Genomic DNA, 56,294 nt, shown 5'->3' with positions numbered 1-56,294 from the left:
CTGGATGCGGGCCTTGGTCACGTCGGCGTACGCCACGGTCTGCTCCTGGCCGTCCACGTCGAGCGTGGCACTCTGGTCGTCGCTGCGCAGGATCCGCCCGGTCACGCCGGCGCCGTCGCGGGCCGCCACCTTCACCAGGCGGCCCTCGTTGCGGCGCCAGTGGCGGGGCAGGGTCAGCGGCCGGTCGGTGCCGGGCGAGGTGACCTCGAGGGTGTAGGGCTGCTCGCCCATCACGTCGGACCCGTCGAGCACGCGGGAGACCTCCTTGGTGGCCTCGGCGATGTCGTCCATGGTCACCCCGCCGTCCTTGTCCACGGCGACGCGCAGCAGGCGGCGCTTGCCGGCGGGGGTGATCTCGATGGCCTCGACGTCCAGCCCGGCCGCGGCGAGCGGCACGGTCAACACCTCTGCAAGTCGGTCCCGGGTCTCATCGTTGCTCACGGGCAAGCTCCTTGCTGTGCTGTTGTCGGGCGTGCGTACGGACGCCGTACGGCGGAGACCACCGGTGCGTCCGTGGCAGCAACCTTAGCGGACGTCGGGCACGCTAGAGTCGGCGCCGTGTCCGCCCGCTCCGCCCTTCCCCGTCGGGCCCGTCCGACCCGCCGTGCGGTGCTCGCCGGGACCGCGGCCGGCCTGGTGGCCGGCCTCTCCGGGTGTACGTCGGAGCACGACTCCGCCCGCCGGGGCGGCCGACACCGTGGCGGCGGGCCCGACGTCGACCCGGACGTCGCGGTGGCCTCCGAGGCGCTCGCCGGGCAGCGGGCCGCCCTCGACCTCGTCGTCGCCACGCAGGACGCGCACCCCGCGCTGCGCCGTGACCTCGCGCCGCTGGTCGGCACCCACGAGGCGCACGTGAAGCTGCTCGGCGAGGCGGTCCCCCCGGGACTGGCCGGCGGCGCGACCGCCGTACCGTCCGCGTCCGCCTCCCCGGCCGCGGCGTCGCGCCGGTCGTCGCGCGCGGTGCCCCGTGACCCGGCGAAGGCGCTGGCCGACCTCGTGGCCTCGGAGCAGCAGCTCACCGACGCGACCAAGCAGCACGCCTTCGTCGCGGAGAGCGGCGCGTTCGCCCGGCTGCTGGGAAGCATGGCCGCGGCCGCCGCGCAGCACGTGGTGGTCCTCGGTGCGGTGGACCCGAGCCGGGGCGGTGGACGACGGTGACCCCCGTGGAGGCGATGCAGGCGGCCCTGGCCGGCGAGCACGCCGCGGTCTACGTGTACGGCGTCGTCGGCGGACGGGTCTCGGTCTCGACCGAGCCGGACCTGTGGAGCCGGGTCCGCACGGCGTACACCCTGCACCGCGGACGACGCGACCAGCTCGTCTCGATGCTGCGCACCGCCGAGGCCGAGCCGGTCGCCTCCGAGGTCAGCTACGACCTGCCCACGCCCGCCACCAGCACCGAGGAGCTCACCGCGGCGGCCCTGCTGCTCGAGCAGCGGTGCTCCGCGGTGTACGCCGACATGGTGGGCAGCACGTCCGGGGCGAACCGCCAGTGGGCGCTCGAGGCGCTCGAGGACGCGGCCGTGCGGTCGCTGTCCTTCGGCGCGAAGCCCGACGCGTTCCCCGGCATCGCCGAGCTCTGACTCCCGAGCACGCGGACCGGGCACGCAGAAGGGGCCCCGGGCTCGCCCGGGACCCCTCACGACGGTCACCCCGTCGACGATGCCGCTCCTCCGGTCAGCCCCGGTAGGCCGTCCACATGGTGCCCATCCGCGACGTCTGGCCACCGGTGAACTCGGTGTAGCAGGAGTCGTAGCTGTAGTCCATGTAGTTGTGGATCGGGTCGAGCCCGGGCAGCGAGCACGAGTCGCGGCCCTCGGGGCAGCCGTTGGTCGAGCTGCCCTGCGCCGGGGTGTCGGAGACCTCGTCGTTCGTGGAGGTGCAGCCGCCCTGGAACGTGTGGTAGAGCCCAAACCAGTGGCCCGCCTCGTGGGTCGCGGTCTCGCCGAGGTTGTAGTTGGCGATGCTGCCGCCGGGCAGCGAGGCGTAGTGCACCCGGATGCCGTCGATCGAGGGGTTGCGCGCGTAGTCCCAGGGGAACGTCGCGATGCCCAGGTAGCTGAAGTCGACGAGCCAGATGTTCAGCGCGTCGGCCCCGCCCTGGCGTGTGGCCGCGCGGTACTGCGTGCTCTTCCGGTCGGCGTGCCACTGGTCGTTGTTGAACCGGTCGACGCCGGCGAGCGTGAAGGTGAACCCGGTGTTGGACGCGGACGACGACTCCTGGCCGCCGAACGTCTTGTTCAGCACCGCGATCTGCTGGCTGATCTGGGTGTCGGTCACGTCGCCGTTGCCGGCCTTGTCACGCATCACGTGCACGTAGACCGGGACGCTCGCGCCGCTGAACTCGGCGCCCGCCTCCGCCGGGGTGGTGCCCTTGGCGGCGAGCACGTTCCTGGTGCGCTTCTCGATGGCGCGCTGCTGCGCCGCGGAGATGTCCCGGTGGTCGGCGCCCCGCTGGTCGTCACCGGCGACGCGGGCCCCGGCGTACTCCGCCGGCTCGAAGCAGCCGCGCTCGAGGGAGGGCATCGCCTGGGCGGGGGCGACCACGCCGCCGAGGACGAAGGCCATGGCTCCGGCCACGGCGAGGGTACGAAGACGTGCACGAGTCATGGAGGTTCGCTCTCTTCTGTCCGCGGAACGCCGGGTTGTGTCCCGTAGCGCGATCTTGTGGCACAAATGCCGCAGAAGGAACATCCCGGCAGGAGAACTTTTTGCAGGTTTTGGCAGATGCCGAGGCATGCAGCACCCCGGGACGCACGCGGTCGTCCGTACCAGCGCGGCTCATAGCGCTCGCTGGTACGGACGACCGGGAAGACGTCGCGCGCGGGTCAGGAGGCCCGGTACGCCGTCCACATCTCGGCCATCCGCGTGGACTGGCCTCCGGTGAACTCCGTGTAGCAGGAGTCGTAGCTGTAGTCCATGTAGTTGTGGATCGGGTCCAGCCCCGGAAGGTCACAGGTGTCCGAGCCCTCCGGGCAGCCCCGGGTGGGCGCGCTCTGCGCCGGGGTGTCGCTCACCTCGTCGTTGGTCTCGGTGCACCCGCCCTGGAACGTGTGGTAGAGCCCGAACCAGTGCCCGGCCTCGTGCGTGGCGGTCTCCCCCAGGTTGTAGTTGGCGATGCCGCCACCCGGCAGCGAGTCGTAGTGCACCCGGATCCCGTCGATGCGGCCCTGCTTGCTGTAGTCCCACGGGAAGGTCGCGATGCCGAGGTAGTCGAAGTCGACGAGCCACATGTTCAGCGCGTCCGCGCCACCACGCCGGGTCTCGGAGCGGTACTTCGCGCTGGCCCGGTCGTAGTGCCAGGTCGTGTTGTCGTAGCGCTGCACGTCGGCGAGCTCGAAACGGAAGCCGCTGTCGGAGGCCGTCGACGACTCGCCGCCGGAGAAAGTCTCGTTGAGGACCGCGATCTGGTCGCGGATCTGCCGGTCGGTCACGTCGCCGAGCTGGCCGGTGTCGTCGCGCATCACGTGCACGTAGACGGGGACCGTGGCGCCGTCGGCCAGCTTGCCGCCGTCGCGGGCCAGGGCCGCCGCGGTCTGCCGCTCGATCGCCCGCTGCTCGGTGGCGGAGACGTCCCGGTGGTCGGTGCCCTGGTGCTGGGCCCCGTCACCGCGGGCGGCGGCGCCCGAGGGCGCGACGCAGACGGTGCCGCGCTCCACGGTCGGCATGGCGACGGCGGTCGCGAGCGTGGTGCCGAGGGCCAGCGCGGTGGCGCCGGCGAGAGTCAGGGCACGCATCGTGGTTCGGTTCATGTGGTTCTGCTCCCCTGTTCGACGGGGAAGCCGGTCGGCACCCCCACAGGGATCATCTGCCAATTGCAGGCAAACCGGAACCCCCGGCAAACCGGGGCCTTCGCGCCAAGCCGGTCCCCCGGCGACGAGGGCGCCGGGTCAGCGCCAGGCGGAGACGATGTCGTAGACCTCGGCGAGCCGGTGCGCCACCGCGTCGGGGTCGCCCTCGGAGTGCCCGACCTGCCCGACCGGGATGTCGCTGTGCGGCACCAGGATCGTGCGCATCCCGGCGTTCGAGGCGCCCCAGATGTCGTCGAAGAGACGGTCGCCGACGAACGCGCAGCGCGACGGGTGCTCGACCCCGACGGCCGCCGCCGCGGCGGCGAACGCCTCCGGCGACGGCTTGGTCCACGGGATGTCGCTGGTGTACACCGCGCCGTCGAGCAGGTCGAGGACACCGTCGCGCTCGAAGATCTCGTCGTGCCAGCCGCGCGGCCAGACGGTGTTGGACAGCACGCCGACCTTCAGCCCGTCGACCTTGAGCCGGCTGAGCAGCGGCAGCACGTCGTCGTCGGTGAAGGTGGCGTGCTCCCAGAACTCGCGGTACCCCGCGAGGTGGTGGTCGGCGTACGGGACACCCGCGAGCTCGCAGATCTCGGCCAGCGTCGCCGACCGGTGCTCGTCACGTGAGCGCGCCCAGACCGCGTCGGCCGCCGCCAGCAGCGCCACGGTGGCCTCCTCGACCCGGTCGGGGGCGGCCGCGCGCGCCAGCGTCGCCCACTCCTCGGCCGGGTCGATCGACTTCCAGGGCGTGAGGGTGCCGCCCCAGTCGAAGATGACCGCGTCGACGCCGTCAGCCACGCACGACCCCGACCACGTGGGACACGAGGTCGGCCACCGCGACGTTCTCACGCTCGCCGCTGGCCCGGTCCTTGACCTCGACCACGCCGTCGGCGAGACCCTTCCCGACGACCACGATGGTCGGCACGCCGATCAGCTCGGCGTCCTTGAACTTCACGCCGGGCGAGACCTTCGGGCGGTCGTCGTACAGCACGGTCAGGCCCTGCGCCTCGAGCTCCCCGGCGTAGCGCGCGGCGGTCTCGAAGACCGCGGCGTCCTTGCCGGTCGCGACGAGGTGCACGTCGGCGGGTGCGACCTCGCGGGGCCAGATCAGGCCGAGCTCGTCGTGGGAGTACTCCGCGACCGCGGCCACGGCGCGGGAGACGCCGATGCCGTAGGAGCCCATCGTCACCGTGACCAGCTTGCCGTTCTCGTCGAGCACCTTGAGCTCGAGCGGCTCGGCGTACTTGGTGCCGAGCTGGAAGATGTGCCCCATCTCGATGCCGCGGGCCGACTCGAGCGCCGCGCCGCAGTTCGGGCAGGCGTCGCCGTCGCGCACCTCGGCGGCCTCGATCGTGCCGTCGGGAGTGAAGTCGCGGCCGACCACCAGGTCGAGCACGTGCTGGCCGTCGACGTTCGCGCCGGTCACCCAGCGCGTGCCCTCGGCCACCCGGGGGTCGACGAGGAAGCGGATCTTGGACTCGTTGGTCTCGCCGAGCACGCCGGGGCCGATGTAGCCCTTCACCAGCGACGGGTGCTGGGCGAAGTCCTTCTCGTCGAACGGCTCGACCTCGATGGGCTCGAGCTGGCCCTCGAGGCGCTTGGCGTCCACCTCGCGGTCACCGGGCAGGCCGATCGCGACGGGCTCGCGGGTGCCGTCGGGGTGCTTGAGCACGATCAGCACGTTCTTCAGGGTGTCGCCCGCGGCCCAGGGCCGGTCGTCACGCGGGAGCTTCTCGTTGAGGTGGTCCACGAGCGTCTCGATGGTGGGCGTGCCCGGCGTCTGCTCGGCGTGGGCGGCGGGCACCCCGTCGTACGACACGGGCGCCGGGGCGGGTACGGCGACCGCCTCGACGTTCGCGGCGTAGTCGCACGAGGTGCAGCGCACGTAGGTGTCCTCGCCGTTGGCGGCCGTGGCGAGGAACTCCTCGGACTTGGAGCCGCCCATCGCGCCGGCGGTGGCCTTGACGATCACGTAGTCGAAACCGAGCCGGTCGAAGGTCCGGATGTAGGCGGCACGGTGCGCGGCGTAGGACGCGTCGAGGCCGGCCTGGTCGACGTCGAAGGAGTAGGAGTCCTTCATCGTGAACTCGCGGCCGCGCAGCAGGCCGGCGCGCGGGCGCGCCTCGTCGCGGTACTTGCTCTGGATCTGGTAGATCCACAGCGGCAGGTCCTTGTAGGAGGAGTACAGGTCCTTGACCAGGAGCGTGAACATCTCCTCGTGCGTGGGCCCGAGCAGGTAGTCGCCGCCCTTGCGGTCCTTGAGCCGGAAGATGTTGTCGCCGTACTCGGCCCAGCGGCCGCTCGCGTCGTAGGGCTCGCGGGGCAGCAGCGCCGGGAAGTGCACCTCCTGGGCGCCGATCCCGTCCATCTCCTCGCGGATGATCCGCTCGATGTTGCGCAGCACCCGGTAGCCCAGCGGCAGCCAGGAGTAGATGCCCGGCGCGGCGCGGCGGATGTAGCCGGCGCGGACCAGCAGCCGGTGGCTCGGGACCTCCGCGTCGGCGGGATCCTCTCGGAGGGTACGCACGAACAGGGTCGACATCCGCATGATCATGCGCGCAAGGCTACCCAGCGGCCTCGCGGCGCCGCACACCAGTTTCGCCCTGCCGCTCCGGAGCCCGGGAACGGCGCTCCCGCGCGCGTCCCGCGAGCTAGAACATGATCGTGGAGAACGTCGCGGTCTGCTCGAACCCGACCGCCGCGTAGGCCCGGCGCGCCGGGGTGTTGTGGTCGTTGACGTAGAGCGAGACCACTGGGGCGATCTCGCGCAGGGCGGTGGCCACCACGGCGGCCATGCCGGAGGTGGCCAGCCCCTCGCCGCGCCGGGTCGGGTCGACGTACACGCCCTGGATCTGGCAGGCGTACGGCGACACCGCGGCCACCTCGGCCTTGAACAGGACCCGGCCGTCCTCGATGCGCGCGAACGACCAGCCCTTGCCGATCAGCTGGGCGACCCGGGCGCGGTACATCGCCGCGCCTCCCCCGGCCTCCGGCGAGACGCCGACCTCCTCGGTGTACATCGCCACGCACGCCGGGTAGAGCACGTCGAGGTCCCCGGGCCGGGTGCGTCGCACCCCCGGGTCGGGCTCCACGTCGGGGGCGCGGTCGATCTCCAGGTGCGGCTGCACCCAGCGCACGTCGCGCGGCCGCGACCAGTGGTGCTCGAGCTCGTCCCAGAGACCCGTGACCGCGTCGGCCGGGCCGACGATCGTGGCGCAGCGCCGGCGCTGGCGGATCGCGCGGGCGGCGAACGCCTGGACCGCCTCGGGGGTGGCGTCGACCGGCACCAGGTTGGCGGCGGCGTGGCAGGCCGAGACGAGCTCGCCGTCCTGGACGTAGCCCCACATCTCGCCGCCCATCCACCGCGGGTCGAGCCGGGTGATCCGGGCGCGGTGGTCGACGAAGACGTTGACCACCGGATCGCGCGCGACGAGCTCCGACAGCGCGGGGAGGTCGGAGGGGCCGAGAAGGCGCACGCCGTGCTGGGTCCGGAGCACGTAGCGGAGCCTACGCGACGTTCGCGGAGCCGGCGCCGGCACGCGCGTTCGCACGCAGCGGCGACGTCCAGGCGACGACGACCCCGACGAACGCGACCCCGGTCATCACGAACAGGGTCGGGCGCACCCCGAGCACCCCGCTGAGCGCGCCCGCGACGAACGCGCCGCCGGTCCAGCCGGCTCCCCAGGCGAGCATCCGGCCGGCGGTGTTGACCCGGCCGAGGAGGTGCTCGGGGGTGACCTGCTGCCGGTAGCTGATCGAGTTCACCGCGACCAGGGTGTACGCCGCGCTCCAGACCAGCAGGGAGAGCGCTCCGGCCCACCACAGCGACCACACCGGCGTGAGCACGCCGAGCACCGCGGAGACCGGCAGCGCCACCAGGGCGACCCGGGCCGGCGTCGTACGGCGCAGCAGCCGGGGCAGCGTGACGGAGGCGAGCAGGCCGCCGACCGCCCAGGCGCCGTACACCAGGCCGAACCGCAGGCCCTCCGTGCCAAGGCCGAGCTGCCGGTCGATCCAGACCACCATCAGCGCCACGAACCCGCCGCCGCCGACACACTGGGTGAAGCCGACCACGGTCATCGTGCGCACCCCGGCGTGCTGCCACAGGTAGGACAGCCCCTCGCGGATGTCGACGAGGACCTGCCGCGGGGTCAGCGGCGGCCGCTGCCGGCTGCTGTCGTGCAGCGGCCGGGTGATGCCCGAGATGAGCGCGGCGGAGACGAGGAAGGACAGCGCGTCGACGAGCAGCAGGGTCGCCGGGTGCAGCACGGCCAGGGCCACGCCGACCGCGGCCGGCATCACCACCTCGACCACGCCCTGCAGCGACCACACGTAGGCGTTGGCCTGTGCGATCCGGGAGCGCCCGACGAGCATCGGCACCGCGCCGAACACCGCGCCGTCGAAGAAGGTGCCCACGGTGGGCCCGAGGAACGCGACGGCCAGGACGTGCGGGACGGTGAGCATGCCGAGCAGGTGTGCCACCGGGACGGTCGCGAGCAGCAGCGCGCTGCACACGTCCGCGACGACCATCACCGTGCGCCGGTTCCAGCGGTCGCTCAGCGCCCCGGCGAACAGCCCGAACACGGCGTACGGCGCCGCCTCCAGGCCGGCCACGAGCGCGGTCGTCGACGCCGAGCCGGTGAGCCGGTAGACCAGCACGGGCAGCGCGACCAGGGTGATGATGGAGCCGACGAGCGAGAGGCCCCGGGCCGCGGCGTACCGCTGGAAGTCCCGGTCCCGCAGCAGGGTCCGCCCCGGGTCCTCCGTCATCGCACTCCCCCGTGCCGTGTGGTCGCCGGAAGCCTAGGGCAGCCGCACGGCGCGCGTCAGGAGACCGTGACGGTGGCGCCGCCGGGCTCGCCGTCGACGGGCTCGCCCATCTCCTCGGCGATCCGCATGGCCTCCTCGATCAGCGTCTCCACGATCTTGGCCTCGGGGACGGTCTTGATCACCTCGCCCTTGACGAAGATCTGGCCCTTGCCGTTGCCGGAGGCGACGCCGAGGTCGGCCTCGCGGGCCTCGCCCGGACCGTTCACGACACAGCCCATGACCGCGACCCGGAGCGGGACCTCGAGGCCGTCGAGCCCCGCGGTGACCTCGTCGGCGAGCTTGTACACGTCGACCTGGGCGCGGCCGCAGGACGGGCAGGAGACGATCTCGAGCCGGCGCGGCCGCAGGTTCAGCGACTCGAGGATCTGCAGGCCGACCTTGACCTCCTCCACCGGCGGGGCGGAGAGGGAGACCCGGATGGTGTCGCCGATCCCGCGCGAGAGCAGCGAGCCGAAGGCGACCGCGGACTTGATCGTGCCCTGGAACGCCGGGCCGGCCTCGGTGACGCCGAGGTGCAGCGGCCAGTCACCGCGCTCGGAGAGCATCTCGTAGGCCTTCACCATGACCACCGGGTCGTTGTGCTTGACCGAGATCTTGAAGTCGTGGAAGTCGTGCTCCTCGAACAGGCTCGCCTCCCAGACCGCGGACTCCACGAGCGCCTCGGGGGTGGCCTTGCCGTACTTCTCGAGCAGCCGCGGGTCGAGCGACCCGGCGTTGACGCCGATCCGGATCGACGTGCCGCGGTCCTTCGCGGCCTGCGCGATCTGCTTGACCTGGTCGTCGAACTTGCGGATGTTGCCGGGGTTCACGCGGACCGCGGCGCAGCCCGCGTCGATCGCGGCGAAGACGTACTTCGGCTGGAAGTGGATGTCGGCGATCACCGGGATCTGCGAGTGCTGGGCGATCTGCGGCAGCGCGTCGGCGTCGTCCTGCGACGGGCAGGCCACCCGGACGATGTCGCAGCCGGAGGCGGTGAGCTCGGCGATCTGCTGCAGCGTGGTGTTGACGTCGGAGGTCACCGTGGTGGTCATCGACTGCACCGAGACCGGGGCGTCGCCGCCGACGAGGACCTTGCCGACCTTGATCTGGCGGGTCTTCCGCCGCGGTGCGAGCACCGGCGGGGGTGCTGCGGGCATACCGAGGTTGACCGAGGTCATCGAGTGCGTCCTTCTTTCTCCGGTCGAGTCACGCGAGGTTCACCGACTCCGACTGTATCCCCGGGGCCGCTGCCGCCACCGCGACAGGTCTGCCCCCTAGCCGAGCCGGACCGGCGCCACGATGTCGGCGTAGATCAGCACCACGCTCATCACGAGGATGACACCGGCCATCACGTAGGCCACGGGAAGCAGCTTCGCCACGTCGAAGTAGCCCGGGTCGGGGCGCCGGAGCAGCTTGGCGATGCCGCGCCGTACCGCCTCGTACAGCGCGCCGGCGATGTGCCCGCCGTCGAGCGGCAGCAGCGGGATGAAGTTGAACATGCCCACGAACAGGTTGATCCCGCCGAGCAGCATCAGCAGGCTGACGAACCGGTCGCTCACCGGGACCTCGTGGGCCGAGGCGACCTCCCCGGCGACCCGGCTGGCGCCCACCACGCTCATCGGCCCGTCGGCGGAACGCTCCTCGAGGCCGAGCGCGGCGCGGGCGACTCCGACCAGCTTCACCGGCATCTCGCCGAGCGCCTTGACCGTCTCCCACGTGTAGGTGCCCATCGTGGCCACCACGAAGCCGGCGTCCTTCTTGTCCAGCACCATGGTCGGCGCGACCCCGAGGAAGCCGGCCTCGACCACCTGCCCGTCGTCCCGCAGGTCCGGGCGCGGCGAGACGGTGGTGTTGGTCGTGGCGCTCCGGCGCTCCCCGTCACGCTCGTAGACGATGACCGCCCGGCCGTCCTCGTTGGCCCGGATCAGGCCCGACAGCTGCTCCCACGAGGTCACCTCGGTGCCGTTGAGGGTCAGGATCCGGTCGCCGGGCTGCAGCCCGGCCTGCTTCGCCGGCGCGACCGGGTCGGCCGGGGTGCACTTGCGCTGCTGCTGGTTCAGGGTCTCCGGTGTCACCGCGATGACGCAGTCGCTGACCTCGTCGACCGTCGTGGTCGGCTCCGGCTGGCCGTGCAGCATGAACACGCCGCCGAAGAGCAGGAAGGCCAGCACGAGGTTCACCGTCGGGCCGCCGGCCATCACGATGACCTTCTTCCACCAGGGCAGGCGGTAGAACAGCCGCTCCTCGTCGCCGGGCTCGACGAGCTCGTACTCCGCGGCGCGGGCGTCGGAGATCAGCTGGGTGAACATGCCGGTGTTGGACTTGCGGATCCGGCTCGGGTCGTCCTCCGGGCCGGGCGGGAGCATCCCGACGAGCTTGACGTAGCCGCCGAGCGGGATCGCCTTGACGCCGTACTCGGTCTCGCCGCGGCGCCTGGACCAGACCGTGCGGCCGAAGCCGATGAAGTACTGGGTGACCTTCACGCCGAACTTCTTCGCCGGCACCATGTGGCCGAGCTCGTGCAGGCCGATCGAGGCCGCGACGCCGACGACGAAGAGCACCACGCCGAGGGTGTACATCAGCACGGTCATCGGGGGTTCACCACAGCTCTCCGGTTCACCCGCCGAGACGCACGGCGGCCTCCTGGCGCGCCCATGCGTCGGCGGCGAGCACGTCGTCGACGGTCAGTTCCTGCTCAGTCGAGCGTACGTCGTGCGCGCCCAGGACACGCTCGATCGTGGACACGATGTCGGTGAAACGCATCTCGCCGGCCAGGAACGCCGCGACGCACACCTCGTTCGCCGCGTTGTAGACGGCCGGAGCGGTGCCGCCGAGGCTCCCCGCCTCCCGGGCCAGGCGTACGGCGGGGAAGGCCTCGTCGTCGAGCGGGAAGAACTCCCACGTCTCGGGCCGGGTCCAGTCCACCGCCGGCGCGGCGTCGGGGACCCGGTCGGGCCAGGCCATGCCGAGGGCGATCGGGATCATCATGCTCGGCGGCGAGGCCTGCGCGAGGGTGGACCCGTCGTGGAACTCGACCATCGAGTGCACCACCGAGGTGGGGTGCACGACCACGGCGATCCGGTCGAAGGGGATGCCGAAGAGCAGGTGCGCCTCGATCACCTCGAGGCCCTTGTTCACCAGGGTCGCGCTGTTGACCGTGACCACCGGGCCCATGCTCCAGGTGGGGTGCGCCAGCGCCTGCTCGGGGGTGACGTTCTCGAGGTCCGCGCGGGAGCGGCCGCGGAACGGCCCGCCGCTGGCGGTCAGCACGAGCCGGCGCACCTCGTCGGCACGGCCGCCGCGCAGGCACTGCGCGAGCGCGCTGTGCTCGCTGTCGACGGGGACGATCTGGCCGGGCTTGGCCCGCGAGGTCACCACCGGGCCGCCGATGATCAGCGACTCCTTGTTCGCCAGCGCGAGGGTGTTGCCGGCGTCGAGCGCGGCCAGGGTCGGGCGCAGGCCCACCGCGCCGGTGATGCCGTTGAGCACCACGTCGCAGACCGTCGCCGCCGCCTCGGACGAGGCCTCCTCCCCCAGCCCGGAGAACGCGGGCCGGAACTCCGCGCACTGCTGCTCGAACAGCTCGGGGTTCGACCCACCGGCGGTCAGCGCGACCACGCGGAACAGGTCGGGGTTCGCGCGGACCACGTCGAGGGCCTGGGTGCCGATGGAACCGGTCGAGCCGAGCACGACGACGTCCCTGCGAGAGCTCATGGCGACATCCTCCCACCGGGTCTCCGGCGCCGGCTCACAGGTCGAGGCCGGTCAGCACCATCACCCGCTCGTAGGTCAGGTCCGCCATCGTGTAGCGGACGCCCTCGCGGCCCACGCCGGAGTCCTTGGCGCCGCCGTACGGCATCTGGTCCGCGCGGTAGCTGGGCACGTCGCCGACCACGACCCCGCCGACCTCGAGCTCGCGGTGCGCCCGGAACGCGGTGCGGAGGTCGTGGGTGAACACCCCCGCCTGGAGCCCGTAGCGCGAGGCGTTCACCAGGCCGAACGCCTCGTCGGTGCCGGACACCCGCTGCAGCGCGAGCACCGGCCCGAAGACCTCCTCGCACATCACCTTCGCGTCGGCCGGGACGGCCTCGAGCACGGTGGGGGCGTACGTCGCACCCTCCCGGCTCCCGCCGGCGAGGAGCCGTGCGCCCGCCGCGACGGCCTCCTGCACCCACGACTCGACCCGGCGCGCGGCGGCCTCGTCGATCATCGGGCCGACATGCGTGGCGGGATCGGCCGGGTCGCCGGTGCGCAGGGCGCCCACCGCCTTGACCACGCGGTCGCGCAGGTCGTCGTACACGGTGGTGTCGGCGTAGACCCGCTGGACGCTGATGCAGGACTGCCCGGCCTGGTAGGTGCCGAACGCCGCGATCCGGGTGGCCGCCCAGTCCAGGTCGCGCTCCCCGACGTAGTCGGCGCAGACCACGGCCGCGGCGTTGCCGCCGAGCTCGAGCACGACGTGCTTGCGCGGGACGGCGTCCTGGATCGCGTGGCCCACCGGACCGGAGCCGGTGAAGGAGACCACCGGCAGCCGCGGGTCGGCGACGAGCCCGGCCGCGCGGTCGTTCTCGACCAGGACCACGCCGAGCATGCCCGCCGGCAGGTCGGTCTCCGCCACGATCTCCGCCAGCAGCAGCGCGGAGAGCGGCGTCTTCGGGGCGGGCTTGAGCAGCACCGGGGCCCCGACCGCGAGTGCCGGCGCGACCTTGTGGGCGACGAGGTTGAGGGGGAAGTTGAACGGCGAGATCGCCAGCACCGGACCCTTGGGCACCCGGCGCACGTAGGCGATCCGGCCCTCGGCGGCGGGCTCGGTGTCGAGCCGCATCACCTCCCCGGACCAGGTACGGGTCTCCTCCGCCGCCCAGCGGAACACCGACACCGCCCGGCCCACCTCCGCGCGCGCCCAGACCAGGGGCTTGCCGCTCTCCGCGGTGATCGTCGCGGCGAGCCCATCGGCCCGGGCCGCGATGCCCGCGCTGATCCGGGCCAGCGCGTCGGCGCGCGCGTGCACCGGCAGGGCCGCCGCCTCGGCCGCGACGTCGACGGCCGCCCGGACCGCCCGCTCGACCTGCTCGGGGGTCGCGTACGACGTGGTCCCGACCGCTCTCCCGTCGTACGGGCTGCGCACCACCAGAGGACGTTCGCCGTGCACCCAGGCACCGGCCACCAACAACGGAATCAGAGCCTCTTCGCGCAATTTGCCACCGTTTCCTCGATGAACCGCCACCACGACGCACCAGATCCGTGGCATTCCTCCGCGCCGCACCCTAACCTGTTCACCATGAGCGACGCAGCAGACGTGACCCGCCACGGCGGCCCCGAGCTGCCGCAGGAGCGGCGGCTCGTCACCGAGATCCCCGGCCCGGTGTCGACCGCGAAGTTCGCCCGGCGCGACCAGCACGTGGCCGCGGGGGTCGGGACGACGCTCCCGGTGTTCGTCGAGGCGGCGGGCGGCGGGGTGCTCGTGGACGCCGACGGCAACTCGCTGATCGACCTCGCCTCGGGGATCGCGGTCACCAGCGTCGGCAACTCCGCCCCCGAGGTGACCAGCCGCGTGGTGGAGCAGGCGCAGGCGTTCACGCACACCTGCTTCATGGTCACGCCGTACGACGGCTACGTCGACGTCTGCGAGCGGCTCGCGCACCTCACCCCCGGCACGCACCCGAAGAAGTCGGCGCTGCTCAACTCCGGGGCCGAGGCGGTCGAGAACGCGGTCAAGGTCGCCCGCTCCTTCACCGGCCGGGACGCGGTGGCGGTCTTCGACCACGCCTACCACGGCCGCACGAACCTCACCATGGCGATGACCGCGAAGAGCATGCCCTACAAGCACGGGTTCGGCCCCTTCGCCAACGAGGTCTACCGCGCGCCGGTGTCCTACCCGTTCCGGGAGCCCGCGCCGGTCTCCGGCGAGGAGGCGGCCGACCGTGCCATCGACGTGCTGGAGAAGCAGGTCGGCGCCGCGAACCTGGCCTGCGTCGTCATCGAGCCGATTCTCGGCGAGGGTGGCTTCGTCGTCCCCGCGCCCGGCTTCCTCCCCCGCCTGCGGGAGTGGACCGAGCGGCACGGGATCGTGTTCGTGGCCGACGAGATCCAGACCGGCTTCTGCCGCACCGGCGACTGGTTCGCCTGCGACCACGAGGGGGTCGTCCCCGACCTGGTGACCACCGCGAAGGGCATCGCCGGGGGCTTCCCGCTCGCCGCCGTCACCGGCCGCGCGGACGTCATGGACGCGGTGCACGTGGGCGGTCTGGGCGGGACCTACGGCGGTAACCCGGTCGCCTGCGCCGCCGCGCTGGGCGCCATGGAGGCGATGGAGAAGCACGACCTCGCCGCCCGCGCCCGCGCGCTCGGCGAGACCATGACCCGCAGACTCACCGCCCTCGCGGAGGAGTACCCCGTCATCGGCGACGTCAGGGGGCGCGGGGCGATGATGGCGGTCGAGATCGTCGGCGCGGACGGGCACACCCCTGATGCCGTCCGCGCCGGCTCCCTCTCCGCCTACTGCCACGCGCAGGGCGTGGTCACGCTCACCTGCGGCACCTACGGCAACGTGCTGCGCTTCCTGCCGCCGCTCGTGATGCCCGACCACCTGCTCGAGGAGGCGTTCGACGTGCTCGCCGACGCCTTCGCCTCGACCACGTAAATCGGGATTTACCGTGCACCGGACCCAGACGTTCCTAAACTGAGGGAGGGAGGGCCCTCACGGGGGTCCCGTGGGATGGGGGACGGACATGGCGGTTTCCGCAACCGGCGCATCGGGGCTGTCGATCAGGAGCATGCGCGCCCTGACGGGCGTCGTCGCCGGCATCGCCGGCGTGGGGTTCTACCTCTACGGCCCGGCGGTCACGCCTGCCCTGCACGCCGCGGCGGTGGCGGAGTGCAACGACATCACCGGCGGCAGCTACCGCCACGTGCGGCTGGACTGGGTCGCCGGCGTGACGCCGTACTGGCAGTGCTCGTGGAGCAACGACCCGGGCCGGGCGGCGGTCGACATGGGCTGGTGGGTCACACCCACGCTCTGACCTCCGCGGCGCACGGCCCGGGCGGCTAGCCGGGCCGCCGCGGTCACTGCTCGCGCAGGCCCCACGGGGAGCCGTACTCCCCCAGCAGGTCCAGGAACGGGACCGCGTCGAACGCCTCAGGGCCCAGCACGCCCGCCCCGGACCAGGTGCCCGTCGCGAGCAGCTCCAGCGCCACCACGGGGTTCAGCGCGGTCTGCCAGACGACGCACTGGTGGCCGTACTCCGCCATGGACCACGCGTTGTCCACGACGTGGTAGAGGTACGTCGACCGGGGGCGGCCGTCCTTGCCGGTGCCGGTGACCCACAGGCCGGCGCACGTCTTGCCGTGCATCCGGTCGCCCAGCGCGGCCGGGTCCGGCAGGCAGGCCGCCACCACGTCGCGCGGCGACACCTCGACGCCGCCGACCCGCACCTTCTCGGTGCGGTCCAGGCCCAGCTTGTGCAGGGTCTTGAGCACGTCGACGAACTCGGCGCCGAGGCCGTACTTGAAGGTGACCCGTTTCGCCTCCACCCAGCGCGGCATCAGCACGACCTCCTCGTGCTCCACGTTCACGCACTCGACCGGGCCGATCCCGTCGGGGAAGTCGAAGGTCTCCGGCTCGCTGAACGGCTCGGTGGTGTACCAGCCGCCGTCCACGTCCGCCCGCGACCGCTCCCAGACCAGCGGCGGGTTGAGGCACTCCTCGATCGTGGTCCAGATCGAGAACGACGGCGCGAACTCGTAGCCGTCGACGGTGAGGTTCGAGCCGTCCCGGGTGCCGAGCTCGTCGATCTCGCTGAACAGGTGGTCCGCGGCGTACCGGGCGAACACGTCGGAGAGGCCCGGCTCCACGCCGATCCCGACCAGGGCGAGCCGGCCGGACTCCTCCCAGGCGGTCGCCTGGGAGAACTGCTCGTCGCCGAGCTTCACGCCGGTGCGGGAGTACGGCGCCTCCGGGTGCGGCCGCGACAGGCTCATCGCCATGTCGAGGTAGTCCGCGCCGGCGGCGAAGGCCCCCTCGAAGATCGGCATCACGAAGCGCGGGTCGACCGCGTTCATGACATGGGTGACCGCGCGCTCCCGCGCCAGCGCGGCCACGGACTCCGCGCTCGACGCGTCGACCTGCGCCGCGACGAAGCGCTCGTCGGACGCGGCGGCCTTCTCCGCGCGGCCGAGGTCGTAGTCGGCGACCACGACCTGCTCGAAGAAGTCACGTCGCGCCGCGATCGCAGCGAACGCGGCGCCGACGCCGCCGGCGCCGACCAGGAGGATCCTCATGCGTCGTGTTCCCCGCTCACTCGCCGATGTAGGACATCACGTGCTTGATGCGCGTGTAGTCCTCCAGCCCGTACATGGACAGGTCCTTGCCGTAACCGGAGTGCTTGAAGCCGCCGTGCGGCATCTCGGCGACGATCGGGATGTGGGTGTTGATCCACACCGCGCCGAAGTCGAGCCGCTTGGCCATCCGCATGGCGCGGCCGTGGTCCTTGGTCCACACCGAGGACGCCAGGCCGTACTTCACGCCGTTGGCCCAGCGCAGCGCCTCGGCCTCGTCGCTGAACCTCTGCACGGTGATCACCGGGCCGAAGATCTCCTCCTGGATCGCCTCGTCGTCCTGCTGCAGCCCGGAGACGACGGTGGGGCTGTAGAAGTAGCCACGCTCCCCCTGCCGGGAGCCCCCGGTCTCGACCGTGGCATGGCCGGGCAGGCGCTCCATCATCCCGCTGACCCGGGCCAGCTGGTTCTCGTTGTTGAGCGCGCCGTAGAGCACGTCCTCGTCGTCCGGCGCGCCGGTGCGGGTGCCCTTGGCCTGCTCGGTGAGCGCGGCCACGAAGTCCTGGTGCACGCCGGGACCCGCCAGCACCCGGGTGGCCGCGGTGCAGTCCTGGCCGGCGTTGAAGTAGCCCGCCATCGCGATGCCCTCCGCCGCTGCCTCGACGTCGGCGTCGTCGAAGACGATGACCGGCGCCTTGCCGCCGAGCTCGAGGTGCGCCCGCTTGAGCTGCGCGGCCGCCGAGCCGGCGACCTCCATGCCGGCCCGCACCGAGCCGGTGATCGAGACCAGCTGCGGCGTCGGGTGCTCGACCACGGCCCGGCCGGTGGTGCGGTCGCCGCACACCACGTTGAAGACGCCCGGCGGCAGGAACTCCTGGGCCAGCTCGGCGAGCAGCGTCGTGGACGCCGGCGTGGTGTCGGACGGCTTGAGCACCACCGCGTTGCCCGCGGCGAGCGCCGGCGCGATCTTCCAGATCGCCATCATCAACGGGTAGTTCCACGGCGTCACCTGGCCGACCACGCCGATCGGCTCGCGGCGTACGAAGGAGGTGTGGTCCTTCATGTACTCGCCGGCCGCGCGGCCCTCGAGGACCCGCGCCGCGCCGGCGAAGAACCGCAGCTGGTCCACGCAGGGCGGCAGCTCCTCGGACTCGGTCATCCCGAGCGGCTTGCCGGTGTTCTCCGACTCGACCTTGACGAACTCCGCGGACCGCTGCTCGAGCGCGTCGGCGATCTTGAGCAGGGCCTTCTGCCGCTCGGCGGGGGTGGTCTCCCCCCAGGTCTCGAACGCCTCCGCGGCCGCCCGCATGGCGCGGTCCACGTCCTCCGCGCCCGAGGCCGGCGCCGCGGCGTACACCTCGCCGGTCGCGGGGTTCACGATGTCGTAGGTCTCGCCGGAGGCGGCCTCGACGGCCCTGCCACCGATGATGTTCCGGAACTGCTGGCTCATTGCTGGTGTCGCCCTTCATGTCACACACGGGACCGGTGAGCCGAGCCTAACCACGCGACAACGGAATCGGTAGGGCATCGCGCAAGCGGGCTACGGATTCTTCACGATCCTGTGACGCCGGCGGGCGACCTCGCCAGTCGGCCGCGAGTCAGGCGGCCGCTGGCGCCGGCGAGCCGGCGCACCCGGGGCGAGGCGGCGCAGAGCCGGAGGTCGCCCCGCTCGTGCAGGCGTTGTACGACCTGCCGGCGCTCGCGCCCGCGACCTCCTGACCTCATGCCGCGTCAGCGACAGTCGGCCAGCCAGCGCTCGAAGTCCCAGGTCTCGAGGAACGCCCGCGCGGCCTCCTGGCCGGCCGCGAGCAGCTGGTCCTGCTCGCCCTCGTCGAGCCCGAAGTCGACCGCGCTGACGCCGCCGGTGTCGACGTACACCGAGCGGGCCACGTTGCACGGGTCGAGGACGTGCTCGGCCTGGTTCGCCTCGATCGCGGTCTGCACCAGCGCCACACCGAGCGCGACCGGACCCCGCACCGGGGACACCGCTCCGCCGTTGCCCGGACCGCCGAGGCGTAGCGCGTCGAGGCGCACGCCCAGCGTCGGCCAGCGCGGGACCCGCTCGTCGAGCCGGTCGAAGACCCCGATCGGGTAGTTCGACAGCAGCCCGCCGTCGACCAGCGTCGAGGTGCCCGCCGTGCCGCGGAGGGTGACCGGCTCGAAGAAGTACGGGATCGAGGCGGAGGCGCGGACCGCGTCGGCGACCCGCTGCTCGTCGGGGTCGAGGCCGTACTCCGGGTAGTCCCAGGGCAGCTGCAGCAGCCGCCTCCGGGAGAGGTCGCTGGCGGTGACCACGAGGCCGTAGCGGTGATGCATGGTGCCGTCGTCGCCCGGGTCGTCGGTGCGCAGGTCGCCGAAGGTCTCCACACCGAGGTCCCGCAGGACCCCGTCGAGCCAGTCGTGCAGGTAGTCGCCCTCGTAGACGCCGTCCTCCAGCAGGACCGAGAGCCCGTCGGTGAGGAACCCGAGCGGGCCGAGGTACCTGCCGGGGAAGCCGCGGTCGCGGAAGCGCCGGTAGTCCAGGCTGCGACTGACGTCCTCCAGCCGGCCGATCGGCTCGCCGCGGCGCTGCAGGGCGGCGAGCACCGCGCCGACGATCGCACCGGCCGAGCTGCCCGCCACGCGCGGGAACCGGTAGCCCGCCTCGACGAGCGGCAGGGTCGCGCCGACCAGGGCGATGCCCTTGACGCCCCCGCCCTCGAGGACGAGGTCCGCGCGGAGGTGCTCGGCGGCCGGGCCGGTCGCGTCCGTGTCGTGGAGCGTCCGGCCGGCCGGCCGACCGGTTTCGTCCGCCGGTCCGGAGGGTGCGTCGTACGAGCCCGAGACGTCCATGGCGGCGACCCTAACGCGACGAACCGACACCGCTGACCGACCCCCGCCGGAGGTGGCTTGCGGTAGTTCGTGAGCAGATGGCCGCCCCAGGTCCCCGAGGCAGCCATCTGCTCACGAACCGCGCCCGGCCGGCCGCCCGGCGACCGGAGAGGAGCCGGGGCCGGCCGCGGGCCGGACCCTGCAGTCAGCCGAAGACGCGCTCGCCGTCGACGTACGTCGCGACGACCCGGGCGGCTCCGATCTCCTCCGGCGGCCCGCGGAACGGGTCGCGGTCGAGCACGGCGAGGTCGGCGAGCATGCCCGGTGCGACGTGCCCGGTGCGGTCGAGGTGGTTCACGTGCGCCGAGCCGCTGGTGTACGCCGCGAACGCCTCCGCGGTGCTCAGCGCCTGCTCGGGCAGGAACGCCTCGGAGCCCTCGACCCCGGAGGCGCCGTGCACCCAGCGGTTCACCGCGACGTGGATGCCCTGCAGCGGGTCGGGGCTGCTCACCGGCCAGTCGCTGCCGGCGACGAGTCGCGCGCCGGCGCGGGCCAGGTCGGCGAACGGGTACTGCCAGCGGCTGCGCTCCGGGCCGAGGAACGGCAGGGTCAGCTCGGTCATCTGCTCGTCGAACGCCGCCCACAGCGGCTGCATGTTCGCGGCCACGGCGAGGTCGGCGAAGCGCGGCCGGTCGTCGGGATGGATCACCTGGACGTGCGCGATGTGGTGGCGCAGGTCGGCGGCGCCGTTGACGGTCCGCGCCTGCGCGAAGGCGTCCAGCGCCTCGCCCACCGCCCGGTCGCCGATCGCGTGCACGTGCACCTGGAAGCCGGCGGCGTCGAGGCGCACGACGGCCTCCCGGAGCACCAGCGGGTCCACGAAGGACAGGCCGTGGTTGTGCGTCCGCACGCCGCAGCGGTCGAGGTACGGCGCGCTCATCGCGGCGGTGCCGTTCTCGGCGACCCCGTCCTGCATCACCTTGACCGTCCCCGGCACGAACCGGGGGTGCGCGCTCGTCGACCGGCGCCGCTCCACGAGCTCCTCGACCTGCTCGAGCCCGCGCTCGCGGTCCCACCACAGCGCGCCGCGGACCCGGGCGGTCAGCTCCCCGGACGCCGCCGCCCGGAGGTACGTCGGCGTCACGTCCCGCAGCCCGGCGTAGTCGCCGAGGATCGCGTCCTGCCAGGCGGTGATCCCGAACGAGTGCAGGTGCGCCTGCGCGACGAGCAGCGCCTCGAGGAGCTCCTCGTCGCCCGTCACCGGGAGCAGCCGCTCGACCAGCGACATCGCCCCCTCGTGCAGCGAGCCGGTCGGCGTCCCGTCGGGTCCGCGGTCGAGGCGCCCGTCCGCCGGGTCGGGCGTGCGCCGGTCCACGCCCGCGAGCTCGAGCGCGCGCGAGCTCACCCAGGCCCCGTGGTGGTCGCGGTTGGGCAGGAACACGGGCCGGTCGGGCACCACGGCGTCGAGGTCCGCGGCGGTCGGGCCGGCCGGGCCGAAGGCGGTCATGGACCAGCCGCCGCCGAGGACCCACTCCCGCTCGGGGTGCTCGGTCGCGTAGCGCGCGACGGCGGCGAGGTACTCCTCGCGCGTGGACAGCCCCGACAGGTCGCAGCGGATCCGCTCGAGGCCGCCCTGCACCGGGTGCACGTGGGCGTCCTGGAAGCCGGGCAGGAGCAGCCCGCCGGCGAGGTCGACCTGCTCCGCGCCGGCCGGCACGTCGAGGTCCGCGTCCGGCGCGACCGCGACGACCAGCCCGTCGGCCACGACCGCGCCGTGCCCGGGGAGGTGCCGCTGCCCGTCGTACACGCCGCCCCCACGCAGCACTGTCGCCCGTCCGGCCACGCCGCCTCCCTCTATCTACGGAATCAGTAGGTCTCCTGCGCATTGCTCCACGACATGACCAATCTAACGCCTTGTGGACGACTGATTCACTTGCGAACTGCGGACCGGCAGGAGAGGATGGCAGCGGACGACCACGAGCACCCGTCGACCACGAGCACAAGGGGAAGTCATGTCATCGGAGACCACACAACCGTCGCACGTCACCGCGATGGACGGCGAGGCCTACGCCACCCTCCAGAAGTCCGCCCGCGACCACCTGTGGATGCACTTCACCCGGATGTCGAGCTACGACCAGGCGGACGTGCCGATCATCGTCCGCGGCGAGGGGCCCTACGTCTACGACGCCAAGGGCAACCGCTACCTCGACGCCCTCGCCGGCCTGTTCGTGAACCAGCTCGGGCACGGGCGCACCGACCTCGTGGAGGCCGCGGCCAAGCAGGCCTCGGAGCTGGCGTTCTTCCCGCTGTGGTCCTACGCCCACCCCACCGCGATCGAGCTCGCGGAGCGGCTGGCCGGCTACGCCCCCGGCGACCTCAACCGGGTCTTCTTCACCACCGGTGGCGGCGAGGCCGTCGAGACCGCCTGGAAGCTGGCCAAGAACTACTTCAAGCTCACCGGCAAGCCGATGAAGCACAAGGTGATCAGCCGCGCGATCGCCTACCACGGCACCACCCAGGGCGCCCTCTCGATCACCGGGCTGCCCGGCCTCAAGGCGGTCTTCGAGCCGCTGGTGCCGTCGACGTTCCGGGTCCCGAACACCAACTTCTACCGCGCACCCCAGCACGGTGACGATCTCGAGGCCTTCGGTCGATGGGCCGCTGACGAGATCGCCGTCGCGATCGAGAACGAGGGCCCCGAGACGGTCGCCGCGGTGTTCCTCGAGCCGGTGCAGAACGCCGGTGGCTGCTTCCCGCCGCCGCCCGGCTACTTCCAGCGGGTGCGTGAGATCTGTGACCAGTACGACGTGCTGCTGGTCAGCGACGAGGTCATCTGCGCCTTCGGCCGGCTCGGCCACATGTTCGCCGCCGAGCGCTACGACTTCCAGCCGGACATGATCACCTTCGCGAAGGGCGTCACCTCGGGCTACTCGCCGCTCGGCGGCATGATGGCCACGGACCGGTTGATGGAGCCGTTCCTGCACGGCACCAACACGTTCCTGCATGGCTACACCTTCGGCGGCCACCCGGTCTCGACGGCGGTCGCGCTGGCCAACCTCGACGCGTTCGAGAACGAGGGCATCAACAAGCACGTGCGCGCCAACGAAGGCGCGTTCCGGGCGACGCTGGAGAAGCTCAACGACCTGCCCATCGTCGGCGACGTCCGGGGGGACGGGTTCTTCTACGGGATCGAGCTCGTGAAGGACAAGGCGACCAAGGAGACGTTCGACGACGCGGAGGCGGAGAAGCTGCTGCGTGGCTTCCTGTCCAAGGCGCTCTACGCCTCCGGGCTGTACTGCCGCGCCGACGACCGCGGCGACCCGGTCGTCCAGGTGGCGCCCCCGCTGATCTGCGACCAGGAGCACTTCGACGAGATCGAGCAGCTGCTGCGCGCCGTCCTCACCGAGGCGTGGTCGCTGCTGTAGCAAGCGGCGCTCCCGCGAACGCCCGAGCCGTGCGGGCCGGTGATCCGGCTAGGAGTCGAAGCCGAGGCCCATCCGGTCCAGCGTCCGCAGCCACAGGTCACGCCGGCCCTCGCGCGCGTCGGCGCGTGCCAGCGACCGGCGGGTGAGCTGCACGCCGGCGTAGCGCAACGGCTCGGGCGGGAACGGGAGCGGCCGCTCGCGCACCATCCGCAGCCGGGTCCGCTCGGTGTCCTCCCCCGCCAGCAGGTCCAGCATCACCTCGGCGCCGAACCGGGACGCGGCCACGCCCAGCCCGGTGTAGCCGAGCGCGTAGCCGACCCGGCCCCGGTGCGCGGTGCCGAAGAACGCGGCGAACCGGGTCGAGGTGTCGATGACGCCGCCCCAGCGGTGCGTGAAACGCAGCCCGTCCAGCTGCGGGAAGGTCTCGAAGAAGTGCTCGGCGAGCACGCGGTGGGTCGCGGCGCGCTGCTCCAGGCCGCGGTGGACCTGGCTGCCGTAGTGGTAGACCGCGTCGTAGCCACCCCACAGGATCCGGTTGTCGCGGGTGAGCCGGTAGTAGTGGAAGAGGTTGCCCGAGTCGCCGACGCCCTGCCTCCCCCGCCACCCGACGGAGGCGAGCTGCGCGGGTGACAGCGGCTCGGTCACCAACACGTAGTCGTAGACCGGCACGGTCATCAGCCGCAGCCGGCGCAGCAGCGCGGGGAACGCGTTGGTCGCCAGCGCCACCGACGCCGTCCGCACGGTGCCGGCACGGGTGCGCACCTGGACGCCGGCGGGGCCGCTGGCCAGCCCGGTGACCGCGGTGTGCTCGTGGATCCGCACGCCCAGGCCAAGGCAGGCCTCGCGCAGCCCCCAGGCCAGCCGGGCCGGCTCGACCATCGCGGTGCCCTCCGGGTCCAGGAGTCCGCCGAGGTACGACGGGGAGGCGACCAGCTCGCGCACGGCCGGGGCGTCGAGCAGCTCCACCCGGTGGCTCGCGTCCCCCATCTCGCGGGCCAGCCCGGCGAGCTCCTCGACCTGGTGGGGAGCGGTCGCCACCATCAGCTCGCCGGTCCGCTCCCAGTGGCAGTCGATGTCGTAGCGGCGCACCGTCTCGCCGATCTCGCGGAGGTTCTCCGCGCCGAGCCGGTCGGCCTCGGCGAGCTCCTCGGGCCACCGGGCCCGCCCGTTGCCGAAGCCGTGGGTGAGGCTGGCCGAGGCGAACCCGCCGTTGCGCCCGCTGGCCTGGTCGCCGCAGGCGCCCGCCTCGAGCAGCAGCACGTCCCGGCCGGGGTCCCGCTCCTTGGCGCGCAGTGCGGTCCACAGCCCGGTGTAACCGCCGCCGACCACGGTCAGGTCCGCGGTGGTGGCACCGGCCAGCGGCGGAACCGTCACGGGCCGGTCCGGGTCGTCGAGCCAGAACACCGCCGGCCGCGCGTCGGCGAGCGCCCGCCCCGCGGCGCCGGCGGCGTCCGCGGGAGGGGCTACGGGGCGTTGCGTCACCGGACGATCTGACGGCGGCGCCGACCGAGCTCGCCGCCCAGCACCAGCGCGAGGGCGACCAGGAACATGATCGTGCCGATCACGTTGATCTGCGGCGGGATCCCGCGCTGGGCGGCTCCCCACACGAACATCGGGAACGTCACCGTCTGACCGGAGTTCAGGTTGGTGATGATGAAGTCGTCGAAGGACAGCGAGAAGCTCAGCAGCGCCGCGGACAGGATGCCGGGGAACACCAGCGGGAAGGTGACCCGCCAGAACGTCTGCCACTCGTTGGCGTAGAGGTCCATCGCCGCCTGCTCCAGCCGCGGGTCGAGCCCGCTCAGCCGCGCCTTGACGGTCACCACCACGAAGGAGAGGCAGAACATCACGTGCGCCAGGAAGATCGTCCAGAAGCCGAGGACACCCGCGAACCCCGCGTTCACGAAGAGCGCGAGGAGCGAGGAGCCGAGCACGATCTCGGGCGAGGCCATCGGCAGGAAGACGAAGACGTTCGCCGCCGACCTGCCCCGGAACCGGTGCCGCACCATCGCGAACGCCATCAGCGTGCCGAGCAGGGTCGCGACCAGGGTGGCGAGCAGGCCGACCTTGAGGCTGACGGCCACCGAGTCGCACAGCTGGAAAGGTGCGCAGATGTTGGTCCAGTTGTTCCACGTGAACGCGTCGAACTGGTAGGTCTGCCGGGCCGCGGGCTCGTTGAACGACATCAGGATGACCACGAACACCGGGGTGAACATGTAGAGCAGCACCAGGATGGCGTAGATCAGCACGACGTGGTCGCTGAACCAGCGGCGCCCGCGATAGGCCAGGGTGCTCATACGAGCTCCTCGGTGCCGGCTCGTCGCACGTAGAGGAAGACCATCGCCACGATCACCGCCATCAGCGTCACCGACAACGCGGCGGCGACCGGGTAGGCGCCGGCGCCGAACAGGTCTTGGATCTCGTTGCCGATCATCCGCGTGGTGGGCGTCCCGAGCAGCTCGGCGTTGATGTAGTCGCCCGCGGCCGGGATGAAGGTGAGCAGGGTGCCCGCGACCAGGCCCGGCATGGACAGCGGCAGGGTGATCTTGCGGAAAGCGGTGAACGGCGAGGCGTACAGGTCGTGCCCGGCCTCGACCAGCCGGGGGTCGATCTTCTCCAGGCTCGCGTAGAGCGGCAGCACCATGAACGGCAGGAAGTTGTAGGTCAGCCCGGTCACCACCGCGAACGGCGTCGCCAGCAGGTGCCCGTCGGGCCCGAGCAGCTGCAGGGTCTTCAGGGTCTCGACCAGGAAGCCGTTGTCGCCGAGCAGCAGCTGCCACGACAGGGTGCGGACCAGGAAGCTGGTGAAGAACGGCGCGATCACCAGCACCAGCATCAGGTTCTTCCACCTGCCCGACTTGAACGCGATCGCGTAGGCGAGCGGGTAGCCGAGCAGGATGCAGGCCACGGTGGCGAGCAGCGCGTAGACCAGCGACCGGCCGAACTGGACACCGTAGTCACGGATGCCGTCGACGTAGTTCTGCCAGTGCCAGGTCATCGAGTAACCGGTCTCCACGGACCCGGCCGGGTCGTAGAGGCTGGTGCTGACCAGGGTGATGGTGGGCACGAGGAAGAAGATCGTGAGCCACAGCGCACCCGGCAGCAGCAGGATGTAACCGGTGACGCCGCGCTTCTGGGGTGGCTCGACGGCCGCGGCCTGCTGCTGCTCACCCCCGCCGAGGTGTGCCGCCGAGACGCTCACTCCGCGACCTCCCTCTCCACCCCCGCGGTCGCGTCCTGGGCCGCGTCGAGCAGGAAGGTGTGCGCCGGCATCCAGTGCAGGTCGACCTGGTCACCGGTCCGGAACGACAGCCGGGCACCGGTGTTCTGCTCGAACACCATCAGCTCCTGTCCCCACGGCAACCGGGCGAGGTACTGGGTGCTCACGCCGACGAAGCTCACGTCGGTGACCACCGCGCCCCGGAGCACGTTGGAGCCGTCGTCGGTCTCGGACCCGGTGTGGGCGAGGAATACCTTCTCGGGGCGGACCCCGACCCAGACCCGCCCGGTGAGTGCGGCCGCCCGCGCCAAGGGCGCGACCAGCCGGCTGCCCTCGACGTCGAGCAGCAGGTGGTCCTCGTCCTTCTCGACCACGGTGGCCGCGACGAGGTTGGACTGGCCGAGGAAGTTCGAGACGAACGTCGTCGACGGGTGCTCGTAGAGCTCGGCGGGGCTGCCCATCTGCTCGATCACGCCGCTGTTCATCACCGCGATGGTGTCGGCCATGGTCATGGCCTCCTCCTGGTCGTGGGTGACGTGGACGAACGTGATGCCGACGTCGGTCTGGATGCGCTTGAGCTCGATCTGCATCTGGCGGCGCAGCTTGAGGTCGAGCGCGCCGAGCGGCTCGTCGAGCAGCAGCACCTGCGGGCGGTTGATCAGCGCGCGGGCCAGCGCGACGCGCTGCTGCTGCCCGCCCGAGAGCTGGGTCGGCTTCCTGCCGCCGTACTGGCCGAGCTCGACCAGCTCGAGCATCTCCTCCACCTGCGGCTTGACCTTCTTCGCACCCGTGCGCCGCAGCCCGAACGCCACGTTCTCGAAGATGGTCAGGTGCGGGAAGAGCGCGTAGCTCTGGAAGACGGTGTTCACCGGCCGCCTGTACGGGCGCAGCGTGGTGATGTCGTCCGCGCCGAGCCGGATGGAGCCGGCGGTGGGCTCCTCCAGCCCGGCCACCATCCGCAGCGTCGTGGTCTTGCCGCAGCCCGAGGGGCCGAGGAGGGCGAAGAACGAGCCCTGGGGGACGGTGAGGTCGAGGTCGTCGACGGCGGTGAAGGCGCCGAAGCGCTTCGTGACGCCGGTGAGGACGAGATCAGATCCGGCCATGGTCCGCTGTCACGACCCGATGACCCTGGAGAAGTCCTGCTCGTACTGCTGCCGGGTCTTCTCGTCGAGGTCCATGAACGCCATCGCGTTGGACAGGAACTCGGCGTCGGGGAAGATCAGCGGGTTCTCGACGAGGCTCGCGTCGATCTTCTCCATCGCCGCCTGCGCGCCGTTCACCGGGCAGATGTAGTTGACCCAGGCCGCGAGCCGCGCCGCGACCACCGGGTCGTAGTAGTAGTCCATCAGCTTCTCGGCGTTGGCCTTGTGGTCGGCCTTGTTCGGCACCAGCATGTTGTCCGACCAGAGTCCGAGCCCCTCCTCGGGGATGACGAACTTGATGTCGGGGTTGTCGTACTGCATCGCGATCACGTCGCCGGACCACGCCTCGCAGGCGGCGATGTTGCCGGCGTTCAGGTCGCGGACGTAGTCGTTGCCGGTGAAGCGGCGGATCTGGCCGGAGTCGACGTACTCCTGGAGCTTGTCGAGGGCGACGCCGAACTCCTCGTCGGTGAACTTCTCGGGGTCGGCGCCGGTGATCCGGAGCATGAACAGCATGGTGTCGTTCATCTCGCTGAGCAGGCTCACCTTGCCCTTGAGGTCGGCCCGGGTGAGGAGCTCCTCCATGCTGCCGACCTCGCCGGTGTACTTGGCGTTGTAGGCGATCCCGGTCAGGCCGCTCTGCCAGGGGACGCTGTGGTCGCGGTTGGGGTCCCACGCGGGGGACTTGAGGTTCTCCACCAGGTTCGCGTCGACGTTCGGCAGGTTCGCGTGGTCGAGCTCCTGGATCCAGCCCAGCGAGACCATCCGCGCAGCCATCCAGTCGGTGAGCACGAAGATGTCGCGGCCCGTCGGCTCGCAGGCACCGAGCTGGTTGCGGACCTTGGCGAAGAACTCGGCGTTGTCGTTGACGTCGGTGTTGTACTCGACGTCGATCCCGGTCATCTTCTCGAAGTCCTCGAGGGTCGGCAGCGTGGTGACCTTCTGCCCGTTGACCTTCTTGGTGGCGACGTCGATGTACTCCGGCCAGTTGGAGAAGTTCAGCATCTTCTCCGTCGCCGAGAGGTCCTTGCTCACGCACGACTCGGCGGTCTGCTTGGCGCCCTCGGTGCCGCACGCGGCGAGGAGGCCCGGCGAGCCCAGGGCCAGGGCGGAGAGGGAGGCGCCGCGCAGGAAGCCACGCCGGCTCACCCCTCGGGTCTGCACGGTGGCCATCAGGGCGTCGAGCCCGGATCGGTGCTGGGACACGTGTTTCCTCCTGCGGGCCGGCCGTACCTGGCGATGTGCGGGAATCCGTGAGGATCTTGTCAAAGGAGCCCCGACTAAACAAGGGATTCAGTAGGTATGAAACATGATCGCAACGAAATCCTTGGGTGTTTTGCCGGATTCCTTTGCGCTCTTTACCTCCCTGCTGACAAGATTCCCCCGTGGGCAAGCAATCGAGGTCTGAGCGCAACGGCATCCAGCTCGACGACGTCTCCAAGGCGATCGTCGAGGAGCTCCAGCAGGACGGCCGGAAGTCGTACGCCGCCATCGGCAAGGTGGTCGGCCTCTCCGAGGCGGCCGTCCGTCAGCGCGTGCAGCGCCTGATCGACAGCGGGGTGATGCAGGTCGTCGCGGTCACCGACCCCCTCGAGCTCGGCTTCGCTCGCCAGGCGATGATCGGGATCAAGGCCACCGGCGAGCTCGAGCCCATCGCGGACAAGCTCGCCGCGATGGAGGAGGTCGACTACGTCGTGATCGCCGCCGGCTCCTTCGACCTGCTCGCCGAGGTGGTCTGCGAGAGCGACGAGCACCTGCTCGAGGTGCTCTCCAAGCAGATCCGCACCATCGAGAACGTGGTCGCCACCGAGACGTTCATGTACCTCAAGCTGCGCAAGCAGACCTACTCCTGGGGTGTGCGCTGAGCGGTCCGGGTGACGCGGGGGCCGGGTACCGGTCCCTGTCCCTGTGGCACGACACCGCTCCGGACGACTGGGTCCCCCGCGACCCGCTCCCCGGGGACCTCAACGCAGACGTCGCCGTGGTCGGCGCCGGCTTCACCGGGCTCTGGACCGCCTACTACCTGCTCCGGGCCGACCCCACGCTGCGGGTGGTGGTGCTCGAGCAGGAGACGGCGGGCTTCGGCGCGTCGGGGCGCAACGGCGGCTGGTGCTCGGCGCTCTTCCCCGCCTCCCTCGACAAGCTCGCCGGCCTGCCCGGTTCGGACCGCGACCGCGCGCTCGCCCAGCACGCGGCGATGCGCGACAGCGTCGACGAGGTCGGCCGAGTCTGCGCCGCCGAGGGCATCGACGCCCACTTCCACAAGGGCGGGACGGTGTCGCTGGCCCGCTCTCGTGCCCAGCTCCGCTCGGCCCGCGTCGAGGTCGCCGACGCACGCGCGTGGGGACGCGGGGACGACGAGGTCGCCCTGCTCGACCGGGAGGGCGCCGTACGCCGGCTGGCCGCGACCCGGACCCTCGGCGGCACCTTCACCCCCGACTGCGCCGCGATCCACCCGGCGCGCCTCGTGAGGGGACTCGCCCGGGCCGTGGAGGAGACCCGGGGCGGCCACGTCTACGAGCGGACCCGGGTCACCGCGATCGAGCCGCACCGGGTGCGCACCACCCACGGCACGGTCCGCGCCGACGTGGTGGTCCGCGCCACGGAGGGCTACACGCCCCGGCTGCCCGGCCACCGACGCACGGTCGCGCCGGTCTACTCGCTGGTGATCGCCACCGAGCCGCTGGCCGACCGGGTCTGGGACGAGATCGGGCTCCGGGACCGCGAGACGTTCACCGACCACCGCCACCTGATCATCTACGGGCAGCGCACCGACGACGGGCGGATGGTGTTCGGCGGCCGCGGGGCCCCGTACCACTTCGGCTCCCGGGTCCGGCCCGGCTTCGACCGCGACCCACGCGTGTTCGCCGCGCTCTGGTCCACGCTGACCGCGATGTTCCCCGTCCTCGACGGCACGCGGGTGACCCACGCCTGGGGCGGGCCGCTGGGCATCCCCCGCGACTGGTGCGCCTCCGTGGGGCTCGACCGCGGCACCGGGCTCGGCTGGGCCGGCGGCTACGTCGGGGACGGCGTGAGCACCACGAACCTGGCCGGCCGGACCCTGCGCGACCTGGTCCTCGGCCACGACACCGGCCTCACCCGGCTCCCCTGGGCCGACCACCGCTCCCGGCGCTGGGAGCCCGAGCCGCTGCGCTGGCTCGGCGTGAACGCCGGTCTCCGGGCGATGGACCTCGCCGACCGCGAGGAACGGCTGACCCGGCGCCCGAGCCGGGTCGCGCGGGCGATCGCACCGCTCGTCGGGGGACCCTGACCGCTGGTCGCGCGTAAACGTCCGCTCGTCGCAGCCCGTCGGCCGTGACAGTGGCATTCGGTGCGCTCCAAGAGGTAGACCTGACGAGTGGGCCGCTCGGCCCTGCCCTGACGCGTCTGAGGAGCCCCGCATGACCGTGACCACCGAACAACCAACTCCAGGCCAACGGCGGAAGATGACCCCGAAGTCGATGGTGGTGTGGGGCGCCGTCGCCCTGGTCGGCGCGGTCTGCTGGTCCGCGCTCGCGCTCTCCCGCGGCGAGGATGTCTCGGCGCTGTGGATCCTGTTCGCCGCGCTCTCGTCGTACGCCATCGCCTACCGGTTCTACGCGCGCTTCATCGCCTACCGCGTGCTGCAGGTCGACGACACCCGCGCGACCCCGGCCGAGCGGCTCGAGAACGGCATCGACTACGACGTCACCGACCGGCGCGTGCTGTTCGGCCACCACTTCGCCGCGATCGCCGGCGCCGGGCCGCTCGTCGGGCCCGTTCTCGCGGCCCAGATGGGCTACCTGCCCGGCACGATCTGGATCATCGTCGGCGTCATCTTCGCCGGCGCGGTCCAGGACATGGTCGTGATGTTCTTCTCCATGCGCCGCGACGGCAAGAGCCTGGGCCAGATGGTGCGCGAGGAGATCGGCGTGGTCGGCGGCATCGCCGCGCTGATCGCCGTCTTCGCGATCATGATCATCATCCTCGCGGTCCTCGCGCTGGTCGTGGTCAACGCCCTCGCCGAGTCCCCCTGGGGCGTCTTCTCGATCGGCCTGACCATCCCGATCGCCCTGTTCATGGGCTTCTACCTGCGCACCCTGCGTCCGGGCCGGGTCATGGAGGTCACCGCGATCGGCGTCGGCCTGCTGCTGCTCGCGATCATCGGCGGCGGCTACGTCGACCAGATGGGCCTCGCGGAGACGCTCACCCTGAGCCCGGAGAAGCTGACCATCGCGCTGGTCGTCTACGGCTTCGTCGCCTCGATCCTGCCGGTGTGGATGCTGCTCACCCCGCGTGACTACCTCTCCACGTTCATGAAGATCGGCGTCATCGTCCTCCTCGCGGTGGGCCTGGTCATCGCCGCGCCGGTGCTGCAGAACCAGGCGGTCACCGACTTCGCCATCGAGGGCACCGGGCCGGTCTTCGCCGGCAAGCTGTTCCCGTTCGTGTTCATCACGATCGCCTGCGGCGCCCTGTCCGGCTTCCACGCACTGATCTCCTCGGGCACCACGCCGAAGATGGTCGCCAAGGAGAGCCAGGTCCGGATGATCGGGTACGGCGGCATGCTGATGGAGTCGTTCGTGGCGATCAGCGCCCTCATCGCGGCCTCGGTGATCGACCAGGGCCTGTACTTCGCGATCAACAGCCCGGCCGGCGCCACCGGCGGCACCGCCGGAGCGGCCGCGGAGTTCGTCCGCTCGATCGGGTTCACGATCAGCCCGGCCGACCTGACCGCCGCCGCGCAGTCGATCGAGGAGGAGACGCTGATCTCCCGGACCGGTGGCGCGCCGACGCTGGCCTTCGGCATCTCGCTGATCTTCAGCGAGGCCTTCGGCGGCGGGCTCGCGGCGTTCTGGTACCACTTCGCGATCATGTTCGAGGCCCTCTTCATCCTCACCGCCGTGGACGCCGGCACCCGCGTCGGCCGCTTCATGCTCCAGGACACGATCGGCAACATCTGGCCCAAGTACGCCGAGATCTCCTGGAAGCCGGCCTCCTGGTCCGCGAGCGCGATCGTGGTCGCGATGTGGGGCTACATGCTCTACGTCGGGGTGACCGACCCCCTCGGCGGCATCAACCAGCTCTTCCCGCTGTTCGGCATCTCCAACCAGCTGCTCGCCGCGATCGCCCTGACCCTGTGCGTCACGCTGCTGATCAAGCACGGCAAGCTGAAGTGGGCCTGGGTGCCCGGCATCGGCCTGGTCTGGGACCTCATCGTCACGTTGACCGCGAGCTACCAGAAGGTCTTCTCCGACGACCCGAAGATCGGCTACTTCACCCAGCGCGCGGCCTACCAGGACGCCATCGACCAGGGTGAGCTGCTCGCGCCCGCGACGGACATGGGCCAGATGCAGCAGATCGTCACCAACTCCACGGTGAACGGGACCCTGCAGGCGCTCTTCGCCTCGCTGGTGATCGTCATCGTCGTGAACGCGCTCATCATCTGGGCGAAGGCGATCCGGGCCGGCGGGCTGCCCACGACCGAGGTGCCCAAGCAGCCCTCGCACCTGGTCGCGCCGTCCGACTTCTTCGCCACCAAGCAGGAGAAGGAGGCCGTGCGCGAGTGGGAGGCCGCCGAGCGCGAGCGTCTGGTGGGAGGCCGACGATGAGGTCCGGCCTGCTCCAGGCGGGGCGCGGCCTGCGCTGGTACCTCCGGCAGGCGACCGGCGAGGCGAAGTGGGACGAGTACGTCGCCCGCTGCCGCCGTGACGGTGTCGAGCCGATGTGCCGGCGGGACTTCGAGCGGCACCGCACCGACCACAAGGAGAGCAACCCGCAGTCGCGCTGCTGCTGACGCTCTCGACGCACTCGACCGGCACCCGGACGGCATCCCGCCGTCCGGGTGTCGTCGTCACTACTGCTCCTTGCGCAGGGCGGGGCGGAGCGAGTCGAGCACGCCCTCGTCCTCGATCGTCGAGGGGACCACCGCGTCCTTGCCGTCGGCGATCTCGCGCATCGTCTTGCGCAGGATCTTCCCCGACCGGGTCTTGGGCAAGCCGCCCACCACGGTCACGTCCCTGAACGCCGCCACCGCACCGATCTCCTCGCGCACCAGCGACACCAGCTCGCGCCGGATGTCCTCGGGGTCCGCGGTCACCCCGGCCTTCAGCACCACGAACCCGCGCGGCAGCTGGCCCTTCATGGGGTCGGCGGCACCGATCACGGCGCACTCCGCGACCGCCGGGTGCTGCGCGATGACCGCCTCCATCGACCCGGTGGAGAGCCGGTGGCCAGCGACGTTGATGACGTCGTCGGTGCGGCCCATCACGTAGAGGTAGCCGTCCTCGTCGACGTACCCGCCGTCCCCGGAGAGGTAGTAGCCGTCGAAGGCGGACAGGTACGACGAGACGAAGCGGTCGTCGTCGCCCCACAGCGTCGGCAGGGTGCCCGGCGGCAGGGGCAGCCGCAGGCAGATCGCCCCCTCGGTGCCGGCCGGGACCGGCTCCCCCTTCTCGTCCAGGACCACGACGTCGTACCCCGGCACCGGGACGGTCGGCGAGCCCGGCTTGACCGGCATCGGCTCCAGGCCGCGCAGGTTGGAGGCGATCGGCCAGCCGGTCTCGGTCTGCCACCAGTGGTCGATCACCGGCACCCCGAGGGTCTTGCTGGCCCAGGCGTAGGTGTCGGGGTCGAGCCGCTCCCCCGCCAGGAACAGCGTGCGCAGCGACGAGATGTCGTGATCGGTCAGCAGCGCTCCGTCGGGGTCCTCCTTCTTGATCGCGCGTAGCGCCGTGGGCGCGGTGAACAGCGCCTCGACGCCGTGCTCGGCGACCACCCGCCAGAACGCCCCGGCGTCGGGAGTGCCGACCGGCTTCCCCTCGTAGAGCACGGTGGTCGAGCCGTTGATCAGCGGCGCGTACACGATGTAGGAGTGGCCGACCACCCAGCCCACGTCGGAGGCGGTCCACCAGACCTGTCCGGCGTGGACGTCGTAGATGTTCGGCAGCGACCAGGCCATCGCGACCGCATGACCGCCGTTGTCGCGGACGATGCCCTTCGGCTTGCCGGTCGTCCCCGAGGTGTAGAGCACGTAGAGCGGGTCGGTCGCGGCGACCTCGACGCACGGCGCCGGCTCGGTGGCGCCGGCCCGGATCGCGACGTCCCAGTCGACGTCGCGGCCCTCGGTCATCGCCGCCTCGACCTGCGGGCGCTGCTTGACCACGCACACGTCCGGCCGGTGGCTCGCCATGGCCAGCGCCTTGTCGAGCATCGGCTTGTACTCCACCACCCGCGACGGCTCGATGCCGCAGGACGCGGAGACCACGACCTTGGGCTGCGCGTCGTCGATGCGGACCGCGAGCTCGTGCGCGGCGAAGCCGCCGAACACCACCGAGTGCACCGCCCCGATCCGGGCGCAGGCCAACATGGCGACGACCGCCTCCGGGATCATCGGCATGTAGATGACCACCCGGTCGCCCTTCTCCACCCCGAAGGCGCGGAGCGCGCCCGCGAAGGACGCCACCCTCTCCAGGAGCTCGGCGTAGCTGAACCGCTGCTGGGTGCCGGTGACCGGGCTGTCGTAGACCAGTGCCGTCCGCTCGGCGTGCCCGGCCACCACGTGCCGGTCGAGCGCGTTGTAGCAGGTGTTCAGGGTGGCGTCGGGGAACCAGCGGTAGAACGGCTTGGTGCTGTCGTCGAGCACCTTCTGCGGCTTCTTGATCCAGGTGACCAGGCTCGCCTGGTCTGCCCAGAACCCCTCGGGGTCGGTGATGCTGCGGTCGTACGCCTCGCGGTAGCCACCTGTGTTCGCCATGGGCCCATCTTGGTGAAGACGCCCGGCACAGGCCACCTCCTGCCCGCATCGTGTCAGCCAGGCGGGGGTTTTCCGGCGACGAGCGGCCGGCGGAGCAGGGCAGCGCCGGAAAACCCGTTGCGCGGCCCGCCGTACCTCCGTCACGCTTGCCGGACGTGCACCGCACCGGTCGGTGACCTGAGCAGAGAGGAGCGTGACATGCGCATCGATGTCTTCGGCGTGTCCTTCGCCCCCCGTTCCCCTCACTCAGGGAGTACCCCCACCGATGTCACACGACGTCTTCTTTCCGGAGCACCCCTCCGCTGAGGCCACCACGCCTCGCCTGTCACCCGACCAGGACCCCTCGTTCGTCTTCGAGTTCCGGGCCGTCGACGGCCCCGGCGAGGACGGTCAGCGCTGGAGCAACTACTGGGACGTGGAGCGGCTGTGCCGCGGCCCCGAACCCGTACCCGACTGGGTGGTGACCGACCGCGCCGCGATCGACACCGAGCTCGGCGTCCTCAAGACCGGCAAGGAGGCCGACGTCTACCTGGTCGAGCGGGCGGTCGACGGGGCCGACCCGGCCGCGCCTGGCGCGTCGGCGGTGATGGCGGCCAAGCGCTACCGCGGCGAGGAGCACCGCTCCTTCCACCGCAGCACCGCCTACACCGAGGGCCGGCGCACCCGTAACACCCGCGACGCGCGGGCGATGGCGAAGAAGACCGGCCACGGCCGGGCCGTCGCCTCCGGGCAGTGGGCCTGGGCGGAGTGGGAGTCGCTCAAGCACTTCTGGTCCGTCGGCGTCCCGGTCCCCTACCCGGTGCAGATCGACGGCACCGAGATCCTGATGGAGTTCGTCAGCGTCGACGGTGCCGCCGCCCCACGGCTGGCGCAGACCCGGCCGAAGGGCGACCTGCTCGTGTCGTACTTCGACCAGCTCCGCGACGCGATGGGCGAGCTCGCCCGGCACGGGATCGCGCACGGGGACCTGTCGCCGTACAACATCCTGGCCGCCGGCGACCGGCTGGTGGTCATCGACCTCCCGCAGGCGGTCGACGTGGTCGGCAACCCGACCGGCATGGACTTCCTCATGCGGGACTGCCACAACGTGTGCCGCTGGTTCCAGGCGCGCGGGCTCGACGTCGACGAGCACGCGCTGTTCGGGGAGCTGCTGGCCCTCGCCTTCTGAGTCCGGCCACCCGGCTAGGTTGGGCCCGTGAGAAGCGAGCGCGGGCGGGTCGTCGAGGTGGAGACGCTGGAGGAGTTCGACCGACGGGTGGCGGCGGGTGCCACCTCGATGGAGGGCTGGCACCTCCAGTCGCTCGACCTCCGCGACCGCGGCGAGGCGCTGCGCGCCCTGCCCGCGGCCGGGGCGCTGTTCCTCGGCTGCACGTTCACCGAGGGTGACGAGCAGAGCCTGCGGGCCCGCGGCGCGCTGGTCTTCCCGCGGGTCCCGGACGTCCCGTTCGACGCGTACCGGGCCTCGCTCTACGGGCCACGGGAGCTGTACGACGGGCTCGCGACGTCGTACGACGCCACCCGGGACGCCCGGGTCTACGCCTGGTCGCAGCAGCAGCCCACCCTCGACGTGACGCTGGCCCAGGCGTTGCACGACCACGCGATCGACAACGCCCTGCGCGACCTGGTGGCGGGCCGCGACCTGGTCGGGGTGATGGGCGGGCACGCCCTGCCCCGCGGGTCGGCGGGGTACGCCGACGCGGCCCGGCTCGGGTCCGCGCTGGCCGGGACGGGCCTGCTGGTGACCACCGGCGGCGGCCCGGGTGCGATGGAGGCGGCGAACCTCGGCGCCTACCTGGCGCCGTACGGACGGGCCTGCCTGGCGGAGGCGCTGGAGGTCCTGGCTACGGCGCCGGGGTTCCGCCCGTCGGTCACCGAGTGGGCTCGCGCGGCGTTCACCGTGCTCGACCGGTGGCCCGACGGCGGGACCTCGCTGGGGATCCCGACCTGGCACTACGGCCACGAGCCGCCGAACCCGTTCGCGACCGACGTCGCGAAGTACTTCAAGAACGCGATCCGCGAGGACATCCTGCTGCACCTGTGCACCGGGGGCATCGTGTTCCTGCCAGGCGCCGGCGGCACGGTGCAGGAGATCTTCCAGGACGCCTGCGAGAACTACTACGCCGACGCGTCGAGCCTGGCGCCGATGGTGCTCGTGGGCCGCGACTACTGGACCGAGGAGGTCCCCGCGTGGCCGCTGCTGCGCAGCCTCGCGGACGGACGCGCCATGGAGAAGGTGGTCCACCTCGTCGACGACCTCGACGAGGTGCCCGCGCTGCTCAGCAGGTGACCGGCCGGCCTGCGCCGTGCGCCGGTCCGCAGGGCGTCAGGACTCCGGTGGTCCGGGGCTCAGGCGTCGACCGCGGCGAGCTGGCCGCAGGCGCCGTCGATCTCCGAGCCGCGGGTGTCGCGGACCGTGGTCGGGACGCCCTTGGCCTCGAGCCGACGCACGAACTCCCGCTCGTCCTCCCGCCGCGACGCGGTCCACTTCGACCCCGGGGTCGGGTTCAGCGGGATCAGGTTCACGTGCACCCAGCCCCAGTCGCCGTACGACGTGAGCACGTCCCCGAGCAGGTCCGCCCGCCAGGCCTGGTCGTTGATGTCGCGCATCATGGCGTACTCGATGGAGACCCGGCGCTTGGTGACCTTGGCGTAGTTCCAGGCGGCCTCGACGGCCTCGTGGACGCTCCAGCGGGTGTTGATCGGGACCAGCTCGTTGCGCAGCTCGTCGTCCGGGGCGTGCAGCGAGAGGGCCAGTGTGACCGGGATCCCCTCACCGGCGAGCTGGTTGATGCGCGGCACCAGCCCGACCGTGGACACGGTGATCCCGCGGGCGGACATGCCGAGGCCGTCGGGTGCCGGGTCGGTCATCCGTCGTACGGCGCCCATCACGGCCTTGTAGTTGGCCATCGGCTCGCCCATGCCCATGAACACCACGTTGGACACCCGGCCCGGGCCGCCGGGGACCTCGCCGCGCGCGAGGGACCGGGCGCCCGCGACGACCTGCTCGACGATCTCGCCGGTGGACATGTTGCGCTGGAGGCCGCCCTGGCCGGTGGCGCAGAACGGGCAGGCCATGCCGCAGCCGGCCTGCGAGGAGACGCACATCGTGGCGCGGTCGGGATAGCGCATCAGCACCGACTCGACCAGTGCCCCGTCGAAGAGCTTCCACAGCGTCTTGCGGGTGGTGCCCTTGTCGGCCTCCATCGTCCGCAGCGGGGTCATCAGGTGCGGCAGCAGCGACTCGACCATGGTGGCGCGGTCGGCCGCCGGCAGGTCGGTCATCTGCTCGGGGTCGTCGACCAGGCGCGAGAAGTAGTGCGTGGAGAGCTGCTTGGCGCGGAAGCCGGGCAGGCCGAGGGAGGAGACGAGCTCCTTGCGCTCGGCCGCGCTGAGGTCGGCGAGGTGCCGCGGCGGCTTCTTGCGGCCGCGCGGTTCGTCGAAGACGAGGGGAAGGGTCTTGATGGGTTCATCGGGCATAACCCCACCAGTGTCCCATCCCCCGCGACGGGACACCGAATCGTGGCGGCCGGCCGATCAGACCGCCCGCGGCTCCAGCACCCACACGTCGGGCATCCGCAGCCGCGCCCAGGCGTCCAGGTCCGGCGGCTCGCCCGTCAGCTCGGACCGGAGCACCGTCCACGCGGTGCCGTGGCCGACCAGGACCAGGTCCCGGCCCGGGTGCTCCTCCAGCAGCCGCCGTACGGCGCCCGCCACCCGCTCCCGCGTGCGGGCCAGCGGTTCCCAGCCCGGGTGGGCCGGCTGCGCCGGGTGGTCGAAGGCCCGGCGGACCACAGCGGGGAAGTCGTCGAGCCACACGGTCGAGTGCCGCTCGTGCTCACGGAGGTCGTGCACCACCTCGACGTCGCGGCCGGTCAGCCGGCGGGCGGTGGCCCGGGTCTTCGGCTCGGGCGAGGTGAACCAGAACGCCTCCGCGGGCAGGCGTCCCGAGGTGCGCAGCTCGTCGATCGCGGGGTAGCCGGCCGGATCGAGGCCCCACGTGTGCGGAGCGGTGCCGCGGTCCATCGTGGACCGGCCGTGCCGCACCAGGTACAGCGTCACGGGGCCGGGCACCCGCGGGCGGCGCGACCTCTCACGTCAGGAGACCGGGACCAGGTAGTACAGCAGCAGCCAGGTCGGCGCGACCGTGGCCAACAGCGAGTCCAGCCGGTCCATCAGCCCTCCGTGCCCGGGGATGATCGCGGACATGTCCTTGATCCCCATGTCGCGCTTGATCACCGACTCGCACAGGTCGCCCAGGGTGGCCATCACCACCACGACCAGCCCGAGCAGCACGCCGACCCACCAGGGCCCGTCGAGAAAGTAGACCACCGTGGCCCAGCCGGCGCCGACGCAGAAGACGGTGGAGCCGGCGAACCCCTCCCAGGACTTCTTGGGCGAGATCACCGGGGCCATCGGGTGCTTCCCGGCGATGACGCCCACGGCGTAGCCGCCGATGTCGGAGGCGATGGTGACCAGGATGAAGGTGACCACCCGCAGCGCGCCGTCGTCGGGCTTGAGCAGCAGCATCACGAAGCCGGCCAGGAACGGCACGTACACCGCGGTGAACACACCCGCGGTGGCGTCGCGGACGAAGCCGTCGACCCCGCCGCGCAGCCGCCACAGCATCATCACCAGCGAGGTCACCGCCAGCGCCGTGACCAGCGCGGGCGTGCCGCTGACGTAGGCGCCGACCAGCATCACCACCGCCCCGGCGAGCAGCGGCTCGTAGGGCAGCAGGATGCCCCTGGCGCGGAAGGCGTCCTTGAGCTCCCAGACACCGAGCAGGATCGCCGCGGTGACCAGGGCGACGAACGCCGGCTTCCAGAAGTACAGCGAGCCGGCGATCAGGGCCAGCAGCACCACCCCCGACGCGATCGCCGCCGGCAGGTTCCGGCCGGCGCGGCCGACCGCCTTCACCACCGGGGCAGGCGCGCCCGGCGGGTTCTCCTCTGACGTCATCGAAGTTCCGGGCCGCTCAGACCTCGAGCAGCTCGGACTCCTTGTGCTTGAGCAGCTCGTCGATGGCGTCGGTGTGCTTCTTGGTGAGCCCGTCGAGGCGCTTCTCGGCGCCGGTCACGTCGTCCTTGCCGACCTCGCCGTCCTTCTCGAGCTTGTCGAGGGCCTGCTTGGCGTGGCGGCGGATGTTGCGGATCGAGATCTTGCCGTCCTCGGCCTTCCCCTTGGCCATCTTGATGTACTCCTTGCGGCGCTCCTCGGTGAGCTCGGGGAGCACGACCCGAAGGGTCTTGCCGTCGTTGGTGGGGTTCACGCCGAGGTCGGAGTCACGGATGGCCTTCTCGATCGCGGCCATCGCGCCCATGTCGTACGGCGCCACGATGACGACCCGCGCCTCGGGCACGGTGAAGGACGCGAGCTGCTGCAGCGGGGTGGGCGTGCCGTAGTAGTCGGCGGTGATCTTCTGGAACATCGAGGGGTGCGCCCGCCCGGTGCGAATGGCCGCGAAGTCCTCACGGGTGACCTCGACGGCCTTGTCCATCTTCTGGCTGGCCTCGTTGAGGGTCTCGTTGATCACGGCTGCTCCTTGGTCGATGGTCGGGCTCGGGCGGGTGCGGCCTGGGCCGCGGTGTGCGGGGGGGTGCTGCTGGTGGAGATGTCAGACGGTGCGCGAGACCGTCGTACCGATCTTCTCACCCTGGACGACTCGGGCGATGTTGCCCTCCTCGGAGAGGTTGAACACGATCATGCTGAGGTCGTTGTCGCGGCTGAGGCTGACCGACGTGGCGTCGGCGACCTTGAGGCCGCGGGCAAGGAACTCGTCGTAGCTGAGGGCGTCGAACTTCACCGCGTCGGCGTGGACGTTCGGGTCGGCGTCGTACACGCCGTCGGTGCCCTGCTTGCCCATGAGGATCACCTCGGCGCCGATCTCGAGGGCGCGCTGGGCGGCGACGGTGTCGGTGGAGAAGTACGGCATCCCGGCGCCGGCGCCGAAGATCACGACCCGGCCCTTCTCGAGGTGACGGATCGCGCGGCGCGGGATGTAGGGCTCGGCGACCTGGCCCATGGTGATCGCGGTCTGCACGCGGGTCTCGACGCCTTGCTTCTCGAGGAAGTCCTGCAGCGCGAGGCAGTTCATCACCGTGCCGAGCATGCCCATGTAGTCGGCGCGGGCCCGCTCCATGCCGCGCTGCTGGAGCTCGGCGCCGCGGAAGAAGTTGCCGCCGCCGACCACGATCGCGACCTGGACGCCACCGCGGACCACCTCGGCGACCTCGCGCGCGATCGAGTTGATGACGTCGAGGTCGAGACCGACCTTCCCCCCACCGAATACCTCGCCGGAGAGCTTGAGCAGAACCCGCTTGTACGCCGTCACTGTGTTCCTTCGCGCCGTGGTGTCATGAGCCGGGACAGACGAGAAGGCCGGTCCGGCGGATGCTGTGCTGCGCTCCACGGACCGGCCTCCTCACGTCTGTCGCCTTCGGGTTGAACCCTAGTTGATCAGGCTCCGACCTCGAAGCGGGCGAACCGCTTGACGGTCACGCCCGCCTCGTCCAGGACGGCCTTCACGTTCTTCTTGCTGTCCTGCACCGACGGCTGGTCGAGCAGGGCGACGTCCTTGAAGAACCCGTTGACGCGACCCTCGACGATCTTGGGCAGCGCCTGCTCGGGCTTGCCCTCCTCGCGGGCGGTAGCCTCGGCGATCTCGCGCTCCTTGGCGACGACGTCCTGGGGGACCTCGTCACGGGAGACGAACTGCGGGCGCATCGCGGCGACCTGCATCGCGGCGGCGCGGGCGGCGTCCTCGTTGGCACCCTCGTACTCGACGAGCACGCCCACCGTCGGCGGCAGGTCCGACGCGCGACGGTGCATGTAGGAGACGGTGCTGCCCTGGAACACGGCCACCCGGCCGAGCTCGATCTTCTCGCCGATCTTGACCGCGAGCGCCTCGACGGTCTCGCCGACGGTGGAGTCACCGAGCTGGACGGCCTTGAGCGCCTCGGCGTCGGCCGGCTTGGCCGCGTCGGCCACGTCGGCGATCTGCTGGGCGACCGCGACGAACTCGTCGCTCTTGGCGACGAAGTCGGTCTCGGAGTTCAGCTCGACCAGGGCGGTGCCCGAGGTCGCGACCAGACCGGCGGTGGCGGAGCGCTCGGCGCCCCGCTTCGCGGCCTTGGCCGAACCCTTGACGCGCAGGATCTCGACGGCCTTGTCGAAGTCGCCGTCGGCCTCCTCGAGCGCCTTCTTGCTGTCCATCATGCCCGCGCTGGTGAGGTCGCGGAGCCGCTTGACGTCTGCGGCGGAAATGTTCGCCATGAGTCTCGATTCCCTCGTGGTTCGTGAAGTGGGGTCGGTGGTGGTGCGGTCACCGCGCGGGTGGCGGGTGGGTACGCCGGCCGTGGCGGCCGCCGTACCCACCCGTACCTGCGAAGTGGGTCAGGCCTGCTTCTCGGCGTCGGCGTCGGCCGCGGGGGCGGCGGACTCGGCAGCCTCGACAGCCTCGGTGGACTCAGCAGCCTCGGTGGACTCAGCAGCCTCGGTGGACTCGGCGCCCTCGGAGGACGCGCCGGTGGCCTCGGCGGCGGGGGTGTCGGTCTTCTCCGCGTCCCCACCGGTCGCCTCGACGGCCGCCTTGTCCGCGTCACCGGCGAGGAGCTCGCGCTCCCACTCGGCCAGCGGCTCCTCGGAGCCCAGCTCGGCGCCGGTGGCGGCGTCGCCGGTCTTGGCGCCGGAGCGAGCCATCAGGCCGTCGGCGACGGCGTCGGCGACGACGCGGGTGAGCAGGCCGACGGCGCGGATCGCGTCGTCGTTGCCCGGGATCGGGAAGTCGACCTCGTCGGGGTCGCAGTTGGTGTCCAGGATGCCGATGATCGGGATCCGGAGCTTGCGGGCCTCCTCGACGGCGAGGTGCTCCTTCTTCGTGTCGACGATCCACACCGCGGAGGGGGTGCGGGTCATCTCGCGGATACCACCGAGGGTCTTCTCGAGCTTGTCGCGCTCCCGCTTCATCTGCAGGAGCTCCTTCTTGGTGCGCCCGCTGCCCGCGACGTTGTCGAAGTCGATCTCGTCGAGCTCCTTCAGACGGTTGATGCGCTGGTGCACCGTCTGGAAGTTCGTGAGCATGCCGCCGAGCCAACGCTGGTTGACGTAGGGCATCCCGACGCGGGTCGCCTGCTCGGCGATCGCCTCCTGGGCCTGCTTCTTGGTGCCCACGAACATCACGGTGCCGCCCTTGGCGACGGTGTCCTTGATGAAGGCGTAGCCGCGGTCGATGTAGGCCAGCGACTGCTGCAGGTCGATGATGTAGATGCCGTTGCGCTCGGTCATGATGAAGCGCTTCATCTTCGGGTTCCAACGGCGGGTCTGGTGCCCGAAGTGGACGCCGCTCTCAAGGAGCTGGCGCATGGTGACGACGGCCATGCCGATCGTTCCTCCTGGTCGTGTGACCTGCACACACGGACGCGCACGTGCGCAAGACCGAGGTCCGGCACGTGCGTCGACTCGCGTGAGCGGGTCGGCTCAGTTTGCCGCAGGGAGACGGGTGCCGCCCTGCCCTGACGCCCGCGCGCGTCCCGACTCCCGTGAGGGAGACCGAAAGGGACGACGCCCACGGATGAGCCGCCGCCGGTGAGGGTGACGACTCGGTCGCGGAGAGCGAGCGTGCGAAGTACAACCCGAGTACACGGGTTGCCACGCGCGATTCTAGACGAGAACCGGCCCGCGCCCCTAATCCTCCGAACCGGCCCGATCCGGTGCACAACCGGCCGCCACGACCAGTCGTCCACCGCCGGAGCGGAGTGGAGGCGTACGGCGGCCCGCCACCGTCATCCTCGCCCCATGAACGTCGCACTCGCCCACCTGCTCGCCCTCATCGTGCTCGGGCTCGGCGGTCCCGCCCCGGCTGCGCCCGCCCCGGACGCACCCGCCCCGGTCCCCACACCCGCCGAGGGCGCGGCTCCTGCCCGGGGCGCCGGCACCTGGCCGCTCTCCCCCACCCCCGAGGTCGTCGCCGGCTTCGACCCGCCGGAGACGCGCTACGCCGCGGGCCACCGAGGCGTCGACCTGCTCGGGTCCACGGGCCAGCCGGTCCGCGCCGCCCTCGCCGGCACGGTCACCTTCGCCGGCCGTCTCGCCGGCCGCGGCGTGGTCGTGGTCGCCCACGGCCCCACCCGCACCACCTACGAACCGGTCACCGCGTCGGTGGGCGTCGGGGACCTGGTGGCATCCGGGCAGCGGATCGGCTCCCTGGAGCTCTTCGGCTCCCACTGCTGGCCGCGGTCCTGCCTGCACTGGGGCCTGGTCGAGGGCGACACCTACCTCGACCCGCTCACGCTGGTGGGCGCCGGACCGGTGCGGCTGCTGCCGCTGTTCTCGGGCCTGCCGACCGCTCCGACGCCCCTGGGCATCCCAGGACCGGCCGGCCGGCAGACCGGCGGGCTCACCCCGTCGTCCCCGCGTCCGCCGCTCCTGGCCGGATCGGGGCGTTGAGTATGCGGCCCCTCAGGCTCGGGGGTGTGCCTGCCGGTAGGCGGCCCTCAGGCGATCGGTGGTGACGTGGGTGTAGATCTGGGTGGTCGCCAGCGAAGCGTGCCCGAGCAGCTCCTGGACCGTGCGCAGGTCCGCCCCGCCCTCGAGCAGGTGCGTGGCCGCGGTGTGCCGAAGGCCGTGCGGACCGAGGTCGGGCGCGCCGGGGACGTCGGCGAGGCGGGCGTGCACCATCGAGCGCACCGCCCGCTGGTCGATCCGGCCGCCGCGCACTCCCAGGAACAGCGCGGCGCCCGAGCCGTGCACGGCGAGCGCTGTCCGGGGGCCGCCCAGCCAGACCGCGAGAGCGCGGTCTGCGGGCTGGCCGTAGGGGACGGTGCGCTCCTTGCGGCCCTTGCCGAGCACCCGCACCACCCGCCGCTCCCGGTCGACGTCGTCGACGTCGAGGCCGCACAGCTCACCGACCCGGATCCCGGTGGCGTAGAGCAGCTCGAGGATCGCCACGTCCCGCAGGCCGACCGGGCTGCCGTCGTCGGCGCGGGTGGCCGCGGCGGCCAGCAGCTTCCGGGCCTCGTCCACCCGCAGGGCCGGCGGCAGCGTGCGGTGCGCCTTCGGCGAGCCGAGCAGGGCGCCCGGGTCGGTCTCGGCGCGGCCGGTGCGCTGCGCCCAGGCGGTGAAGACCCGCACCGCGGTGGCACGGCGCGACATCGTGGTCCGCGCCTTTCCCAACGTCTGCTGCTTCGCCAGCCAGCTTCGCAGCGTCGCCACGTCGAGCCCGCGGACGTCGCCGTGACCGAGCAGGGCTGCGTGCTCCAGCATCCCGGCGATGTCGCCCAGGTAGGCCCGGACGGTGTGCGGGGTCAGGTCGCGCTCGGAGGTCAGGTGCCGCTCGTAGTCGGCGAGCACGGCCGCCATCGGCTCGGGAAGCGCCGCCTCCGCGGGAGGGGTCGGCTCCGCGGCGGACGCCTCCGCGTCGGCTGCCTCGGGATCCTTCGCCACCACGAGCGCGAGCCTACGCGCCGGACGTGGCGGTTCTCGGCTGGTCGCGGGTGTGGCGTCACGCCTCGTTCCCTGCTCGTCGGAGTGCCCCGTCGCGGTGTCAGCGCAGAAGCCGCCACACCTCCCCGGACCGCTCGACCAGCCCGACGCCCCGCAACCGGTCCAGCGCCGGGGCGACTTCGCGGGTGGCGATACCGGCGGTCCGGGCGATCGAGTCGGCGCTCGCCCCCTGGCTGACCGGGACCGCCTCCAGCACCTGCCGGTCCCGCTCGGGCAGGCGGTCGCGCACCGTCTCCGGACCACGTGCCTCGGGAGCGAGGAAGGACCCGGCCGGGGCCAGCAGCTCGAGCACGTCCGCACCGCTGGTGACCAGTGCCGCGTCGCGGGTGCGGATCAGCTGGTGCACGCCCTCGGAGGGCGCGCTGGTCACCGGCCCGGGCACGCCCATCACCACCCGGTTGAGCCGGGCCGCCCAGTTGGCGGTGTTCAGCGCGCCGCTGCGGACGGCTGCCTCCACGACGACGGTGCCCTGGGCGAGGGCGGCGATCACCCGGTTGCGGGAGAGGAAGCGGAGGCGGGTGGGCGAGCACCCCGGCGGCAGCTCGGACACGACCAGCCCGCGCTCGGCGATGTAGTCGAGCAGGGTGGTGTGCGCCGCCGGGTAGGCACGGTCCACGCCGCAGGCGAGCACCGCGAGCGTGGGGCCACGGGCCGCCAGAGCCCCCCGGTGGGCCGCCACGTCGATGCCGTACGCCGCGCCGGAGACGACGGTCACCCCGTGGCCCGCGAGATGGGCGGCGACGTCGCCGGCGACCCCGGCGCCGTACGTGGTGGCGGAACGGGAACCGACCACGGCGGCGGCGGAGCGGCTCATCTGGTCCAGCCGGGCGCCACCCCGCACCCAGAGACCCAGCGGCGCACCGCCCCGGCTCTGCAGCGTCTCGCACCGGTCGAGGTCGTCGAGGGCCGCAGGCCACTCGTCGTCCTCGGGGCAGACGAAGCGGATGCCCTTGCGGGCGGCGTCGTCGAGCTCGCGCTCGGGGTCGAGCCCGCGGAGCCGGGCGGCCACGTCGGTGTAGACCCCGGCGACGTCCTGCTCGTCGCGGAGCAGGGCGTAGACCTCGTTGGCGCCCAGCCGCGCGACCAGGGTGGCCAGCCGCAGGTCCCCCGGCTCGCTCAGCCGAGTCAGGGCGGCTCGGGCGACGCGCTCGCTCATGCCGGCCTCGAGCCGACAAGCGTGTCGAGCATCAACGGCTGGCCGGTGCGGAGCCGCAGCCCCACGTCGACCTCGTCGAGGCCCGGCCGGTCGCCGCCGCGCAGGTCGGTCACCGTCCACGCCAGCCGGTGCACCCGGGTGGCGCCGCGCCGGGTCAGCTCGCCGGCGTAGACCCGCTCGGTCAGCAGTCGGTCGGCCTCGTCGGTCAGCGGCCAGCGCTCCCGCAGCACCGGGCCGGGAACGTCGGCGTTGAGCCGCCACCCGGTGCAGTCGTAGCGGACCGCCTGACGCTCGCGGGCGGCCGTGACCCGGACCCGCACCTCGGCGGAGGTCTCGGGACGGGCCAGCGGGTCGTTTACCTCGTAGGCGCGGACCGGCTCCACGTGGCGGGTGATGTCCACCCGGTCCGCGACCGGCCCGCTGATCTTCTTGCGGTACTCCCGGCGGCGCACCTCCGTGCACGTGCACCGGTTGTCGCGGTTGGTCGGGTGGTAGTCGCCGCACGGGCACGGGTTGCAGGCGATCACGAACATCGCCCGGGCCGGGAAGGTCGCGGTCTCCTCCCCGCGGGCGATCGTGATCTCCCCGCTCTCCAGCGGCTCGCGCAGCGCGTCGATGATGTCGGCGTTGAACAGCGGGAACTCGTCGAGGAACAGGGCGCCGGTGTGCGCACGGCTCACCTCCCCCGGTCTGACCCGGCCGCTGCCTCCGCCGAGCAGGCTGGCCCGGGACGCCGAGTGGTGCGGGGCGCGGAACGGCGGCCGGGTGACCATGGTCTGGCCCGCGGGCAGGCACCCCGCCAGCGAGTAGATCGCGCTGAGCTCGAGCGACTGCTCCACGGTGAGGTCGGGAAGCAGCCCGGGGATCCGCTCGGCCAGCGTGGTCTTGCCCGCCCCCTTCGGTCCGCTCAGCATCAGGTGGTGTCCTCCGGCCGCGGCGACCTCGAGCGCGTAGCGGGCGTCGGCCATGCCGAGGACGTCGGCGAGGTCCACCTCGCTGATCCGCTCCTCCCCGCGCCAGCTGAGCAGCGGCCCGCTCGCGAGCGGGTCCACGGCGGGCGCGTCGGGGACCTCGTCGTCGCGGAGGACGGCGACCACCTGCGCGAGCGAGCGGACCGCGATCACCGTCATCCCGGGGACCATCGCCGCCTCGTCCACCTGGGTCTCGGGCACCATCACGCAGCGCACGCCGCGGGCGGAGGCGGCCATCGCCATCGGCAGCACCCCGGGCACCGAGCGCAGCCGCCCGTCGAGGGTCAACTCGCCGACGAAGACGACCCCGGCCAGCGCGGCGACCGGGATCGTGCCCGAGGCGGCCAGCGTGGCCACCGCGATCGCGAGGTCGAAGTGCGGGCCGCGCTTGGGCAGGTCGGCCGGCGAGAGCAGGATCGTCACCCGCCGGGTGGCCGGCCACTCGAACCCGCTGTTGGTGACCGCGGCCCGGCACCGGTCGCGGGCCTCGCTGATCGAGGCGTCGGGACGCCCCACCATCGCGGTCTTGACCACGCCCTGGGACAGGTCGACCTGGACGTCGATCAGGTGGCCGGTCGCCCCCTGCAGCGAGATCGTCCGGGCGGTGGCGACGGCCATCAGGCCACACCCCGCACGTGGTCGAGCTCGGTCGGGCCCGACCGCGGCACCAGCACCCCGACCAGGTCGATGCGCACCTCGGCGGGGCGGACAGTGTGGTCGGCGAGCCAGCGGGCCGCGAGCCGGCGGAGCCGGGCCGCCTTGACCTCGGTGACCGCCTCGAGCGGGGTGCCGAACGCGGTCGAGGAGCGGGTCTTCACCTCGCAGACCACCAGGACCCGGCCGTCGCGCAGGACGAGGTCGAGCTCGCCCAGCTCGCAGCGCCAGTTGCGGTCGAGCAGCACCATGCCCGCGTCGACGAGGTGGCGGGCCGCCAGCGTCTCGCCGTACGCACCGAGGGCCGAGCGTCGTTGTGCAGTCGTGTCCATCGAGAACCTCCTGCACGCAGCCTCACGCAGCGGGGCCCCGGGAGCGGGTCCCGGTGGAGCCGGTGTGGACGGCGGCGGCCGCGAGCGGCCTGGGGACCAGACCTGGCCCCGCGCCGGAGGTCAGGGCTTCGGGAGCTCGATGTCGGCCGGGCTGAGCTCCTCGACGTTGACGTCCTTGAACGTCAGGACCTTCACGTTCTTGGCGAACCGGGCCGGCCGGTACATGTCCCACACCCAGGCGTCGGTCATCGACACCTCGAAGAACACGTCGCCGGCCTCGGTGCGCGCCTTCACGTCGACCTGGTTGCACAGGTAGAAGCGCCGGTCGGTCTCCACGACGTACTTGAAGATGCCCACCACGTCGCGGTACTCGCGGTAGAGGTGCAGCTCCATCTCGGTCTCGTACTTCTCGAGATCCTCGGCACTCATCGGGCGTCCTCCGTCGGCAGCGGTTGCACGGCGCGCGGGCCGTGAGGGTCATTGTTCACGAGGACCCCGGCCCCGGTGTGGACCGGCGCACCCTCGCAGCCCCAGCGTCCGGGTTCCTCGACCCGGCGGACGTTCACGAACCGCCGCCGGTGCACCAGGCAGGGCCCGTGGCTCTCCAGGGCCGCGGTGTGCGTGGGGGTGATGTAGCCCTTGTGCGTCGCGAAGTCGTACTCGGGGTACTGCTCGTGCAGGTCGGCCATGATCCGGTCCCGGGTGACCTTCGCGATCACCGAGGCGGCCGCGATGCAGGCCGCGACCCGGTCCCCCTTCCACACGGCGAGCCCGGGCACCTCCAGGCCGTCCACGGGGAAGCCGTCGGTCAGCACGTACGACGGGCGCACCTCGAGCCGCGCGAGCGCCCGCCGGAGGGCCTCCACGTTCGCCACGTGCATGCCGAGCCGGTCGCACTCCCCGGGCCCGACCACGACCACGGACCACGCCAGCGCACGGCGGACCACCTGGTCGTAGCAGCGCTCCCGCGCCTTCGCGGTCAGCAGCTTGGAGTCGGCCAGCCCGGGCACCTGGCCGCGCTGCCCGTCGGGGAGGATCACCGCGGCCGCGACGAGCGGTCCCGCGCAGGCGCCCCGTCCCGCCTCGTCCACACCCGCGATCGGCGCGAGACCGGCGCGGCGCAGGGCCCGCTCGTAGCCGTACAGGCCGGCGTCGCGACGGACGGTGAGACCCCGAGGAAGCACACTCATGACGCCCCCATTGTCACGCCGGACACCGCCGGCCGGAAAAGACCCCCGTGACCGCGCGCGTCACTGCCCGGCTGCGGCGACCGAGTCGAAGGTCGCCGGGCGCTCGAGCATCTTGCTGTGGTCCCACGGCCACACGACCATGAACACCTTGCCGACCACGTCGTCCACCGGGATCTGCCCCCCGCCCGGGTCGCCGAGGTGGACCCGGGAGTCGGCGGAGTTGGAGCGGTTGTCGCCCTGGACCCAGATGTAGCCCTCCTGGACCTCCACGTCGAAGTCGATCAGGGAGGGCTTCTCGCCCTCGGCGAGGTAGGACTTCTCGTTGAGCGGGACGCCGTTCACGCTGACCCGCCCCTGGTCGTCGCAGCACCTGACCCGGTCTCCCCCGACGCCGATGACGCGCTTCACGAGGTGGCCGCCGGTCGGGTAGAGCCCGAACAGCTCGAGGGCCTGGGTCATCGGGTTGTCGGCGGTGGTGACCTCGCCGGAGCTCAGCCAGCCGCCCGGGTCGGAGAAGACCACGATGTCCCCGCGCTGTGGCTCACCGCCCCAGTAGGAGACCTTCTGCACCAGGATCCGGTCGTTGAGGACCAGGGTGTCGTTCATCGACCCCGAGGGGATGTAGAAGGCCTGCATGAAGAAGGCCTTGATCACGACGGCGAGGACGAGCGCGATGCCGAGCAGCAGGAACATCTCCTGCCAGATCGGCAGCTGCTTCTTGTCCTCGCGGGAGCGCCCGGACGAGGAAGACCGCGACCCCGCCGACGGCTCCTGGGAGGGAGCCGGGTCGGCGGGGTCGCGGTGTACGTTCTCAGGCGCGTCGGTCACCCGGAGAGCCTAGCCAGTGGCGGTCAGCTCGCGGGGGTCGCCTCGCGCTTCTCCTTGATCTTGGCAGCCTTGCCGCGCAGGTTGCGCAGGTAGTACAGCTTCGCGCGACGGACGTCACCGCGGGTCACGACCTCGATCTTGTCGAAGATCGGGGAGTGCAGCGGGAAGGTGCGCTCGACGCCGACACCGAAGGAGACCTTGCGGACGGTGAAGGTGCGGCCGATGCCGGAGCCCTGCAGGCGGATGCAGACACCCTGGAAGACCTGGACGCGGGAGCGGTTGCCCTCGACGACCTTGACGTGCACCTTGAGGGTGTCGCCGGCGCGGAAGGCGGGGATGTCGTCGCGCTTGGTGGCAGCCGCGAGCGTGTCGATGACGTTGGTCATGATGTCTCCTCGTGAGCGCCACAGGTCACCCACGGAACTGTTGTTCAGTCGGAGTGGTCCTGGCTGTGCACCGTGCGGCGCGCCCCCTGTGGCAGGTGGGCCGCCGGCCCGCTCCGACGAGGTCGGGGCGTGGCCGCGATGCGCAGAACCGAGGGTCAAGTCTGCCACAGGCCCGCCCGGGCCACGAAATCGAGCGGACGGTCAGCGGCGCCGCTTGGCCAGGTGTACGACGCCGGGCTCGTCGCTCGCCACCGGGCGGTACCCGGCCTTGCGGTACATCCGCAGGTTCGCGGCGCTGCCCGCCCCGGTGAAGAGGGTGAACCCGGTGGCCGTGTCCGGGGCGGCCCGCTCGGCGTACTCCAGCAGCCAGCGCCCCAGGCCGCGGCCCTGGAGGTCGGGGGCGACCATGATCCGGCCGACGTTCCAGGTGGGGCCGTCGAGCCGTCCGCGCACCGACCCGACCAGGCGCCCGCCGACGCGCACCACGAACGTGGTCCACTCCCGCAGCCCGGCCTCCACGTCGGCCAGCGACTCCCTCAGCGGCGGGATGTCGAGGGTGCCGTTGGCCTGCGCCTCCTGGAGCCAGCAGGCACGCTGGAGGGTGAGGATCTCGGCGGCGTCGGCGAGGGTCGCCGCCCGGACCTCGGCGACCTCGCCGAGCGTGTCGAGGGTGAGCCGACGGCTGCGGTGCAGCAGGTCGGGACGGCGCTCGACGGTGCGCTCGAGCGCTCGGGCCCGCCGCCAGGCGGCGATCCTGGCATGGTTGCCGCTGAACAGCACCTCGGGCACGTCGAGGCCGCGCCACGACGGCGGCTTGGTGTAGACGGGGTACTCCAGCAGCCCCTCGTCGCCGTGCGACTCCTCGGTGAGCGACGCGGGGTTGCCCATGAAGCCGGGCAGCAGCCGGACCACGGCCTCGGTCACCACGAGCGCGGCGACCTCTCCCCCGTTCAGCACGTAGTCGCCGATGGAGACCTCGCGGACCCGCATCCGGGTGCGGGCGTGGTCCATCACCCGCTGGTCTATGCCCTCGTACCGCCCGCACGCGAAGAGCAGCCACGGCTCGGCGCTCAGCTCCGCGGCGACCCGCTGGGTCAGCGGCTCCCCCGAGGGGGTGGGTACGACGAGCACGGGCGCCGTGTCCGGCTCGCCGGAGGCGGTGATCTCGTCGAGCGCCTCGCCCCACGGCTCGGGCTTCATCACCATCCCGGCGCCGCCGCCGTACGGGGTGTCGTCGACGGTGTGGTGCCGGTCGTGGGTCCACCGGCGCAGGTCGTGCACGCGGACGTCGAGCAGCCCCGACGCCCGCGCCTTGCCGACCAGGGAGAGGTCGAGCGGGGCGAGGTAGCCGGGGAAGATCGAGACGACGTCGAGCCGCACCTCAGGCGCTCCCCTCGTCCTCTTCCTCGACGGGGGTGAGCAGGCCGGGCAGGTCCTCGACCACGATCCGGCCGCCCGGTACGTCGACGGTGGGCACGAGCTGCACGACGAACGGGACCAGGACCTCCCGGCCGTCCTCCGCCCGGACCGACAGCAGGTCCTGCGCGGAGCCGTGCACGACCTCCTCCAGCACACCCACCGGGCGGCCGTCGACGGTCTCCACCCGGAGCCCGACCAGCTGGTGGTCGTAGAACTCCTCGGGGTCCTCGGGCGTCTCGGCGTCGTCGACGGTGACCGCGAGCAGCAGGCCGCGCGCGGCCTCGGCCGCGGTGCGGTCGCGGATCTCCGCGAACGTCACGAGCAGGCGGGACTGGTGCCAGCGGGTGCTGCGCACGGAGAGCGACCTGGGCCGGGACGGGCCGTGCGGCTCCCCGCCGTCCGGGGCCCGGGTGACGAGCACGACGCCGTCGGCGAAGCGACGCTCCGGCTCGTCGGTCCGCAGCTCGACGGAGACCTCACCCTTGATGCCGTGGGCCTTCCCGACCCGGCCGACGACGACCTCGGTGCTCGCCATGCCACCTCACCTGCTCTCGATGGAACCGCACGAATGGGGAGACCATCGCTGGTCTCCCCATTCGCATGGTGCTTGTTCGTGCCTACCGGCGACGGTCCACGTCGACGAAGTCGACCCGGGCACCGTTCTTGCCGGCGAGCGCTCCGATCACGGTGCGGATCGCGGTCGCCGTGCGGCCGCCCCGACCGATCACCTTGCCGAGGTCCTCGGGGTGTACGCGCACCTCGAGGATCGAGCCGCGCCGCAGCTGCTTGTCGCGGACGGTCACGTCGTCGGGGTGGTCGACGATGCCACGGACCAGGTGCTCGAGAGCGTCAGTCAGCACGGGGATCAGCCCTCGGTCGACTCGTCGGCCGGCTTCTTGTCGGCGTCGTCGGTCGCGGCGGCACCCTCAGGGGTCTCGTCGGCCGGGGTCGCCTCGGCAGCCGGAGCCTCCTCGGCGGGAGCCTCGGCCTTCTTGGACTTCTTGGTGACGGCCTCGGCCTTGGGCTCGTTCGCCGACTCCTTGAGAGCCTCGTTGAAGATCTCGGCCTTGTCGCGCTTGGGCTCCTTGACCTTCAGCGTGCCCTCGGCACCCGGCTCGCCCTTGAACTTCTGCCAGTCGCCGGTGACCTTGAGGATCGCGGCGACGGACTCGCTCGGCTGCGCGCCGACGCCCAGCCAGTACTGCGCCCGGTCGGACTGCACCTCGATGAACGAGGGCTCCTCCTTCGGGTGGTACTTGCCGATCTCCTCGATGACCTTGCCGTCGCGCTTCTTGCGGGAGTCGACGACGACGACGCGGTAGTGCGGCGCACGGATCTTGCCCATGCGCTTCAGACGGATCTTGACTGCCACGGGTGTGGTGTCTCCTTGAAAGTATTGGCGTGGTTGAGCGCCTCGAACCAGGTGGGGACCGGGCCGATGCACTCGGCGGACGCTGCGTGACCGGGAGAGAGGGTCCGGGCACGCAGGACTCAGCCGCACATTGTGCCAGAGAGCCGGGCCCGGACTCCAATCGCCCTTCAGGACACCACCCGGCCGCGCAGGACGATCCGCTTGGGGTCCTTGAGCACGCGCAGGTCCTCGAGCGGGTTGCTGTCGAAGACCACCAGGTCGGCCGGTGCGCCCTCCGCCAGGCCTCCGGGCATCCCGAGCCACTCCCGGGCACGCCACGACGCGGCGCCGAGCGCGTCCTCGGCGGTGAGGCCGTACGTCGCCAGCTCGATCACCTCGTCACCGATCAGGCCGTGCGGCAGCACGCCCCCGGCGTCGGTGCCGGCGTAGATCGCCACTCCCGCCTCGTAGGCGGCGCCGATCGTGTCGCGCCGCCGGGCGTACAGCGCCCGCATGTGCTCGGCGTAGGCCGGGAACTTCTCCTCCCCCGCCGCGGCGTAGCCCGGGAAGTTCTCGAGCTGCTTGACGGTCGGGACCAGGGCGACGCCGTTGGCCACCATCGTGTCGATCAGGCCGGTGTCGAGCCCGGTGCCGTGCTCGATGCAGTCGATGCCCGCGCCGATCAGGTCGGGCAGGGCCTGCTCGCCGAACACGTGGGCGGTGACCCGGGCGCCGCGCTCGTGGGCGACACGCATGGCCTGCTCCAGGGACTCCCGGGTCCACGACGGGGTGAGGTCGCCGGCCTCCCGCTCGATCCAGTCGCCGACGAGCTTGACCCAGCCGTCGCCGCGGTCGGCCTCCTGGGCGACGTACGCGGGGAGGTCCTCGGGCTCGATCTCGTGGGCGTAGTTGCGGATGTAGCGCCGGGGCCGGGCGAGGTGCCGCCCTGCCCGGATGAGCCGCGGCAGGTCGTCGCGGTCGTGGATCCACGACGTGTCGGCCGCCGAGCCGCAGTCGCGGATCAGCAGGGTGCCCGCGTCGCGGTCGGCGAGCGCCTGCTTCTCCTGGACGTCCTCGGGGACCGCGCCGTTCTCGTCGAGGCCGATGTGGCAGTGCGCGTCCACCAGGCCGGGGACGATCCAGCCCTCCGCGACCAGCTCCGCCGAGGCGACCGGCTCGTAGGTCACCCGGCCGTCGACGACGTACAGGTCCCGCGCCTCGCCCTCGGGCAGGACCACTCCACGCAGCTTGAAGGCAGTCATGCCCCCGAACGCTACCGGTTACTGCTTGGGCAGGTACTTCGAGAACTCGGCGGGAAGCTGGAAGTCCTCGGCGCTGGGCTGGTCCTCGCCCTGCGGCAGGCCGAACGGGTTCGCCCCGTTGCCGCCCTGCGGCTTGGCCGCCGCGGCCTTCTGCTCCTGCGCGCGCTTGGCGGGGTTGCCCGAGCCGCGCTTGGCCTTGCCCTTCTTCGGCGCCTGCTTGCCCTTGCCCCGCTTGCCGCCGCCGACGCCGCCCATGCCGGGCATGCCCGGCATCCCGGGAATGCCGCCGCCCTTGGCCATCGACATCATCATCTTGCGGGCCTCGAAGAACCGGTCGACGAGGGTGTTCACGTCGGAGACCTGGGTGCCGGACCCCTTGGAGATCCGCTGCCGGCGCGAGCCGTCGATGATCTTCGGGTTCTCCCGCTCCGCCGGGGTCATCGACTGGATGATCGCCTGGATCCGGTCGATCTCCCGCTCGTCGAAGTTGTCGAGCTGGTCGCGGAACTGCCCCATCCCGGGCAGCATCCCCATGATCTTGCTCAGCGACCCCATCTTGCGGATCTGCTGCATCTGCTCCATGAAGTCGGTCAGCGTGAAGTCGCCACCCTGGCCGGTGAGCTTGGCCGCCGCCTTCGCGGCCTGCTCCTGGTCGAAGGTCTTCTCCGCCTGCTCGATCAGGGTGAGCATGTCGCCCATGTCGAGGATCCGGCCGGCCATCCGGTCGGGGTGGAAGAGGTCGAAGTCGGTGAGCTTCTCGCCCGCCGAGGCGAACATCACCGGCTTGCCGGTGATCGAGGCGACCGAGAGCGCGGCGCCACCGCGGGCGTCGCCGTCGAGCTTGGTGAGGACGACGCCGTCGTACCCGACCCCGTCGAGGAACGCCTGCGCGGTGTTCACCGCGTCCTGGCCGATCATGGCGTCGACGACGAAGAGCACCTCGTCGGGGGTGACCGCGTCGCGGATGTCGCGAGCCTGCTGCATCATCTCGGCATCCACGCCGAGACGGCCGGCGGTGTCCACGATCACCACGTC

53 protein-coding genes and 1 pseudogene (2 of these 54 only partly in view) are annotated in these 56,294 nt (G+C 71.9%); 12 read left to right on the top strand and 42 right to left on the bottom strand.

Annotation, left to right across the window (positions count from 1 at the left end):
- Positions 1 to 441, bottom strand: the 5' portion of a protein-coding gene (gene rimP / locus K1X13_RS13385; protein WP_221025521.1) for a ribosome maturation factor RimP. The gene continues 27 nt to the left of window position 1, outside the view; 441 of the gene's 468 nt are visible here — the first part of the coding sequence; it begins with the start codon at positions 439 to 441; its stop codon lies beyond the left edge, outside the window.
- A 117-nt stretch (positions 442 to 558) separates the two neighbouring features.
- On the opposite strand from rimP, the gene K1X13_RS13380 reads away from it, so the two are divergent.
- Together K1X13_RS13380 and K1X13_RS13375 are read left to right on the top strand one after the other, a co-directional pair.
- Positions 559 to 1,158, top strand: coding sequence for a hypothetical protein (locus K1X13_RS13380; RefSeq protein ID WP_221025520.1), 600 nt, complete (start codon positions 559 to 561; stop codon positions 1,156 to 1,158).
- Positions 1,155 to 1,580 carry a ferritin-like domain-containing protein gene (locus K1X13_RS13375; RefSeq protein WP_221025519.1) on the top strand — a complete coding sequence of 142 codons (426 nt, stop codon included), beginning with the start codon at positions 1,155 to 1,157 and terminating at the stop codon, positions 1,578 to 1,580. Before K1X13_RS13380 ends, K1X13_RS13375 begins: the two co-directional genes overlap by 4 nt.
- Before the next feature lie 94 nt (positions 1,581 to 1,674).
- Here K1X13_RS13375 and K1X13_RS13370 read toward each other — a convergent pair whose 3' ends face one another.
- The 10 genes from K1X13_RS13370 to K1X13_RS13325 all read right to left on the bottom strand — a co-directional run bounded on the left by K1X13_RS13370 (position 1,675) and on the right by K1X13_RS13325 (position 13,851).
- On the bottom strand, positions 1,675 to 2,607 hold the full coding sequence (locus tag K1X13_RS13370; protein ID WP_221025518.1) for a zinc metalloprotease: 933 nt from the start codon (positions 2,605 to 2,607) through the stop codon (positions 1,675 to 1,677).
- A gap of 218 nt (positions 2,608 to 2,825) precedes the next feature.
- Positions 2,826 to 3,749: a zinc metalloprotease gene (locus tag K1X13_RS13365; RefSeq protein WP_225914977.1), complete on the bottom strand. Its 924-nt coding sequence runs from the start codon at positions 3,747 to 3,749 to the stop codon at positions 2,826 to 2,828.
- Between the two features lie 138 nt (positions 3,750 to 3,887).
- Positions 3,888 to 4,589, bottom strand: coding sequence for an HAD family hydrolase (locus K1X13_RS13360; RefSeq protein ID WP_221025517.1), 702 nt, complete (start codon positions 4,587 to 4,589; stop codon positions 3,888 to 3,890).
- Complete coding sequence (locus tag K1X13_RS13355; protein WP_221025516.1) at positions 4,582 to 6,345, bottom strand: proline--tRNA ligase; 1,764 nt, start codon at positions 6,343 to 6,345, stop codon at positions 4,582 to 4,584. The genes K1X13_RS13360 and K1X13_RS13355 overlap by 8 nt, the downstream gene beginning before the upstream one ends.
- A gap of 97 nt (positions 6,346 to 6,442) precedes the next feature.
- Positions 6,443 to 7,288, bottom strand: coding sequence for a GNAT family N-acetyltransferase (locus K1X13_RS13350; RefSeq protein ID WP_221025515.1), 846 nt, complete (start codon positions 7,286 to 7,288; stop codon positions 6,443 to 6,445).
- 10 nt (positions 7,289 to 7,298) lie between these two features.
- Entirely contained in the window at positions 7,299 to 8,561 is a 1,263-nt protein-coding gene (locus K1X13_RS13345; RefSeq protein WP_221025514.1) for an MFS transporter, read from the bottom strand.
- Positions 8,562 to 8,617: 56 nt separating this feature from the next.
- Positions 8,618 to 9,778 (bottom strand): flavodoxin-dependent (E)-4-hydroxy-3-methylbut-2-enyl-diphosphate synthase, encoded by a 1,161-nt coding sequence (gene ispG / locus K1X13_RS13340; RefSeq protein ID WP_221025513.1) that lies wholly within the window; start codon positions 9,776 to 9,778, stop codon positions 8,618 to 8,620.
- A gap of 96 nt (positions 9,779 to 9,874) precedes the next feature.
- Entirely contained in the window at positions 9,875 to 11,191 is a 1,317-nt protein-coding gene (locus K1X13_RS13335) for a M50 family metallopeptidase (protein WP_221025512.1), read from the bottom strand.
- A 25-nt stretch (positions 11,192 to 11,216) separates the two neighbouring features.
- On the bottom strand, positions 11,217 to 12,314 hold the full coding sequence (gene dxr, locus K1X13_RS13330) for a 1-deoxy-D-xylulose-5-phosphate reductoisomerase (RefSeq protein ID WP_221025511.1): 1,098 nt from the start codon (positions 12,312 to 12,314) through the stop codon (positions 11,217 to 11,219).
- A 34-nt stretch (positions 12,315 to 12,348) separates the two neighbouring features.
- Positions 12,349 to 13,851, bottom strand: coding sequence for an aldehyde dehydrogenase family protein (locus K1X13_RS13325; RefSeq protein ID WP_225914976.1), 1,503 nt, complete (start codon positions 13,849 to 13,851; stop codon positions 12,349 to 12,351).
- Between the two features lie 30 nt (positions 13,852 to 13,881).
- Between K1X13_RS13325 and gabT the strand changes: the two genes are divergently transcribed.
- Together gabT and K1X13_RS13315 are read left to right on the top strand one after the other, a co-directional pair.
- On the top strand, positions 13,882 to 15,243 hold the full coding sequence (gabT, locus tag K1X13_RS13320) for a 4-aminobutyrate--2-oxoglutarate transaminase (protein ID WP_221025509.1): 1,362 nt from the start codon (positions 13,882 to 13,884) through the stop codon (positions 15,241 to 15,243).
- Positions 15,244 to 15,376: 133 nt separating this feature from the next.
- Entirely contained in the window at positions 15,377 to 15,622 is a 246-nt protein-coding gene (locus tag K1X13_RS13315) for a hypothetical protein (RefSeq protein ID WP_221025508.1), read from the top strand.
- Between the two features lie 43 nt (positions 15,623 to 15,665).
- Here K1X13_RS13315 and K1X13_RS13310 read toward each other — a convergent pair whose 3' ends face one another.
- From K1X13_RS13310 to K1X13_RS13295, 4 genes are all read right to left on the bottom strand, one after another.
- Complete coding sequence (locus K1X13_RS13310; RefSeq protein WP_221025507.1) at positions 15,666 to 16,880, bottom strand: saccharopine dehydrogenase family protein; 1,215 nt, start codon at positions 16,878 to 16,880, stop codon at positions 15,666 to 15,668.
- A gap of 16 nt (positions 16,881 to 16,896) precedes the next feature.
- Positions 16,897 to 18,327, bottom strand: a complete 1,431-nt coding sequence (locus K1X13_RS13305; RefSeq protein WP_221025506.1) for a gamma-aminobutyraldehyde dehydrogenase — start codon at positions 18,325 to 18,327, stop codon at positions 16,897 to 16,899.
- Between the two features lie 281 nt (positions 18,328 to 18,608).
- Positions 18,609 to 19,709, bottom strand: a complete 1,101-nt coding sequence (locus K1X13_RS13300) for a patatin-like phospholipase family protein (protein ID WP_221025505.1) — start codon at positions 19,707 to 19,709, stop codon at positions 18,609 to 18,611.
- A 184-nt stretch (positions 19,710 to 19,893) separates the two neighbouring features.
- Positions 19,894 to 21,531, bottom strand: a complete 1,638-nt coding sequence (locus K1X13_RS13295) for an amidohydrolase (RefSeq protein WP_221025504.1) — start codon at positions 21,529 to 21,531, stop codon at positions 19,894 to 19,896.
- A gap of 169 nt (positions 21,532 to 21,700) precedes the next feature.
- Here K1X13_RS13295 and K1X13_RS13290 point away from each other — a divergent pair, with 169 nt between their 5' ends.
- Positions 21,701 to 23,113, top strand: a complete 1,413-nt coding sequence (locus K1X13_RS13290) for an aspartate aminotransferase family protein (RefSeq protein WP_225914975.1) — start codon at positions 21,701 to 21,703, stop codon at positions 23,111 to 23,113.
- A 48-nt stretch (positions 23,114 to 23,161) separates the two neighbouring features.
- On the opposite strand, the gene K1X13_RS13285 is transcribed toward K1X13_RS13290, so the two are convergent.
- The 5 genes and pseudogenes from K1X13_RS13285 to K1X13_RS13265 all read right to left on the bottom strand — a co-directional run bounded on the left by K1X13_RS13285 (position 23,162) and on the right by K1X13_RS13265 (position 28,681).
- Entirely contained in the window at positions 23,162 to 24,595 is a 1,434-nt protein-coding gene (locus tag K1X13_RS13285; protein ID WP_221025503.1) for an NAD(P)/FAD-dependent oxidoreductase, read from the bottom strand.
- Positions 24,592 to 25,410, bottom strand: coding sequence for an ABC transporter permease (locus K1X13_RS13280; protein ID WP_221025502.1), 819 nt, complete (start codon positions 25,408 to 25,410; stop codon positions 24,592 to 24,594). Before K1X13_RS13280 ends, K1X13_RS13285 begins: the two co-directional genes overlap by 4 nt.
- Complete coding sequence (locus K1X13_RS13275; RefSeq protein WP_221025501.1) at positions 25,407 to 26,315, bottom strand: ABC transporter permease; 909 nt, start codon at positions 26,313 to 26,315, stop codon at positions 25,407 to 25,409. The genes K1X13_RS13280 and K1X13_RS13275 overlap by 4 nt, the downstream gene beginning before the upstream one ends.
- Positions 26,312 to 27,346 (bottom strand): annotated as a pseudogene (locus K1X13_RS13270) (ABC transporter ATP-binding protein); the annotation flags it as partial. The pseudogene K1X13_RS13270 and the gene K1X13_RS13275, both read right to left, overlap by 4 nt.
- A gap of 99 nt (positions 27,347 to 27,445) precedes the next feature.
- Complete coding sequence (locus K1X13_RS13265) at positions 27,446 to 28,681, bottom strand: polyamine ABC transporter substrate-binding protein (protein WP_308249549.1); 1,236 nt, start codon at positions 28,679 to 28,681, stop codon at positions 27,446 to 27,448.
- Positions 28,682 to 28,860: 179 nt separating this feature from the next.
- On the opposite strand from K1X13_RS13265, the gene K1X13_RS19720 reads away from it, so the two are divergent.
- From K1X13_RS19720 to K1X13_RS13245, 4 genes are all read left to right on the top strand, one after another.
- Entirely contained in the window at positions 28,861 to 29,340 is a 480-nt protein-coding gene (locus K1X13_RS19720; RefSeq protein ID WP_221025499.1) for an Lrp/AsnC family transcriptional regulator, read from the top strand.
- Entirely contained in the window at positions 29,325 to 30,746 is a 1,422-nt protein-coding gene (locus K1X13_RS13255) for an NAD(P)/FAD-dependent oxidoreductase (RefSeq protein ID WP_221026070.1), read from the top strand. Before K1X13_RS19720 ends, K1X13_RS13255 begins: the two co-directional genes overlap by 16 nt.
- 130 nt (positions 30,747 to 30,876) lie before the next feature.
- Complete coding sequence (locus K1X13_RS13250; protein ID WP_221025498.1) at positions 30,877 to 33,066, top strand: carbon starvation CstA family protein; 2,190 nt, start codon at positions 30,877 to 30,879, stop codon at positions 33,064 to 33,066.
- On the top strand, positions 33,063 to 33,251 hold the full coding sequence (locus tag K1X13_RS13245; protein ID WP_221025497.1) for a YbdD/YjiX family protein: 189 nt from the start codon (positions 33,063 to 33,065) through the stop codon (positions 33,249 to 33,251). The genes K1X13_RS13250 and K1X13_RS13245 overlap by 4 nt, the downstream gene beginning before the upstream one ends.
- A gap of 60 nt (positions 33,252 to 33,311) precedes the next feature.
- Here the strand turns inward: K1X13_RS13245 and K1X13_RS13240 are convergent, their stop codons facing one another.
- A complete protein-coding gene (locus K1X13_RS13240) occupies positions 33,312 to 35,210 on the bottom strand; it encodes a propionyl-CoA synthetase (RefSeq protein WP_221025496.1) in 1,899 nt (632 codons plus the stop codon).
- A gap of 265 nt (positions 35,211 to 35,475) precedes the next feature.
- Between K1X13_RS13240 and K1X13_RS13235 the strand changes: the two genes are divergently transcribed.
- On the top strand, positions 35,476 to 36,378 hold the full coding sequence (locus tag K1X13_RS13235) for a serine protein kinase RIO (RefSeq protein WP_221025495.1): 903 nt from the start codon (positions 35,476 to 35,478) through the stop codon (positions 36,376 to 36,378).
- 27 nt (positions 36,379 to 36,405) lie between these two features.
- Positions 36,406 to 37,497: an LOG family protein gene (locus K1X13_RS13230; protein WP_221025494.1), complete on the top strand. Its 1,092-nt coding sequence runs from the start codon at positions 36,406 to 36,408 to the stop codon at positions 37,495 to 37,497.
- A 59-nt stretch (positions 37,498 to 37,556) separates the two neighbouring features.
- Here K1X13_RS13230 and rlmN read toward each other — a convergent pair whose 3' ends face one another.
- From rlmN to rpsB, 7 genes are all read right to left on the bottom strand, one after another.
- Complete coding sequence (rlmN, locus tag K1X13_RS13225) at positions 37,557 to 38,687, bottom strand: dual-specificity RNA methyltransferase RlmN (RefSeq protein WP_221025493.1); 1,131 nt, start codon at positions 38,685 to 38,687, stop codon at positions 37,557 to 37,559.
- A 57-nt stretch (positions 38,688 to 38,744) separates the two neighbouring features.
- The gene (locus tag K1X13_RS13220; protein WP_221025492.1) at positions 38,745 to 39,269 is read right to left on the bottom strand and encodes a histidine phosphatase family protein; all 525 of its coding nucleotides are present in this window, start codon (positions 39,267 to 39,269) and stop codon (positions 38,745 to 38,747) included.
- 36 nt (positions 39,270 to 39,305) lie between these two features.
- Complete coding sequence (locus K1X13_RS13215; RefSeq protein ID WP_221025491.1) at positions 39,306 to 40,169, bottom strand: phosphatidate cytidylyltransferase; 864 nt, start codon at positions 40,167 to 40,169, stop codon at positions 39,306 to 39,308.
- Positions 40,170 to 40,185: 16 nt separating this feature from the next.
- Positions 40,186 to 40,740 (bottom strand): ribosome recycling factor, encoded by a 555-nt coding sequence (frr, locus tag K1X13_RS13210; RefSeq protein WP_221026069.1) that lies wholly within the window; start codon positions 40,738 to 40,740, stop codon positions 40,186 to 40,188.
- An 84-nt stretch (positions 40,741 to 40,824) separates the two neighbouring features.
- Positions 40,825 to 41,541, bottom strand: a complete 717-nt coding sequence (pyrH, locus tag K1X13_RS13205; RefSeq protein WP_221025490.1) for a UMP kinase — start codon at positions 41,539 to 41,541, stop codon at positions 40,825 to 40,827.
- A gap of 125 nt (positions 41,542 to 41,666) precedes the next feature.
- Positions 41,667 to 42,482: a translation elongation factor Ts gene (gene tsf / locus K1X13_RS13200; RefSeq protein ID WP_221025489.1), complete on the bottom strand. Its 816-nt coding sequence runs from the start codon at positions 42,480 to 42,482 to the stop codon at positions 41,667 to 41,669.
- Between the two features lie 120 nt (positions 42,483 to 42,602).
- Positions 42,603 to 43,586 (bottom strand): 30S ribosomal protein S2, encoded by a 984-nt coding sequence (gene rpsB, locus K1X13_RS13195; protein WP_221025488.1) that lies wholly within the window; start codon positions 43,584 to 43,586, stop codon positions 42,603 to 42,605.
- 417 nt (positions 43,587 to 44,003) lie between these two features.
- Here rpsB and K1X13_RS13190 point away from each other — a divergent pair, with 417 nt between their 5' ends.
- Positions 44,004 to 44,654: a M23 family metallopeptidase gene (locus tag K1X13_RS13190; protein WP_221025487.1), complete on the top strand. Its 651-nt coding sequence runs from the start codon at positions 44,004 to 44,006 to the stop codon at positions 44,652 to 44,654.
- Positions 44,655 to 44,666: 12 nt separating this feature from the next.
- Here the strand turns inward: K1X13_RS13190 and K1X13_RS13185 are convergent, their stop codons facing one another.
- From K1X13_RS13185 to ffh, 14 genes are all read right to left on the bottom strand, one after another.
- Entirely contained in the window at positions 44,667 to 45,566 is a 900-nt protein-coding gene (locus K1X13_RS13185; RefSeq protein WP_221026068.1) for a tyrosine recombinase XerC, read from the bottom strand.
- A gap of 184 nt (positions 45,567 to 45,750) precedes the next feature.
- A complete protein-coding gene (gene dprA / locus K1X13_RS13180) occupies positions 45,751 to 46,866 on the bottom strand; it encodes a DNA-processing protein DprA (protein ID WP_221025486.1) in 1,116 nt (371 codons plus the stop codon).
- Positions 46,863 to 48,455 carry a YifB family Mg chelatase-like AAA ATPase gene (locus K1X13_RS13175; protein ID WP_221025485.1) on the bottom strand — a complete coding sequence of 531 codons (1,593 nt, stop codon included), beginning with the start codon at positions 48,453 to 48,455 and terminating at the stop codon, positions 46,863 to 46,865. The genes dprA and K1X13_RS13175 overlap by 4 nt, the downstream gene beginning before the upstream one ends.
- Positions 48,455 to 48,823, bottom strand: coding sequence for a YraN family protein (locus tag K1X13_RS13170; RefSeq protein WP_221025484.1), 369 nt, complete (start codon positions 48,821 to 48,823; stop codon positions 48,455 to 48,457). The genes K1X13_RS13175 and K1X13_RS13170 overlap by 1 nt, the downstream gene beginning before the upstream one ends.
- Before the next feature lie 120 nt (positions 48,824 to 48,943).
- A complete protein-coding gene (locus tag K1X13_RS13165) occupies positions 48,944 to 49,252 on the bottom strand; it encodes a DUF2469 domain-containing protein (RefSeq protein ID WP_221025483.1) in 309 nt (102 codons plus the stop codon).
- Entirely contained in the window at positions 49,249 to 50,013 is a 765-nt protein-coding gene (locus K1X13_RS13160; protein WP_221025482.1) for a ribonuclease HII, read from the bottom strand. The genes K1X13_RS13165 and K1X13_RS13160 overlap by 4 nt, the downstream gene beginning before the upstream one ends.
- Positions 50,014 to 50,073: 60 nt before the next feature.
- Positions 50,074 to 50,841: a signal peptidase I gene (gene lepB / locus K1X13_RS13155; protein WP_308249547.1), complete on the bottom strand. Its 768-nt coding sequence runs from the start codon at positions 50,839 to 50,841 to the stop codon at positions 50,074 to 50,076.
- Positions 50,842 to 50,864: 23 nt separating this feature from the next.
- Positions 50,865 to 51,227 (bottom strand): 50S ribosomal protein L19, encoded by a 363-nt coding sequence (gene rplS, locus K1X13_RS13150; RefSeq protein WP_221025481.1) that lies wholly within the window; start codon positions 51,225 to 51,227, stop codon positions 50,865 to 50,867.
- A 201-nt stretch (positions 51,228 to 51,428) separates the two neighbouring features.
- On the bottom strand, positions 51,429 to 52,607 hold the full coding sequence (gene trmD, locus K1X13_RS19715) for a tRNA (guanosine(37)-N1)-methyltransferase TrmD (RefSeq protein ID WP_221025480.1): 1,179 nt from the start codon (positions 52,605 to 52,607) through the stop codon (positions 51,429 to 51,431).
- 1 nt (position 52,608) lies between these two features.
- Positions 52,609 to 53,181 carry a ribosome maturation factor RimM gene (rimM, locus tag K1X13_RS13140; RefSeq protein ID WP_221025479.1) on the bottom strand — a complete coding sequence of 191 codons (573 nt, stop codon included), beginning with the start codon at positions 53,179 to 53,181 and terminating at the stop codon, positions 52,609 to 52,611.
- A gap of 82 nt (positions 53,182 to 53,263) precedes the next feature.
- Complete coding sequence (locus K1X13_RS13135) at positions 53,264 to 53,506, bottom strand: RNA-binding protein (protein ID WP_221025478.1); 243 nt, start codon at positions 53,504 to 53,506, stop codon at positions 53,264 to 53,266.
- Positions 53,507 to 53,511: 5 nt separating this feature from the next.
- Positions 53,512 to 54,018 carry a 30S ribosomal protein S16 gene (rpsP, locus tag K1X13_RS13130; protein WP_221025477.1) on the bottom strand — a complete coding sequence of 169 codons (507 nt, stop codon included), beginning with the start codon at positions 54,016 to 54,018 and terminating at the stop codon, positions 53,512 to 53,514.
- A 167-nt stretch (positions 54,019 to 54,185) separates the two neighbouring features.
- A complete protein-coding gene (locus K1X13_RS13125; protein ID WP_221025476.1) occupies positions 54,186 to 55,259 on the bottom strand; it encodes an amidohydrolase family protein in 1,074 nt (357 codons plus the stop codon).
- Between the two features lie 18 nt (positions 55,260 to 55,277).
- On the bottom strand, positions 55,278 to 56,294 hold the 3' portion of the coding sequence (gene ffh, locus K1X13_RS13120) for a signal recognition particle protein (protein WP_221025475.1). Its footprint extends 558 nt past the window's final position; the window shows 1,017 of its 1,575 coding nt (coding positions 559–1,575); the start codon falls outside the window, past its right edge; its stop codon occupies positions 55,278 to 55,280.

It is taken from the genome of Nocardioides jiangsuensis (genome assembly GCF_019679455.1).
GTDB lineage: Bacteria > Actinomycetota > Actinomycetes > Propionibacteriales > Nocardioidaceae > Nocardioides_C > Nocardioides_C jiangsuensis.
Note: the sequence above shows the minus strand (reverse complement) of the source record. Positions and strands in the feature narration are given on the sequence as shown.

What these genes read in the sequence shown, in the direction of transcription:
- K1X13_RS13370 (WP_221025518.1), bottom strand. Translation starts at nt 2,607, where the DNA reads ATGACTCGTGCACGTCTTCGTACCCTCGCCGTGGCCGGAGCCATGGCC.
- K1X13_RS13365 (WP_225914977.1), bottom strand. Translation starts at nt 3,749, where the DNA reads ATGAACCGAACCACGATGCGTGCCCTGACTCTCGCCGGCGCCACCGCG.
- K1X13_RS13355 (WP_221025516.1), bottom strand. Translation starts at nt 6,345, where the DNA reads ATGATCATGCGGATGTCGACCCTGTTCGTGCGTACCCTCCGAGAGGAT.
- K1X13_RS13345 (WP_221025514.1), bottom strand. Translation starts at nt 8,561, where the DNA reads ATGACGGAGGACCCGGGGCGGACCCTGCTGCGGGACCGGGACTTCCAG.
- ispG (WP_221025513.1), bottom strand. Translation starts at nt 9,778, where the DNA reads ATGACCTCGGTCAACCTCGGTATGCCCGCAGCACCCCCGCCGGTGCTC.
- K1X13_RS13335 (WP_221025512.1), bottom strand. Translation starts at nt 11,191, where the DNA reads ATGACCGTGCTGATGTACACCCTCGGCGTGGTGCTCTTCGTCGTCGGC.
- dxr (WP_221025511.1), bottom strand. Translation starts at nt 12,314, where the DNA reads ATGAGCTCTCGCAGGGACGTCGTCGTGCTCGGCTCGACCGGTTCCATC.
- K1X13_RS13325 (WP_225914976.1), bottom strand. Translation starts at nt 13,851, where the DNA reads ATGCCACGGATCTGGTGCGTCGTGGTGGCGGTTCATCGAGGAAACGGT.
- gabT (WP_221025509.1), top strand. Translation starts at nt 13,882, where the DNA reads ATGAGCGACGCAGCAGACGTGACCCGCCACGGCGGCCCCGAGCTGCCG.
- K1X13_RS13315 (WP_221025508.1), top strand. Translation starts at nt 15,377, where the DNA reads ATGCGCGCCCTGACGGGCGTCGTCGCCGGCATCGCCGGCGTGGGGTTC.
- K1X13_RS13310 (WP_221025507.1), bottom strand. Translation starts at nt 16,880, where the DNA reads ATGAGGATCCTCCTGGTCGGCGCCGGCGGCGTCGGCGCCGCGTTCGCT.
- K1X13_RS13305 (WP_221025506.1), bottom strand. Translation starts at nt 18,327, where the DNA reads ATGAGCCAGCAGTTCCGGAACATCATCGGTGGCAGGGCCGTCGAGGCC.
- K1X13_RS13300 (WP_221025505.1), bottom strand. Translation starts at nt 19,709, where the DNA reads ATGGACGTCTCGGGCTCGTACGACGCACCCTCCGGACCGGCGGACGAA.
- K1X13_RS13290 (WP_225914975.1), top strand. Translation starts at nt 21,701, where the DNA reads ATGTCATCGGAGACCACACAACCGTCGCACGTCACCGCGATGGACGGC.
- K1X13_RS13280 (WP_221025502.1), bottom strand. Translation starts at nt 25,410, where the DNA reads ATGAGCACCCTGGCCTATCGCGGGCGCCGCTGGTTCAGCGACCACGTC.
- K1X13_RS13250 (WP_221025498.1), top strand. Translation starts at nt 30,877, where the DNA reads ATGACCGTGACCACCGAACAACCAACTCCAGGCCAACGGCGGAAGATG.
- K1X13_RS13245 (WP_221025497.1), top strand. Translation starts at nt 33,063, where the DNA reads ATGAGGTCCGGCCTGCTCCAGGCGGGGCGCGGCCTGCGCTGGTACCTC.
- K1X13_RS13240 (WP_221025496.1), bottom strand. Translation starts at nt 35,210, where the DNA reads ATGGCGAACACAGGTGGCTACCGCGAGGCGTACGACCGCAGCATCACC.
- K1X13_RS13235 (WP_221025495.1), top strand. Translation starts at nt 35,476, where the DNA reads ATGTCACACGACGTCTTCTTTCCGGAGCACCCCTCCGCTGAGGCCACC.
- rlmN (WP_221025493.1), bottom strand. Translation starts at nt 38,687, where the DNA reads ATGCCCGATGAACCCATCAAGACCCTTCCCCTCGTCTTCGACGAACCG.
- K1X13_RS13215 (WP_221025491.1), bottom strand. Translation starts at nt 40,169, where the DNA reads ATGACGTCAGAGGAGAACCCGCCGGGCGCGCCTGCCCCGGTGGTGAAG.
- tsf (WP_221025489.1), bottom strand. Translation starts at nt 42,482, where the DNA reads ATGGCGAACATTTCCGCCGCAGACGTCAAGCGGCTCCGCGACCTCACC.
- rpsB (WP_221025488.1), bottom strand. Translation starts at nt 43,586, where the DNA reads ATGGCCGTCGTCACCATGCGCCAGCTCCTTGAGAGCGGCGTCCACTTC.
- K1X13_RS13190 (WP_221025487.1), top strand. Translation starts at nt 44,004, where the DNA reads ATGAACGTCGCACTCGCCCACCTGCTCGCCCTCATCGTGCTCGGGCTC.
- K1X13_RS13185 (WP_221026068.1), bottom strand. Translation starts at nt 45,566, where the DNA reads ATGGCGGCCGTGCTCGCCGACTACGAGCGGCACCTGACCTCCGAGCGC.
- dprA (WP_221025486.1), bottom strand. Translation starts at nt 46,866, where the DNA reads ATGAGCGAGCGCGTCGCCCGAGCCGCCCTGACTCGGCTGAGCGAGCCG.
- K1X13_RS13175 (WP_221025485.1), bottom strand. Translation starts at nt 48,455, where the DNA reads ATGGCCGTCGCCACCGCCCGGACGATCTCGCTGCAGGGGGCGACCGGC.
- K1X13_RS13170 (WP_221025484.1), bottom strand. Translation starts at nt 48,823, where the DNA reads ATGGACACGACTGCACAACGACGCTCGGCCCTCGGTGCGTACGGCGAG.
- K1X13_RS13165 (WP_221025483.1), bottom strand. Translation starts at nt 49,252, where the DNA reads ATGAGTGCCGAGGATCTCGAGAAGTACGAGACCGAGATGGAGCTGCAC.
- K1X13_RS13160 (WP_221025482.1), bottom strand. Translation starts at nt 50,013, where the DNA reads ATGAGTGTGCTTCCTCGGGGTCTCACCGTCCGTCGCGACGCCGGCCTG.
- rplS (WP_221025481.1), bottom strand. Translation starts at nt 51,227, where the DNA reads ATGACCAACGTCATCGACACGCTCGCGGCTGCCACCAAGCGCGACGAC.
- rimM (WP_221025479.1), bottom strand. Translation starts at nt 53,181, where the DNA reads ATGGCGAGCACCGAGGTCGTCGTCGGCCGGGTCGGGAAGGCCCACGGC.
- K1X13_RS13125 (WP_221025476.1), bottom strand. Translation starts at nt 55,259, where the DNA reads ATGACTGCCTTCAAGCTGCGTGGAGTGGTCCTGCCCGAGGGCGAGGCG.